At 64.6% G+C, this 43,204-nt stretch carries 25 protein-coding genes and 2 pseudogenes; 11 read left to right on the top strand and 16 right to left on the bottom strand.

Annotated elements, in window-relative coordinates:
* Together FMM79_RS06995 and FMM79_RS06990 are read left to right on the top strand one after the other, a co-directional pair.
* Positions 1-128: pseudogene (locus tag FMM79_RS06995) on the top strand (IS630 family transposase); the annotation flags it as partial.
* A gap of 124 nt (positions 129-252) precedes the next feature.
* Positions 253-1,284, top strand: a complete 1,032-nt coding sequence (locus tag FMM79_RS06990) for a LacI family DNA-binding transcriptional regulator (protein WP_148626785.1) — start codon at positions 253-255, stop codon at positions 1,282-1,284.
* Between the two features lie 339 nt (positions 1,285-1,623).
* On the opposite strand, the pseudogene FMM79_RS06985 reads toward FMM79_RS06990, so the two are convergent.
* Positions 1,624-3,005, bottom strand: a pseudogene (locus FMM79_RS06985) (amidase).
* 750 nt (positions 3,006-3,755) lie between these two features.
* Between FMM79_RS06985 and FMM79_RS06980 the strand changes: the two are divergent.
* Complete coding sequence (locus FMM79_RS06980) at positions 3,756-4,574, top strand: alpha/beta fold hydrolase (RefSeq protein ID WP_240339027.1); 819 nt, start codon at positions 3,756-3,758, stop codon at positions 4,572-4,574.
* 10 nt (positions 4,575-4,584) lie between these two features.
* On the opposite strand, the gene fabI is transcribed toward FMM79_RS06980, so the two are convergent.
* The 6 genes from fabI to FMM79_RS06950 all read right to left on the bottom strand — a co-directional run bounded on the left by fabI (position 4,585) and on the right by FMM79_RS06950 (position 14,735).
* On the bottom strand, positions 4,585-5,358 hold the full coding sequence (gene fabI / locus FMM79_RS06975) for an enoyl-ACP reductase FabI (RefSeq protein ID WP_148626783.1): 774 nt from the start codon (positions 5,356-5,358) through the stop codon (positions 4,585-4,587).
* Entirely contained in the window at positions 5,355-6,545 is a 1,191-nt protein-coding gene (locus tag FMM79_RS06970) for an acetate/propionate family kinase (protein WP_148626782.1), read from the bottom strand. Before FMM79_RS06970 ends, fabI begins: the two co-directional genes overlap by 4 nt.
* Entirely contained in the window at positions 6,542-7,954 is a 1,413-nt protein-coding gene (locus tag FMM79_RS06965; protein WP_148626781.1) for a bifunctional enoyl-CoA hydratase/phosphate acetyltransferase, read from the bottom strand. Before FMM79_RS06965 ends, FMM79_RS06970 begins: the two co-directional genes overlap by 4 nt.
* Before the next feature lie 13 nt (positions 7,955-7,967).
* Complete coding sequence (locus FMM79_RS06960) at positions 7,968-9,749, bottom strand: alpha/beta hydrolase (protein WP_148626780.1); 1,782 nt, start codon at positions 9,747-9,749, stop codon at positions 7,968-7,970.
* A 209-nt stretch (positions 9,750-9,958) separates the two neighbouring features.
* Entirely contained in the window at positions 9,959-11,950 is a 1,992-nt protein-coding gene (locus FMM79_RS06955) for a tetratricopeptide repeat-containing sulfotransferase family protein (protein ID WP_148626779.1), read from the bottom strand.
* Positions 11,951-12,059: 109 nt separating this feature from the next.
* Positions 12,060-14,735 carry a TonB-dependent receptor gene (locus FMM79_RS06950; protein WP_148626778.1) on the bottom strand — a complete coding sequence of 892 codons (2,676 nt, stop codon included), beginning with the start codon at positions 14,733-14,735 and terminating at the stop codon, positions 12,060-12,062.
* 423 nt (positions 14,736-15,158) lie between these two features.
* Here FMM79_RS06950 and FMM79_RS06945 point away from each other — a divergent pair, with 423 nt between their 5' ends.
* Positions 15,159-16,682 carry a BCCT family transporter gene (locus FMM79_RS06945; RefSeq protein WP_240339026.1) on the top strand — a complete coding sequence of 508 codons (1,524 nt, stop codon included), beginning with the start codon at positions 15,159-15,161 and terminating at the stop codon, positions 16,680-16,682.
* A gap of 9 nt (positions 16,683-16,691) precedes the next feature.
* Here FMM79_RS06945 and FMM79_RS06940 read toward each other — a convergent pair whose 3' ends face one another.
* Together FMM79_RS06940 and FMM79_RS06935 are read right to left on the bottom strand one after the other, a co-directional pair.
* Complete coding sequence (locus tag FMM79_RS06940) at positions 16,692-17,387, bottom strand: trehalase-like domain-containing protein (protein WP_148626776.1); 696 nt, start codon at positions 17,385-17,387, stop codon at positions 16,692-16,694.
* A gap of 153 nt (positions 17,388-17,540) precedes the next feature.
* The gene (locus tag FMM79_RS06935; protein WP_148626775.1) at positions 17,541-20,225 is read right to left on the bottom strand and encodes an HAD-IC family P-type ATPase; all 2,685 of its coding nucleotides are present in this window, start codon (positions 20,223-20,225) and stop codon (positions 17,541-17,543) included.
* 141 nt (positions 20,226-20,366) lie between these two features.
* On the opposite strand from FMM79_RS06935, the gene FMM79_RS06930 reads away from it, so the two are divergent.
* Positions 20,367-21,377, top strand: a complete 1,011-nt coding sequence (locus tag FMM79_RS06930) for a 2-hydroxyacid dehydrogenase (protein ID WP_148626774.1) — start codon at positions 20,367-20,369, stop codon at positions 21,375-21,377.
* Between the two features lie 15 nt (positions 21,378-21,392).
* On the opposite strand, the gene FMM79_RS06925 is transcribed toward FMM79_RS06930, so the two are convergent.
* From FMM79_RS06925 to FMM79_RS06905, 5 genes are all read right to left on the bottom strand, one after another.
* Positions 21,393-21,620, bottom strand: a complete 228-nt coding sequence (locus tag FMM79_RS06925; protein ID WP_148626773.1) for a hypothetical protein — start codon at positions 21,618-21,620, stop codon at positions 21,393-21,395.
* Between the two features lie 112 nt (positions 21,621-21,732).
* On the bottom strand, positions 21,733-22,923 hold the full coding sequence (locus FMM79_RS06920; RefSeq protein WP_148626772.1) for a CaiB/BaiF CoA-transferase family protein: 1,191 nt from the start codon (positions 22,921-22,923) through the stop codon (positions 21,733-21,735).
* A 3-nt stretch (positions 22,924-22,926) separates the two neighbouring features.
* A complete protein-coding gene (locus FMM79_RS06915) occupies positions 22,927-24,807 on the bottom strand; it encodes a hydantoinase B/oxoprolinase family protein (RefSeq protein WP_148626771.1) in 1,881 nt (626 codons plus the stop codon).
* A 16-nt stretch (positions 24,808-24,823) separates the two neighbouring features.
* Positions 24,824-26,872 (bottom strand): hydantoinase/oxoprolinase family protein, encoded by a 2,049-nt coding sequence (locus FMM79_RS06910; RefSeq protein WP_148626680.1) that lies wholly within the window; start codon positions 26,870-26,872, stop codon positions 24,824-24,826.
* 136 nt (positions 26,873-27,008) lie between these two features.
* The gene (locus FMM79_RS06905) at positions 27,009-27,932 is read right to left on the bottom strand and encodes a hydroxymethylglutaryl-CoA lyase (protein WP_256376781.1); all 924 of its coding nucleotides are present in this window, start codon (positions 27,930-27,932) and stop codon (positions 27,009-27,011) included.
* Positions 27,933-28,298: 366 nt separating this feature from the next.
* Between FMM79_RS06905 and FMM79_RS06900 the strand changes: the two genes are divergently transcribed.
* Positions 28,299-30,755 carry a TonB-dependent receptor gene (locus FMM79_RS06900; RefSeq protein ID WP_148626769.1) on the top strand — a complete coding sequence of 819 codons (2,457 nt, stop codon included), beginning with the start codon at positions 28,299-28,301 and terminating at the stop codon, positions 30,753-30,755.
* A 120-nt stretch (positions 30,756-30,875) separates the two neighbouring features.
* The gene (locus FMM79_RS06895) at positions 30,876-31,553 is read left to right on the top strand and encodes a GntR family transcriptional regulator (protein ID WP_148626768.1); all 678 of its coding nucleotides are present in this window, start codon (positions 30,876-30,878) and stop codon (positions 31,551-31,553) included.
* Here the strand turns inward: FMM79_RS06895 and FMM79_RS06890 are convergent.
* Together FMM79_RS06890 and FMM79_RS06885 are read right to left on the bottom strand one after the other, a co-directional pair.
* On the bottom strand, positions 31,550-33,103 hold the full coding sequence (locus FMM79_RS06890) for an MFS transporter (RefSeq protein WP_148626767.1): 1,554 nt from the start codon (positions 33,101-33,103) through the stop codon (positions 31,550-31,552). The genes FMM79_RS06895 and FMM79_RS06890 overlap by 4 nt on opposite strands.
* A 133-nt stretch (positions 33,104-33,236) precedes the next feature.
* Positions 33,237-34,274, bottom strand: coding sequence for a LacI family DNA-binding transcriptional regulator (locus tag FMM79_RS06885; RefSeq protein WP_148626766.1), 1,038 nt, complete (start codon positions 34,272-34,274; stop codon positions 33,237-33,239).
* A 356-nt stretch (positions 34,275-34,630) separates the two neighbouring features.
* Between FMM79_RS06885 and FMM79_RS06880 the strand changes: the two genes are divergently transcribed.
* The 4 genes from FMM79_RS06880 to FMM79_RS06865 all read left to right on the top strand — a co-directional run bounded on the left by FMM79_RS06880 (position 34,631) and on the right by FMM79_RS06865 (position 43,092).
* Entirely contained in the window at positions 34,631-37,327 is a 2,697-nt protein-coding gene (locus FMM79_RS06880; protein WP_371710875.1) for a TonB-dependent receptor, read from the top strand.
* 146 nt (positions 37,328-37,473) lie between these two features.
* Positions 37,474-39,315 carry an alpha-amylase family glycosyl hydrolase gene (locus FMM79_RS06875; RefSeq protein ID WP_148626764.1) on the top strand — a complete coding sequence of 614 codons (1,842 nt, stop codon included), beginning with the start codon at positions 37,474-37,476 and terminating at the stop codon, positions 39,313-39,315.
* Between the two features lie 52 nt (positions 39,316-39,367).
* Positions 39,368-41,023, top strand: a complete 1,656-nt coding sequence (locus FMM79_RS06870; protein ID WP_148626763.1) for an alpha-glucosidase — start codon at positions 39,368-39,370, stop codon at positions 41,021-41,023.
* A gap of 2 nt (positions 41,024-41,025) precedes the next feature.
* Positions 41,026-43,092, top strand: coding sequence for a glycoside hydrolase family 97 protein (locus FMM79_RS06865; RefSeq protein ID WP_148626762.1), 2,067 nt, complete (start codon positions 41,026-41,028; stop codon positions 43,090-43,092).
* Positions 43,093-43,204: the final 112 nt, after the last annotated feature.

Below are 43,204 nucleotides of genomic sequence, written 5' to 3'. Positions count from 1 at the left end.
AGGCAGCCATCAACCGCTTCATCAAAGAGCACAACGAGGATCCGCGTCCCTTCGTCTGGAAAGCCGACCCCCACGACATCATCGCCGCTGTCAGGCGCGGGCACCAAACGTTGGAATCAATCCACTAGGATTCCTTTTCAAGGACCGGCAAGTGGGGCTTTGGGAAAGAGGAAGGTTACCATCCTCAAAGGTTGCAGGTGCCGGGTGTGAATCACTTGTGTGCGATCCGTCGCAACTGTAACGATTACAGTAATGGCAAATATCAAGGACATTGCCCGCGTCGCGGGCGTTTCGGTAGCGACCGTTTCGCGCGCGCTGAGCACGCCTTCGATGGTGCGGCCGACTACGATCAAGAGGATCGAGGCCGCCATTGCCGACCTCAACTACCATCCCAATCACATGGCGGCGGGGCTTCGCCGCCAGCGCAGCGATAATGTCCTGGTTGTCGTCCCCAGCATCTACAATCCGTTCACCTCTGCCTTCGTCGAGGGTATCGAGAACGTCGCGCGCACGAGCCGCATGCGCGTGCTCCTAGGCATCACCGAGGGCGACCGCGATGCCCTCAACACCTATACCGCGATGATCGCGGGCAAGCAGGCCGACGGGATGATCCTGCTGGAAAGCAACCTGCCCGACATCGTCGTCAATCCGCCCGCCAAGGGCGCGCTGCCGCCGATCGTGTTTGCCTGCGAATATCCGCTCGACCTCACCTTGCCGCGCGTGAAGATCGACAACCACGAGGCAAGCGCGTTGGTGGTCGGCCATCTTGCCGGACTTGGCCACAGGAGGATCGCCGCGGTGACCGGGCCGATCCACCTGTTCATATCGCAGGACCGCCTGGCGGGGTATCGCCTGGGGCTTGCCCGTGCGGGGATCGAGTTCGATCCGCAGCTCGTGCACGAGGGCGACTTCACGTTGCAGTCCGGCTATGACGCCATGGTCCGCCTGCTCGATGCAGGAACAGCCTTCACGGCGGTCGCGTGCTCCAACGACGAGATGGCGCTCGGCGCGATGAGCGCGCTGCGAGCCTGCGGGCTGTCGGTTCCCGATGATGTCTCGGTGGTCGGATTCGATGACCTGCGCTTCGGGGCCTACGCCAGTCCGCCGCTTACCACCGTACACAGCCCCACAGTGCAGATCGGTGAGACCGCGATGCGTCTCATGCTCGATGCCCTTCTACCCGCCGACCGCCAACCGCCCGCGCGTGAAGTTATTCTGCCCCACCGTCTAATTGTCCGGGAATCGACCGCGCCGGTTCCGGCCCGGGCTGTTGTGGGCACCTGATCCGCCTCTATCCTTGTCCAATCGACGCTGCCGCCGAAAGAAGCCCCAGCCCGGCGATGGGACCGGGGCTTCTCCGCGACCCGAGGGCCTGGTGGAGCGGTGCTCTTGTTATGGGCTCCGCCTCGGGTGAATGCGATGAGGGCGCGCAGTGGGAGACATCCCGGCTGGCCGAAAAACGGCAAAAAAGACGGCGGCCACGCCGAGGATACGTAGGAGAGAGAGCGTAGCCGCCGTCGAAGGGTGGCCATATCGCAGCGGACTTCGCTGGGGCACGGCCAGGGTGTTCGAAAAGGTGCAACGAGGTATCGGGAAAAGGAGCATAAGGGCCGGCATGGCGGACTAGGCTCGGGCGAGGGCTGCGTGCGGGTGGGCGCGCGACCTGGTTGCCTGTTCGTAGGAATGTGCGGCGCGCAGGAGACGGGCCTCGCTGTGTGGCGGACCGATCAATTGGAGCGCTAGGGGCAGGCGCCGGGTGTCGAACCCCATCGGGGTGACCAGCGCGGGAAAGCCAAGCAACGACGTGGGCCGGGTCAGTTCCGAAATCTCCCCGATGAGCTGCTGGCGGCTGTCCGGCCCGAGGATCTCCACGTCGCGGGCAAGCGGCACAGACATACGTGTCGCCGGGGTCAGGAGCAGGTCGACGTTGGCAAACGGGCCGTCGCGCATCGCCACTTGCGCCCAGTGGCGCAGGGCGAGCGCACCGCCGTAGTCGCTTTCGCTGATGGCTGAGCCCCGCGCGAGGCGGGCGCGCACGTCCTCGCCGAAGTCGCCGGGGCGCAGGGCCAGGTCGCGGGCGCGGACGCGCGCGCTTTCGTAGAGGGCGATTGTACCGGCCGCGCGGGCCATGGCTGACTGGTCGGGCACGGCGACATCGACCAGCGTTGCGCCCAGTGCGCGCATCTGGGCAGCGGCGCCTTCAAGCGCGTAATCGATCTCGGGATGGATGCCGTCGTTGTACCAGGTGGTGGGAAGGCCGATGCGAAGCCCGCAAAGATCCTCGCCGATCCCGGCCATGTAATCGCGGCCATTCGCGGCGAGGACCGTCATCAACAGCGCCAGACTGCGCGAGGAAGTGGCAATGGGAGCCGCCGTGTCGCAGGTGCGCGAGAGTTCCATCATCGCATACGTGGGCAGGAGGCCGGTGGTGGGCTTGAGGCCGCTTACGCCGCAGGAACCCGCGCGGACCCTCCCGTATCCGATCCCAGCGAGGCGGTAAGAATGCCCGCGCCGACCGCTGCAGCCGAGCCCGAGGACGAGCCGCCCGATATGGCGCGGGGGTGCCGGGGATTGCCGCAGCGTCCCAGGTGGACGTTGTGTCCGGTGGGGCCCAGCGCGAACTCGGCCATATGAAGGCGGCCAAGAGTAATCGCGCCTGCCCCTTCGAGCCGGGCAATGAGCGGGGAGGTTTCCTCTGGCCGAAAGCCGCGCCACAGGGCTGCCCCCGCCTCTGTCGGAAGGTCTTGGCGGAAGAACATGTCCTTGTGGGCGAGGGGGACGCCGTGAAGGGGGCCGCGCAGCGAGCCGGCCTGGCGTTCCCGGTCGCACTGGCGCGCCCGGGCCAGTGCGCTTTCGGCCTCGATCTCGACAAAGACGTTAAGATCGCGTGTGCCTTCGGCCCGGGCGAGCGTGGTGCGCACCGCGTCCTCGCTCGAGACGGTGCCATCGGCAATGGCGCGGGCAAGGGCGCACAGATCGTTGGGAAGATCCGGCAGTTCAACCATCGTGGCACACTCCGTCAGGGCGGGGCGCCGGCGGGGCCGGGCTCCGGACGAGAAATGGGAAAGGGGCGATGCAGCCGTTGGGAGGAGGAGAGAGAGGACTGCATCGCCCCTGTCACGTGTAGCGGGTGACGGGCAGGCCCCGAACGTCGACAGGAAGGGACATTACCGTCGTCGTTCCGCGTGGGTGGCGTGCATCGCGGGCGACTTGCGGATGGTCGCAATGGGTGTGCCCTTGGATGTGACCCGTACACGTGATTTCATCGGACATGACCCCTGTTTCTGGGTTGAATGTCTAATCTGTGCGTTTCGTTTTCATGAGAATGCGCGATTCGTTCCGGATTGCAAGCGACGTTCGCGAAGGTGTGGTCGGCTGTGTCGTAGTCCGCTGATAATGTTACGGTTTAGCGCAATAATTATGCATATTTGTCCGCCTGTCGGATCATTGCAGTGCGGCATGGAGCGTGATTGGGCGAAACGTAGAGGCGAGATACCCCAAGGGCTTGGCATCCGGATGACGCGCATGCTGCGCTGCGAACACGCTCCATTCCTGCGCTCGAAGCGCCATGCCTTATACTTTCGGCCAATTGTGGCGCCAATGTAATCGATCTCGCGCTTGAGGGACGAGTCGGCCGTCTGCTCGCACGGTGGAGCATGCTGCGGGCAAGGCGTGCCGCGCGCAGGTGGGCGTGCGATGTCCGTCCTAAGGCAAGAGGCGCGGCCACCGGTCCGTTCGCAAGAGGAGATGCACGAGTGAAGCGCTGGTCGCGACGCGGTTACACCGAAGGCCCCTACGGGCAGATCCACTACCGCCACGAAGGAGCTGTTACCCAGATCCGCGGGGCAATTGTCTTGTTGCACCAGGCGCCGATGACCTCGGCCCAATACGACAACGTGCTGCGTCCACTGGCCGCCCAGGGTTTCCATGCCATCGCCATCGACATGCCCGGGTTCGGCATGTCCGATCCCGTCCCGGGCGTGCCTCGGGTGGAGGACTGGGCCGCCGTTGTGCCGTCGGTTCTCGACGCGCTAGGCTATCCCGATGCGGTGGTGCTGGGCCACCATACCGGCGCAATGGTAGCGACCGAGGTGGGTATCCAGTTCCCGGACCGCGTGCGAGCGGTAATCCTGAATGGCCCGATGCCGGTTAGCGAGCAGGAACGCACCGAGTTCATGGAGGGTCTGCACCAGACCGAGCGCACCATCACGGCGACCGACGATGGCACGCAGTTCAACATGGTGCATGCGGCCCGTACGGGCCTTGCCAAGGGCACGGTTACGCTGGCACGCATCAGTGAATACGTCGTCCAGGCCTTCGAGGGGCAGGGCGCCTATTGGCACGGGCACCACGCGGCCTTCCAGTACCGGCACGACGAAAAGCTGCGCAGGCTCGAGCGCCCCGCGCTCATCCTTACCAATACCGGCGATGTGATCTACGAGCACGCGCTCGCCGCCCATGCGATCCGGCCGGACTTTGCCTTCGCGGCGCTGGAGGGGGGCGGTGTCGACGTCGTCGACCAGATGCCCGAAGACTGGGTGGAGGCGGTGACGCGCTACGTTTCAGGCCTCTGAGGCCGCGGCCCTAGCCCATGATGTGTTCGCCTGCATCCACCGGGATCACGGTTCCGGTGATGCGGCGCGCGGCGGAACTCGCGAGGAAGGCGGCGAGTGCGCCGACATCGTAGATATCGACGCGCTCGTGGACCGGCACGCTGGCGGCCGTGCGTTCGAGCAGTTCATCGAAGCGTGCGATGCCGCTGGCCGCGCGTGTTGCAATGGGGCCGGGCGAGATGGCGTGGACGCGAATGCCTGAGGGGCCCAGTTCGGCGGCGAGATAGCGGCTGGTACTTTCGAGCGCGGCCTTGACCGGGCCCATCAGGTTGTAGTGCTCGACGACCCGCTCCGATCCATAGAACGTCACGCACATCAGGCAGCCACCGTCCGCCATCAGCGGCTCTGCGAGCCTGGCCATGCGGATGAACGAGTGGCACGAAACATCCATGGCAAGTGCGAAGCCTTCGGCCGAGCAGTCGGTCACGCGCCCGTGCAGGTCCTCGCGCGGGGCAAAGGCGATGGAGTGGAGCAGGAAGTCAAGCCCGCCCCAGCGCGTCTTCACCTCTTCGAACAGATCTTCCAGCTGGCCCGGCTCGCGCACGTCAAGGGGGGCGATCCACTCGCAGCCCATCGCATCGGCGACCGGCTCCACGAAGGGGCGGGCCTTCTCGTTTAGATACGTTGCCGCAAGGCGCGCGCCGGCGTGCGCGAAGGCGCGTGTGCAGCCTGCTGCGATGGAGTTCTCGTTGGCGATCCCGATGACGAGGCCGCGCTTTCCAGCAAGGTCGACAAGTGGCTTCATGGCAGGTCTCCACAGAGAATGCGAAGGGTGTGGAGCGCGATCATGCGCTCCTCGTCGGTGGGTATGACGCGCACGGCAATGCGGCTTTCCGGCGCGGAGATGACTGGAGCGTGGGCGGCGTTGGCCTCTTCATCGAGGATGACGCCAAGCCAGGCGAGGCGGGCGCAGATATCGGTGCGCAGGTCCGCGTCGTTCTCGCCGATCCCTGCGGTGAAGACGAGACCGTCGAGACCTTGGAGCGAGGCGGTGAGCGCACCGATCTCGCGCGCCGCACGGTAGGCGAAGAGTTCGATCGCCTCGCGTGCGGCGTGCTCGTGGCTTGCGGCAAGTTCGCGCATGTCGCTGGAGATGCCTGACACGCCGAGTAATCCCGACTGGCGGTAGAGCATCGCCTCAACCGCCTCGGCGCTGTAGCCCATTTGACTTTGGAGGTGCAGGATAACGCCGGGATCAAGCCGCCCGCAGCGTGTACCCATCATCAATCCGTCGAGCGCGGTAAAGCCCATCGTGGTATCGATGCTGCACCCCTTGGCCATCGCGCACAGGCTCGCCCCGTTGCCCAGGTGCGCAGCGATGACCTTGCCTTGCGCCAGCGCAGGGTCGAGCCGGTCGAGCGCACGCGCAATGTATTCGTACGAGAGGCCATGGAACCCGTAGCGCCGGATGCCTGCCTCGTGGAGGCTGCGGGGGATCGCCATGCGCGCGGCAACCTCGGGCTTGTCGTGGTGGAATGCGGTGTCGAAGCAGGCGACTTGTGGGAGATCGGGAGCAAGCCGCGTGAGGGTTCGAATCGCGACGAGGTTGTGCGGCTGGTGCAGCGGAGCGAGGGGGGAGAGTGCCTCCAGTTCGTCGAGCAGTTCGGATGTCACTTTCTGGGGCGTGACGAAGCGGGTACCTCCGTGAACCACGCGGTGGCCGATGGCGACGATGGCCCCGCTTGCGATGTGGCTCGTCGCCCAGTCGAACAGGAAGTCGAGCAGGTCCGCGTGGGTGAGGTGGGCCCCATCGGGCCAGTCCTTCTCAAGCAGCACCTCGCCCGCGTCGGTGGCAATGCGCAGGCTGGGCGCGATGCCGATCTTCTCGAACTTGCCGCCCGCCGAATGGACCGGATGGTTGCCTTCCTCAAGGCGGAAGACGCCGAACTTGATGCTCGAGGACCCCGAGTTCAGGCTGACGATGGCTTTCATTCGGCAAGTCCCGGTGCGGCCATGGTCTGTGCACGGGCCATCAGCACGGCGACCGCGCAGGAGGCAAGCCGGGTGCGCAGGCTGTCGGCCCGGCTGGTCAGGATCATCGGCACGCGCGCGCCCAGGACGACGCCCGCCGCGTCCGCATCGCTGAGGAAGGTGAGCTGCTTGGCCAGCATGTTGCCCGCCTCCAGATCGGGCACCATGAGGATGTCGGCCTTGCCCGCCACGGGCGAGATGATACCTTTCTCGCGCGCGGCGCTTTCGCTGACGGCGTTGTCGAAGGCGAGCGGTCCGTCGAGTAGGCCGCCGGTGATCTGGCCCCGGTCGGCCATCTTGCATAGGGCCGCGGCGTCGAGCGTTGCGGGCATGGCCGGATTCACCGTCTCCACCGCGGCCAGGATGGCGACGCGCGGGGTCTCCTTGCCGATCACGTTCGCGAGATCGATGGCGTTGCGGATGATGTCGGCCTTGCAGTCGAGGTCCGGCGCGATGTTGATGGCCGCATCGGTGATGATGATGGGCTCAGCGTGGCCGGGCACGTCCATGACATAAGCGTGGCTGATGCGTCGTTCGGTGCGAAGGCCGCCAGCACGGGCGACGACCGCGCCCATCAGTTCGTCGGTGTGAAGTGCGCCCTTCATCAGGAGCTGCGCCTCGCCCGCGTGGACAAGCTCGACCGCGCGCTGGGCGGACTGGTGGCTGTGGGCAGTCTCGACGATACGGAAAGGCGAGATGTCCTTGCCCGCCTGCTGGGCAGCCTCGGCAATACGCGCAGGTGGGCCGACGAGGATAGGGGCGATGAAACCCGCCTCGGCGGCTTCGCAGGCGGCGGTGATGGCGGTGGCCGAGCAGGGGTGGACAACGGCGGTGGAAACGTTCGCACCGCCCTTGGCGGCCTCGATCAGGCGCTGGTACTGGCTGTGGTCGGAAAGGCGAATGTCGGGTAGGGCGACGCGCGGACGCGCAACGCGCTCGGTCGGGGCGATGACGCTGGCCTCGCCGGTGATGACGGTCGTGCCCTCCTGGTTGGTGCAGGTGCAGTCGAGCTTGAGGCGCTTCTTGTCCTCGCGGCGTTCGGTGACGGTGACCGTGGCGGTAATCGTGTCGCCCAGCGCCACGGGTGCGGTAAAGCGCAGCGACTGGCCGAGGTAGATCGTGCCTGGCCCGGGCAGCTCGGTGCCAAGGACGGCCGAGATCAGGCCCGCCCCCCACATGCCGTGGGCGATCACCTTGTGGAACATGTCGTGCTCGGCATAGTCGATATCGACATGGGCCGGGTTCACGTCGCCCGAGACGAGGGCGAAGAGATGTATGTCGCGCTGGGTTAGCGTGCGGCTGACGCTGGCGCTGTCGCCCACGGCGATCTCGTCGAACGTGCGGTTGGTGATGGTCTGGTCGGTCGACATCGGGGCGTGGATCCTATTTCTCGAGCACATAGCGACCGGGCGCGTCGCACAAGGCGGGATAGCCCTTGTCCGCGTTGCCGAGCGGGGGCGGCGAGGTTGGCTCGCCCGAATGGGTATCGAGCCATGCCCCCCAGTCGAGCCACCAGGATCCGTCCTTGAGCGCGGCGCGCTCGCACCATTCCTCCGGTGCGAGATTGCCGTTGGGATGGGGGTGCGTGGCGATGCGGTAATGGCGATGCGGGTGGCACGGCTCGGAGACGATCCCGGCGTTATGTCCCCCGCTCGTCAGCACGAAGGTCACCGCTGTGTTGGTGAGAAGGTGGATCTTGTAGACCGAGCGCCAGGGCGCCACGTGGTCGCGCTCGGTGCCCACGGCGAAGACAGGAACGGCGATGTCCTCCATCGTCACAACATGGCCATCGACGCGAAAGCGCCCTTCGGCAAGATCGTCGTGGAGGAAGAGCTTGCGCAGGTACTCGCTGTGCATGGCGTAGGGCATGCGCGTGCCGTCCGCGTTCCAGGCCATGAGGTCGTTGATGTCGGCGCGCTCGCCCATCAGGTAGGTCTGGAGCATGTGCGACCAGATGAGGTCGTTCGAGCGCAGGATCTGGAAGGCCCCGCCCATCTGGTCGCTCTCCAGATAGCCCCGGCTCCACATCATGTTCTCCAGCACATGGAGCTGGCTCTCATCGATGAAGAGACCCAGTTCGCCGGGCTCGCTGAATTCGGTCTGCGCGGCCATCAGCGTGAGACTGGCGAGGCGTTCGTCCCCCTCGCGCGCCATGGCGGCGGCCGCGATGGAGAGCAGGGTGCCGCCAAGGCAGTAGCCTGCGCCGTGGATCTTCTCGGCTCCCGTGATGGCGCTGATGGCATCGAGCGCGGCTAACGGTCCGAGGCGCCGGTAGGCGTCCATGTCTAGGTCGCGGTCATGCCCATCGGGGTTGTGCCACGAGATCATGAACACGGTGTAGCCCCGCGCGCGCAGCCACTCGACCAGCGAGTTGTGCGTCGAAAGATCGAGGATGTAGTACTTCATGATCCAGGCGGGCACGATCAGCACTGGCTCGGGCCGGACGGTCTCGGTCGTGGGAGCGTACTGGATGAGTTCGATCAGGCGGTTGCGGTAGACGACCTTGCCGTCAGCGGCCGCGACGTCCTTGCCAACCTGAAATGCCTCGGTGCCGGCGGCCGGGCGCCCGGTGAGGTAACGGCGCATGTCCTCGAAGAAATAGTCGAGCCCGTCGACAAGGCACTTGCCCCCGGTTTCGGCGATGCGCTTCTGCAGGACCGGGTTGGTGGCGATGAAGTTGGTGGGGGCGAAAATGTCGAGGATCTGGCGCGCGGCGAAGGAAACCATGTCCTCGTGGTGTTTTGAGACACCGCCGATGCCGGTGGTCGCCGCTTCCCACCACTGCTGGTTGAGGAGGAAGGCCTGGGTCCACACGTTGTAGGGCGCCTGGTGCCATTCGGGGCCCTGGAAGCGGCGATCCTGCGGCAGTGGTTCGACCACGCGCGGGGTCTCGGGATCGCGAGTGGCGCGCGCGGTGTAGCCCATCAGGCGCAGCGCCTTACCCCCGGCCTTGGCGGCGAGCTGCATCTGCTTGCCGGGCGCGGAGGCAAGGTGGAGCGCCCAGTCGGTCGCGGCAAGGATCATGGTGGCGGGTGAGAGCCCGCTGGTCGCTTGCGCGATCGCGGCGGAGGCCGAGCGGTCGAGCGTCTGGGCGATGCCGTCCAGCGGCTCGCGCGGGGATGAGGGCGCGCCGGCCGATCCGGGCGTGGGGGCGGGAGAAGTCATCGTCAGGCTCCGCGTTGCCGGGTGCGTCACTTCGTCTTGAAGCAACGCGCGTTTCGCGGTGCAGAATGACTGTCCTATTGTTGCAGCGCAATGTCCTCGATCAAAGACAATCGAGTGTATCCTCCATTTCGCCGCAAATGCTCAGTGAGTTGCGCTGTCCTAAATATGGCTTACGCAACTGTTGCAGTGCTCGAAAAGCCGCGCCGGGATCAGCCTTCCAAGGCCTTGCGCAGCGGGTCGATCCAGTCGCCGTAGGGCTTCCACGCCCCGACGCCCGTGCGCGAGATGGGACGGCGGACCTGTTCGGAGCTGGCCGTGCGCACCGCGCGGTCGGTCTTGTGGAAGTCCAGGCAGGCCGGATCGAAGGGAACCCCGATATAGTCCAGCATACGGCGCACCTGGCCCTCCAGATCGTCGAGTACGTCTTCGTGCTGCACGCGCAGAACTCGGCCGGGCAGGACCTGGTCCCAGTGCTCCATCAGCGCCACGTAGTCGCGGTAGTAGCGGCCGATCTCGGTCAGGCCATAGGTGAACTCCTGCCCTTCGGCGAAGAGCTGCTTGAAGCCCGAGAAGCAGCAATCCATCGCATCGCGGCGGGCATCGATGATCTTTGCGTTGGGAAGGATCAGGTGGATGAGGCCGATGTGCCGGAAGTTGTTGGGCATCTTGTCGATGAACAGCGGCGCGCCCTGGCGGTGGATGCGGGTGTTCTCGATGTAGCTCTTGCCCAGTCCCTCCATTTGCTCGGCTGAAAGTTCGTGCAGGATCTGCGGGTAGCGCGGCGCGCTCGCCTTGCGGCCGCGCAGGCGGTGCGCGGTGGCAAGGATATCAGGTAGTTCCAGCGTGCCGTCGATCATCGGGTGCGAGGCGAGGATCTGTTCGAGCAGGGTCGAGCCCGCGCGCGGCAAGCCGAGAATGAAGATCGGGTCGGGCGCGCTGTGGCCCTTGCCCGCCTGACGCTCGAAAAGTTCGGGCGTGCAGGTTGCGATCTGGGCGGAGATCTCGTCGTGCATGCGGTCCGCGTCATAGCGGCTCTGGCGCAGCTTGAGTTCGTTGCCGTGGGCGTAGTGCGCGAAGGCTTCGGCGTGCAACCCTTCGTCCTCGGCAGCCTTGGCGGCGGCGAAAGTCAGGTGAACGCGGTCCATGAAGGCAAGATCGGGCTGGGCCAACAGGTCCTCCATGCGCGCGCGCTCGTCCTCTGAAAAGCGCCAGGTCTTGAGATTGGCGAGCGCGTACCAGGCATCGCCGTGCTCGGGCTTGGCGGCGATGGCTGCGCGGTAGGAGGCGACGGCCTCGTCCTGCGCGCCGGTGGTCTTGAGTGCGTGGCCCTTGCTGGTGAGCGTGGCGGGGTCTTGGGGCAGTTTTTCAAGCACCGCGTCGAACAGCGCGAAGGCGCGGGCATAGTCGCCGGTCTGCATGGCCTCGATGGCAAGATGCGAGGCGAAGACGGGGCTCTCGGGATCACGGGCGTGCAGGGCCTCGGCCTGCTCTAGCGCCTGTGCGAATTTCTGGCGCTTGCGCAGGACCTGGATGTAGTCGAGCCGCAACTGCACGGTGTCGGGAGAAAAAGTAACCGCACTTTCCAAAAGAAACTCAGCGTCATCAAGGATGCCCAGGCGGCTGGCGATTTCGGCCAGCAGGCGCATGCCCTCGATGTCGGTGCGGTGGGTCTGGAGGTAGGCCCGGCAGATCTCCTCGGCGCGCAGCAGGCGGCCTTCGTGGAGGTGGTTCGAGACGGCCAGAAGCTCGCGGGGGAGGGCGGCGATGCGCTCGGCCTGGGTGCGGGCCCGCGCGGCCTCGGCGCTGCGTCCAGTGCGAGCAAGAAGGGCGGCCTGCGCGCGCCAGCTGGCGTCGAGCACCGGGTTGTAGCGGGTCGCCCGGGCATAGGCGCGAAGGGCTCCCGGCACATCGCCCTGGTCGCGGGCGAGATGGCCGGCCTCCTGCCAGGCACGGCCATATTCGGGCTGCGCGGCGGACAGGGCTGAGAGATAGCGTTCAGCCTCGGCGAAGCACTTGAGATAACGGCACGCGACGGCGGCCATGTAAAGCCCTTCCGCACTCGGCTCCTCGGCGTCGAGAAGCGGCGCCAACACGCCCAGTGCAGGGGTGAACTGACCGCGCTGCAGGGCTTCGCAGGCCTCTTTCAGCACGGCGGTTTCATCGATGGAGGAGAGGGCGGGGTTGGGGTCACGCGATGCCATGGGAATGTCCTTGCCGCAAACGCCAAGCGGCAGGCAAGGCCCGATGCCCGCCTGCCGCCGGATTGTCCGATTCCCGGCGCCTTCACGCAGAAGGCGCCGGGAGATGCGATCAGTAGTGCCAGCCGACGCGTACACCGACCGTCAGCGGGCGGTTGGTGTTGATGCGCGGGGCATCGTAGTAGAAGTTGCCCGAGATCTGGGCACGCTTGTCGGTCAGGTTCTCGCCGAAGACCTCGACCGACCAGTCGTCCTTCTTGACGCCCGCAGTCATCGAGAAGGTGGTGTAGCTGTCGAGCTTCAGGCGGTTGATGTTGATGATGTCGGTATACTTCGAACCCGAATGCACCATTTGCGGCATGACATGGGCTACAAGGCCCGTGTCGCCCAGATCCCACTCGTAGCGCACGCGCAGGTTGCCCTGGAAGGAAGGCGCGTAGGCCAGCGAGTTGCCCTTGGTGACATCGTCGGTCGGGGTCAGCACCTCGGTGATCTTGGTGTCGAGCACCGAGAAGGCACCGGCCAGCGTCAGGCCCGGCACCGCGTAGGGAGCGAAGGTGAAGTCACCCTCGACGCCCAGGATGCGCGCATCTGCCGCGTTGTCCGAGAAGAACAGGTTGACGATCGAGGTGTCGAAAATCGTGGTCTGCAGGTTCGAGATGTCGACGTAGAACGCGCTGCCGTTGAAGCGTAGCTGGCGGTCGAACAGCTCGGTCTTCCAGCCTATCTCGTAGTTGTTGACCTCGTCGGTCTGCAGCTCGAAGGGCACCATGTAGCCCGACGGGCTGACCGCGCCGCCCGGACGGTTGAGCAGGCCCGGACGGAAGCCTTCCGAATACGTCGCGTAGAACATGACGTCTTCGGTGGGCGTGAAGGTCAGCGAGCCCTTGAAGATGACGCCTTCGGTCTTGGCCTTGTCGGGCGCCGAGAGGGCGTTGAAGACCTGCATGGCCTGGCTCTCGGTGAGCCCTGCATCCATGATATCCTGGACGCTGTCGCCCTGGTTGAAGGTCAGGCCCAGCGTGTCGCCGCATGAACCGATAAAGGTGAACTCGCCGTCCCCGTCGTAAAGGTCCGAGAGGTTGGTGCCAAAGGCATTCGCGTCGGTGCCGCCAGCGTTGCAGAACGAACTGTTCGCGGTACCCTTCAGGTCCACCGCCACGTTGTAATAGCGGGCGCCCAGCGTGACGCTGAGAAGGTCCGGGACAAGGTCGTAGGAGGCCTCGCCGAAGATGCCGAACTGCTCATCCGAACGCTTGATGTCGTTGCGAAAGTTGGTGCCGTTGGGGAACGGACCTGGATCGCTCTGCCAGGCACCCGGGAACGGGAAGTTCTCGGGGAAGCCGGTTTCGCCCCACAGGTCGACGTACTGGCTGCCTGGATAGATGAAGTCGTTGCGCTCTTCGAGGGTCAGCTTCGAGTAGAAGCCCCCCGCAGTGACGCGCCAGCGGTTCTCGGCCGGGGTGCTCACGCGCAGTTCCTGGGTGAACTGCTTGGTCTTGCTGTCCGAGGTAACGTAGAGGTTGGGCGCCTGGCAGGTGCCCATCGGACCGTCAGCGCCGGGGTAGGAAACCGAGCCGTCGCAGATGTAGTAGGGCAGGTACTGGCCGACGTAGAGGTAGTCGGAATAGTCGACCTGCTGCGAGGTCTCGCGGTCGGTGAATGCGCCGGTGTAGACGAGGTCGAGCATGCCCAGGCGGCCCTCGACGGTCCAGGCGGTGTTCGAGAAGTTGTCTTCCAGGCGATCGGGCTGGAAGCGCTGCACTTCGAGGTCACCCAGACCCAGCTCCGGATCGGCGAAAAACACGCCGTCGGAATCGAGACCCTGGCGCGCATGGCTGACGGTGATCTGCCAGTCGGGCGCCACTTCCCAGAGAGCTGAGACGCGGAAACCGGTGTAAGTGGTGTCGTTGAAGTTGTCTTCAACGAGGTTGGTGTTGTCGGCCTCGATGAAGTTGACGTTCGAGAGGTCGGCACCGGCCTGCAGGCCCGCGCGGTTCGCGCCCACGGGCACGCCGTTGTAGCGCGGCGCGCCTTCCTCGCGGAAGCGGGCGCTGTCGGCGACCGAACGGGAGCCCTTCACGTTGTCGATGTATCCGCCCTGATCGTCCATGTAGACGACGCCGCGCACGGCAAGCGTGTTAGTCACGGGTACATTGAGCATGAGCTCGGCGTTATAACTGGGCTCCCCGTTCTTGGTCCACGAGACGCCGCCCTTGGCAGCTGCATCGAAGCCCAGGAGGTCGGGCTTGTTGGTGATGAGGCGCACGACGCCTGCCTGCGAGCTGGCGCCGAAGAGCGTACCCTGCGGGCCTGCGAGAACTTCGATGCGCTCAAGGTCGGCGGCGTAGACGTCGAGATTGCGGCCCGGCTGCGCGAGCGGCTGTTCGTCGAGGTACATCGCGACGTTGGGGGCAAGGCCCGCCACGCCTGCGGTGGCGAGGTTGGGCGTCGTCGAGGCAAGGCCACGAATGTAGATCGTGCTCTGGCCCGGGCCGCCGCCGCCTGCCGTGACGTTGGGAAGCTGCTCGAGGTAGTCGTCGAAGGTCTGCACTCCGAGGTTTTCGAGTTCCTCGGTGCCCAGTGCATTGACCGAGACTGCGACGTCCTGAAGGCTTTCGGTGCGCTTGGTAGCGGTCACCACGATTTCGGTGAGACCACCCTTGCGCTGCTGGGCGGGTGCGGCCTGAGTGCTGGTCGGCTGGGCCGGAGTATTCTGGGCTGCGACCGGGCTGGCGATAGCGATTGCTAGCGCGCCAACCGACGCGCCGGTGCAATGCTTGAACATGTATGTTCCCCTGTTGTTGATCGGAACGTTCGCGACGGGGCAGCGCGTGGGAGACAGCGCTGCCGGGTGGGACAAGATGCCGGGAGGTGGCATGCAAGGAAATGAGACCTTGGTGTCCCGCACAGGCCAGCTATCCAATCAACGTCTACATGCCAACCCTTGCGCTTGAGAAAAGTCACATGTTCTCAGCAGTTGTTGCATAATCACCACACGGCCTGTAGACAGGTGGCGAGGCGGCTTGAGGATATGATAAATTCAATTCGACAACGCGAATTTTGATATGATATTCAATTCGCTATTGTGATTATTATTTACTCTATTTTTTAGAGGCTAAGTAAAACTTATTTCAGCGTTGGGGGTGTCGTCCGGGTGGCAAGTCAAGGCAGCAATGTATCCAATCCGATTGCGGATTTTAAACCGAGTGTGTTCTTTGGTGCAATTGCGGCCATCGGCGCGCTTATAGTCTTCGCGCTCTACGATACGGATGTCGCAACGGCCCGTTTCGAGGCTATCCAGGCTTTTGCGACGCACAATTTCGGCTGGCTTTTCGTGGCGACGGCCAATGTCATGCTGGTCGCAAGCGGGTTTCTCGCGATATCGCGGGTCGGGCAAGTCCGCCTTGGCGGAGCGGATGCGAAGCCGACCTACAGCGCGACCAGCTGGTTTGCGATGCTGTTCAGTGCGGGCATGGGGATCGGGCTCCTGTTTTACGGCGTGGCCGAGCCGATCATGCACTTCTCCAACCCGCCGATTTCCTCGTTCTCCGATCCTGGTGCCACGCTGCCCCAGGGCCTCGCGCGCAATGCGCAGCATGCCATGGGGCTCACCTACCTGCACTGGGGTCTGCATGCCTGGTCGATCTACGCGATCATCGGCCTGGGCCTCGCCTACATTGCCTACAACCGCAAGCTGCCGCTCAACCTGGGAACCTTCCTGCGCGCAGCATTTCCGCGCATACCGACGCCGGTCGTCGATCTGGTCGACATCATGGCGATCACCGCGACCGTTTGCGGGGTGGCGGCCTCGTTGGGCTTCGGGGCCTCGCAGATCAATGCCGGGCTTACCCTCCTTTTCGGCGCGCCCGAGGGGGGAGTGGTCCGGGCCATCATCATTGTCGTCGTGACCGCGCTGGCCACGCTATCCGTCGCGATGGGTCTCGATGCGGGGATCAAGCGCCTGTCCGAGCTCAACATGGGGCTGGCGCTGCTCCTGGCGCTCTTCGTCTTCGTGGTCGGCCCGACGGTCTACCTGCTTGACAGTTTCATCCAGAACCTGGGCTACTACTTCCAGCGTTTCATCTATCTCTCGACCTGGACCGAGAGCTATACCGACGAGGACTGGCAGAGCAGCTGGACGATGTTCTACTATGCCTGGTGGGTGAGCTGGTCGCCCTTCGTGGGCATCTTCATTGCGCGCATTTCCTATGGCCGCACGGTGCGCGAATTCATTTCCGGCGTGCTTATCGTTCCCAGCCTCGTCACGTTCGCCTGGCTGACCATCTTTGGCGATACCGCGCTTCACATTGAGCTGTTCGGAGCCGGGGGGCTGTCCGAGGCGGTCAACGCCTCGATGCCCGATGCGCTCTTCGCCTTCCTTGCCAACTTTCCCCTGAGCGGGATCGTGTCGGGGCTGGCCGTCGTCATCGTGACCACCTTCTTCGTGACATCGGCAGATTCGGGCGCGCTGGTGACAGCGATGATCGCTTCGGGCGGACATCACGAGGCTGGTTTCGTTCCGCGCGTGACCTGGGCGATTTCGATCGGTGCTCTTGCCGGGGCGCTGCTTTATGGCGGGGGTCTGCAGGCGCTGCAGACGGCGGCCATCGTGACGGGCCTGCCTTTCGCCGTAGTGCTGCTGTTCATGTGCTTTGGGTTGATCAAGATGCTCCTCGCCCGGGCCCCTGCCGAAGGCGAAGCCGCGCGCGAACAAGCCCTCGCGGCCGAGTAAGCCTGGTACTCAGGCCTGGGGCGAGCCTGCACCTTGGGCGGGAGCGCCCTCGGCGCGCCAGAAGGCGTCGCATTGCGCCAGCGCCTTGCGGGCCGCCGAGACGCTGCGGACCTGCTCGGCCTGGGGTCCTGCATCGCAGGACAGTGCCAAGTGTGCCTGTTCTCCGGCCTTCAGCGTGAAGGGCATGGCAAGGCGGCTCCCGCTCACCGCGATGTCGAGCGCCCCTTCAAGGCGCAGCGTGATCTCGCCCAGCGGCACCGACCACAGGTTCGCGGCGAGTTGCTCAGGCGCGCGCGCCTGCCCATCGAGGTTGAGGATGAGGCGACCCGCCATGGTGCCGCGTGTGCAGGTCAGGAAGCGCACGATGCGTGCGCCGTCCCGGATACCGTCGCCTGCGTCGTCTTCCGTGCCGGGGGCGGGCAGGGCGACGGGCATGAAGTCGGTCAGCTTGAGGGCGCCGGTGGGTCCTGCGAAATAGGTATCGAGAATAGTCGTGCCCGCGCGGTAACTTTGCGCAAGCGGCTGCGCATCCTCGAGGTGAATCGCCGAAACGCCGCCCGGGCGCATGTCTTGGGCGTGGAGCGGGGCCGCCGCGCCCGGCACGTGCCAAGTCAGCCGAGTGATTGTGCCGGTCCGGTCGACAAGGGCGCTCGAGCGCGTGTCGCCGATCATGCCGTGTTCGCCAAGCGCCGTGTGCACTGCCACTGCCCTCCCTCTCGTGTCGCGTATCTGGAGCCCTGCGCGTAAAATCGCGCATCAACTGGAACGCACGGGCATGCGCTACGATCCAGAAGGACACAGATTTTCATTCCGCGCAACCCGTGAACGATCTGCAAGCCGTGCTGGCTAGGGCGTAGGTTAGTCGAGTTCGGCAAACCAGCCAAGGCGTCGGACCAGCACTTTCTCCAGTTCCAGGACGATGAAGATCACGGCGCCAATCGCGATGATCGAGGCCCCTTGCGCGAAGCTGAGCGGGCGGGTTGCGAACACCGCCTGGAAGGGCGGGAGGTAGGTGAAGCACACTTGTGCGAGCGAAACCGTGCCCACCGCGACGAGCACCGCACGCGTGCCCAGGATCCCGCGCCAGCTGAGGGACTGGACGTGCATGTAGCGCACGTTGAAGAGGTAGAAGATCTCCGCGATCACTAGCATGTTGACGACCATCGTGCGGGTTGTCGCGATGTCCGTCCCCGTGCGCAGGGCAGAGAAGTAGACGCCCAGCAGAGCCACGGCGAAAAGCAGCGAGACAAGGCCCACGCGCCACACGATGAAGCCGGACAGCAAGGGACTGTCCTTGGCGCGCGGCGCACGCTCCATGATGCCCGGCTCGGAGGGTTCGAAGGCGAGCACGAGGCCCAGCGTGACCGAGGTGATGAGGTTGATCCACAGGATCTGCGTCGCTGTCATCGGCAGGGCAAGGTCGAGGATGATCGCCAATACGACGGCGATGATCTCGCCGCCGTTGGTGGGCAGTGTCCAGGCGATGACCTTGCGGATATTGTCATAGACGGTGCGGCCCTCGCGCACGGCCGCAACGATGGAGGCGAAGTTGTCGTCGAGAAGCACCATTTCCGAGGCTTCGCGCGCGGCCTGCGTGCCGCTGGCGCCCATGGCAGTGCCGACATCGGCCTGACGCAGCGAGGGCGCATCATTGACCCCGTCGCCAGTCATTGCGACGATCTGGCCGTGCGATTGCAGGGCGCGCATGATGCGCAGCTTGTGCTCGGGACTGGCGCGGGCGAAGACGGCGACTTCGGGCACCTCGCGGCGCAGTTCGTCATCGCTCATGGCCTCGATCTGCGCGCCGGTGAGCGCGCGCGGTTCCTCCTCGATCTCGAGCTGGCGGGCAATGGCCACGGCCGTTGCGGCATGGTCGCCGGTGATCATCTTGACCGCGATACCGGCGGAGCGGCATTCGCCGATGGCGATGCGGGCTTCCTCGCGTGGGGGGTCGACGAAGGCCATGAGACCCAGGATGCGCGCGCCCTGCAGGTCCTCGAAGCGCAGGCGCGTGGTGCCGGGCGCAAGCGTGATGGCCGCAAATGCCAGGATGCGCTCGCCTTGCGCGGCGGCCTGGCGGGTGATGCCGTGCCAGCGCTCGAAATCGGTGCCTGCCGCGCCCAGCGCGAGGACGGCCTCCGGCGCGCCCTTGACGAAGGCGATAGCCTCGCCCTCGGGGCTGCGCACCAGCGTAGCCATCAGGCGGTAGGCCGCATCGAAGGGGATTTCGTCCAAGCGGGCCCAGTGGGTGTGGATTTCGGCGGTGTCGAGACCGGCCTTGCCCGCCAGCGCGAGAAGCGCGCCTTCCATGGGATCGCCCACCACGCTCCAGGTATCATTTTCGTGGTGCAGGCGGGCATCGTTGCACAGCGCGCCGCAGTGCAGGATATTGCCCGGAGGGGTGGTCTCGGTGTTGCCATCTCTATCTCTCGGCTCGATCACGCCTTCCGGGGCATATCCGCTTCCCGAGACCTGCCACTCCCCCGAAGGCGTGAAGAGGCGGGTCACGGTCATCGCGTTGCGGGTGAGCGTGCCGGTCTTGTCGCTGCAGATGACCGATGTCGCGCCCAAGGTCTCGACGGCCGGGAGCTTGCGGATTACCGCCTTGCGCCGCGCCATGCGCTGGACGCCGATAGCCAGCGTGATGGTGATGACGGCGGGCAGGCCTTCCGGGATTGCGCCGACCGCCAGCGCGACAACGGCAATGAGGGCATCGACCCAGGGGTAGGAGCGGGCCGTCACCGAGAAGGCGAAGAGCGCCGCGCTGCCAATAAGGATGAGGAGCGTGAGGCGTGTGCCGAACTGGTCGATCTGCTTCAAGAGCGGGGTGACAAGGCGCGGCACCGACTGGAGAAGGGCGCCGATCTTGCCGATTTCCGTGGTGGCGCCGGTGGCAACGACGAGGCCCGTCGCCTGCCCGCGCACGACAAGCGTGCCCGAATAGGCCATCGACGTGCGCTCGGCCAGGGGCGCATCGGGATCGACGGCCTCCTCCTGCTTGTCGGCGGCGACCGATTCTCCGGTCAGGGCCGCTTCCTCTATCGAAAGCGCACGGGCGCGCACGATGCGAAGGTCGGCGGGCACCCGGTCGCCCGCTTCGACAAGGACCGTGTCGCCCGGCACCAGGGTGCCGGCAGGGACCGGCTGGCGGCGTCCGTCGCGCATGACATGGGCCTCTTCTCCGACAAGGTTCTCCATGCCCGCCAGCGCCTTCTCGGCCTTGCCCTCCTGGATCACGCCCACGAACGCGTTGATGAGGACAACGGCAAGGATGACACCGGCATCGATGGCGTGATCAAGCACGAAGGCCGCCGTCGCCGAAGCCAGCAGGAAATATATGAGCGCGTTGTTGAACTGCGCGGCAAAGCGCATGAGCGTATGCGGGGGCTTTACGCGCGGAAGAAGATTGGGTCCGTAGCGCTCCAGGCGGCTTGCGGCCTCGGCCCCGGAGAGCCCGGCGCGGCCCACTCCCAGATCGGCGGCGACAGTGTCGGGATCGAGGGCGTGCCAGCCCCGATCTTCGGGAATTTTCGCTTCGAGCAAGACCCTTGTCCCCCTGCGCGATGGCGTGCCCGGTCCGGGCGCGGGGCGAGCCTATCGCTCCCTCGGGCCTTGTGCAATGCAGCACGGATGTTACGAATGATTGCACCGGCAGCGGTTCTCGGACCTCGGGGAGGATAAGGCATGAAGGTCGTCGTCTTCAGCACGCGTGCGTACGATCGGACATTCCTGGAAGAGGCCAATCGCCTGTCCGGAAGTCCGCACGAGCTTACTTTCTTCGACACCCGACTGACCACCCATTCGGCTCATTTCGCACACGGATTCGAAGCGGTCTGCGCCTTCGTCAACGACGCGCTGGGAAAGCCCGAACTGGAGATTCTGGCACGTCATGGCATTCGCCTTGTCGCGCTGCGCTGTTCAGGTTTCAACAATGTGGACCTAGAGGCTGCGGCCCGGCTCAAGATCGCACTGGCGCGGGTGCCCGCCTATTCACCCGACGCCATTGCAGAGCACGCCGTCGCGCTTATGCTCGCGCTCAACCGGCGCATCCACAAAGCCTATGCACGGGTGCGTGAGGGCAACTTCGCGCTCGACGGGCTGCTCGGCTTCGACATGCGGGGAAGGACCGCCGGGATCGTCGGGACCGGGCGAATTGGCCTCAATGTTGCGCGTATCCTCAAGGGCTTTGGCTGCGAGGTGCTCGCAAGCGATCCGGCGCCGAACCCCGAGCTGGCGCAGCTGGGCGGCGAATACACCTCGTTCGATGACCTCTTGGGACGCTGCGACATTATCAGCCTCCATTGTCCGCTCACGCCCGCCACTCATCACCTCATCGGGCGCGGCGCGATCGCGCGCATGAAGCCGGGCGTCATGCTCATCAACACGAGCCGGGGCGCGGTGATGGACGCCCGCGCGGTCATCGCCGGGCTCAAGAGTGGCAAGGTCGGCAACGTCGGGCTCGACGTCTACGAGGAGGAGGGCGATCTCTTCTTCGAGAACCTTTCCGACACGTTCATCCGCGACGATGTTTTCGTGCGCCTGATGACCTTTCCCAATGTCCTCATCACCGGCCACCAGGGCTTCTTCACGCGCGAGGCCATGACCGCGATTGCCGAGACCACCGTTGCCAACCTCTCTGCCTACGAGGCGCAAGGCGCTCCGCTCCACCCGGTTTCGGTCGCGCTGCTGGCCTGAGGAAAGGGCGTTGGCCTAATTGCCCGCCTTGTCCTCGGGCGGCACGTTGGTCATCGGCGTGTCGGGCACCTTTACATCCACGCCGGTCTCGTCGACGTCAGTGACGATCAGTTCGCCCCCGCTCTTGTCCTCGACATCGGTCGTGTAGTCCTTGGCGGGCTCGGGCGAACAGGCCGCCAGGCCGAGCGCGGCAAGGGCCGCAAGGAGCGCGGTGGGCGCCATGGGTGAAGTTCTGAAGATCATGCTACGTCTCCTTCCCAGGGCCCCGATATCGGGTGGGAGAAGGCGAAAACAAGATGGCACGGCAATCCGAGGATCGCCGTGCCATCGTTTGTGGTCCGCAAAGCCTTGAAGATCAGACGATCCCGTTGGCTTCCATCCTGGCGATAGCCTCGGCGTCGAGCCCCAGCAGTTCGCCATAGATTTCGGCGTTGTGCTGGCCGACCCTGGACGGGGCGGGGCGGCGGATCGAGCTGGGCGTGGCTGACAGCTTGGGGAAAGCGTTCTGCATCTTGAGCTTGCCGTGGGTCTCGGTTTCGACTTCGACGATGGCCTCGCGCGCCGCGAAGTGCGGGTCGGCTAGCATCTCGGGGGCGCGGTAGACACGGCCGGCCGGGATCGAATACTCGGTCATCAGCGCATCCATTTCCTCGACCGTGTAGCCCTTGGTCCAGGCACCGATCATCTCGTCGAGTTCGGTTTGGTTCTCCCCGCGCGCAAGGTGGGTCGCATAGCGCGGATCATCGCCGAGTTCTGGCTTGCCCATGGCCGCCGAAAGGCGCTTCCACAAGGGATCGGCGTTGGCGCCGATCATGTATTCGCCGTCGCTGCAGTAGTAGACGTTGGAGGGCGCGATGCCGGGCAGAATCGAGCCGGTGCGCTGGCGGATGAAGCCCGAACTGTCGTACTCCGAGACAAGGCTTTCGGTGATCTGCAGGACGCTTTCGTAAAGGGCGGCGTCGATGATCTGCCCCTTGCCGGTGGTGTCGCGCACATGCAGCGCGGCAAGGATGCCCATGACGCCATAGGTGGCGGTGAGGGTGTCACCGATGGAGACGCCCATGCGGCTCGGCGCACGGTCGGGTTCACCCACGATGTAGCGCCAGCCACCCATGGCCTCGCCGATGCCGCCAAACCCTGCCCGCGAGGAGTAGGGGCCGGTCTGGCCGTAGCCCGACATGCGCGAGATGATAAGGCCGGGCTGCTCTTCGAGCAGCTGCTTGGGATCAAGCCCCCACTTTTCCATCGTGCCGGGACGGAAGTTCTCGATCACGATGTCGGCATGGCGGATGAGCTCGCGCACCAGCTTCTGTCCTTCGGGCACACGCATGTTGGCCGAGACCGCACGCTTGTTGCGCGCGATCACTTCCCAGCTGACCTTCTTCTCACCCTGGCCCCAGACACGCAGGGGGTCGCCTTTGCCGGGCGGCTCCACCTTGATGATGTCGGCACCCATGTCGCCCAGCAGTTGTCCGGCGAACGGGCCAGCAAGGAGCTGGCCCATTTCTACGACGCGAAGTCCCTTGAGGGCTCCTGTATTTTCCATGATTTACTCCACTGCCTCAGCCGCTTGCGCTGTGCGCCACCTGGGCTGCTTGGGTGCGGGTAGGCCGGTTTCTTCGAGGCAGTTTTTGCGCAGTGTTTCGATGTCGGGGCCGAAGTTGAAGACCTCGACGTCGCCGCGCTCGGCGCGCATTTTGGTGCGCAGGTTCTCGGTGGCCTTTTCGTCGACCGCGCCGTTTGTGATGACGACGCCGTAGTCGAGTGCGCCGGTCTCGGTGACGAGGCCCTGGCCGATTTCGGTGAGGATGAGGGCGGGGTCGCGCTCGAGCGGGTCGCCCCAGCCACCGCCGCCCCAGGTGATGAACTGGAGTTCATCGCCGGCTTCGACGGGGTAGTCCTCGAGCTTGTTGCCGACCACGATCTGGGTGCCGTCGGCCTTGGTCAGGATCTTCTTGGCGCGCTTGCCCGGAAGACCGCCGTTGACGCCCCATGGCGGCACGAACCAGCGGTCGTCGTGGATCGCGATGACGCCCGGCTCATAGAAGCGGTAGACCATGTTGATGCCGTTGCCGCCGCGGTGCAGGCCCGCACCGCCGCTGTCGGCGACCGTCTCGTACTTGACGATCTCGAGCGGGAAGTAGCGCTCGAGGAACTCGTTGGGCACGTTGGTGAAGCCGGGGAACAGCGAGTGGCCGTCGGGCCCGTCGCCCATGGGACGGCCCGGGATGCCGCCAAAGCCGATCTGGAAGAGCTGGAACCACTTGCCCGCCTTGTCGTGGCCTGCGTAGAACAGGTGGGGGCTGGACGAGAAGCCGGCGGCGTTGAGGAACTCGGGCGTCTTCTGGCCAAGCAGGCCGCCCATGATATCGAACAGGCGTCCGAGCACGTGGGTACGGCCCGAGAGCGCGGCCGGGAACTTGGGCTTCAAGAGCGAGCCTTCGGGGATGCGGATGTCGATCAGCGGGTAGTAGCCATCGTTGAACAGGATCTGCGGATCGAAGACCATGATCATGTAGATGCCGAAGAACATGCGCATCATGTTCTCATTGAGCAGCATGTTGATCGAGGCCTGGCTCTGCGGATCGGTGCCGTCGAAGTCGAGAACGACGCGGCCGTTCTCCTTCCACATCGTGCACTTGATCTTGTAGGGGCCAAAGCCCATGCCATCGTCGCAGATGTAGTCCTCGAACGAGACGGGCGTCTCGCCGATCGAGCTCTCGATGAGCTGCTGCATGGCGCGGTAGTTGCGATCGAGCAGCAGGTTGGTCGCCGAGACGAAGATGTCATCGCCAAAGCGCTCGGCCATTTCGACCACGCGGTTGGCCGCGACGCGGCACGAGGCGATCAGGGCGTTCAAGTCCGCCTTGCACCAGTCGGGCATGCGCGACTGGTGCATGACCAGCTTGATGAGGTCCTCGTTGTACTCGCCCTTCTTCCAGATCTTGACGGGCGGGATGCGCACGCCTTCCTGGAAGATCTCGGTGGCGTGGATCGGCATGGAGCCGGGGACCATGCCGCCGATGTCGCTCTGGTGGCCGAACATCGAGGTGTAGGCGATGAGGCGGCCGTCCTTGAAGACGGGGAGCAGGACGAGCCAGTCGTTGCAGTGGCTGATCGCGCCGCCGACCGAGTAGGGGTCGGACAGGAAGATCATGTCGCCGTCTTCCACGGTGCCTTCATAGCCTTCAAGGAAGGGGCCGATGTAGGAGCCGAACTGACCCACGATCATGCGACCCTTGTGGTCGGCGATGAGCGGGAAGGCGTCCCCCTGTTCGCGGATGCCCGGCGACATGGCGGTGCGCACGAGGGTGGCGTCCATCTCGACGCGGGCGTTGCGAAGGGCGTTCTCGATGACTTCGAGCGTGACCGGATCGATCTCGATCTTCTCGAAGGGGGTTTCGTTGGCCTGAATGATCTGTGCGGGCATTAGAGAGTTCCTTCGCTCACTTCAGGTTGATGAGGATGTTGCCGTAGGCATCGACAGTGCCGGTGCAGTCGGCTTCGATGAGCGTGGTGGAGTCCATCTCGGTGACGATGGCCGGACCCTGGATCACGTCGTTCGCTTTGAGCTTGGAACGGTCGTAGATCACGGCGGGGACCATCTTGCCATCGGCCCACAGCTGGTGGTCGCGCACCTTGGCCTCGATGGGATCGCCGTTGCCTTCGGGCAGGCGCTGGGCTTCGAGGTCGAGGACGGGGCCAAGCGCGACGGCGCGCAGGTTCACCAGCTCGTGCTCGCTATCCATCTTGAAGGTGAAGAGGCGCTCGTGCTCATCATCGAAGCGCTCGATGATCGCAGCAAGGCCGCCCGACTTGAAGGTCTCGGGGTCGATGGAAAGCGGCACTTCGAAGGCCTGGCCTTCGTAGCGCACGTCGAGTTCGAACTCGACGGTGACGTCGCTGGCCGAGATGCCCTCGCTGGTGAGTTCCTTCGTGGTCTGCGCGGCCATCTCTTCGAGCTGGGTGAGAACGTCGGCTTCCTCGGTGCTGGAGAACGACTTCGAATACGAACGCGCGGTCTCGGTGCGCATGCGCGTGGTCGCATCGCCCAGCGCGCACAGCACGCCTGGGGACACCGGCGAGACGGCAGGCCAGGAGCCCATCAGCTTGGCGACGGCGTTGACGTGGAGCGGACCCGCCCCGCCAAAGCCCATGACCGCGAAGTGACGCGGATCGTAGCCCTGCTGGACCGAGATCATGCGCAGCGCGCCGAACATGTTCTCGTTGACGATGTCGATGATGCCGCGGGCCGCTTCCATGACATCGATGCCCAGCTTGTCGGCGATGGTCTGAACCGCCGCCTTGGCGCCTTCACGGTCGAGCTTGAAGGTGCCGCCGAGCAGGTTCTCGGGGAGGTAGCCCAGGACGACGTTGGCGTCGGTCACGGTCGGCAGCGTGCCGCCCTTGTTGTAGGCCACCGGGCCCGGGACGGCGCCAGCCGATTCCGGACCGACGCGCAGCGCGCCGGTAAGCTCGGGGACATAGGCGATCGAGCCGCCGCCCGCGCCCACGGTCTTCACGTCGAGCGCGGAGGCGCGCACCGAGAGGTGGCCCACTTCGGTGGTACGCACGCGGCGTGCCTCGAGGTTCTCGATGAGCGCGACGTCAGTCGAAGTGCCGCCCACGTCGAGCGTCAGGATGTTCTTGATGCCTGCGTTCTTGCCGACCCACAGTGCGCCGGTGACGCCGCCCGCCGGGCCTGACATGAGCAGCGCGACGGGATGCTCTTCGGACTTCTCGGAGGACATGAGACCGCCATCCGAGCGCAGCAGCGAGAGCGAGCCGGCCATGCCGCCTGAACGCAGGTTCGAGCGCAGGTTGCGCACGTAGTTGCCCACGACCGGGCGCACCGCGGCGTTGGCAACGGTGGTCAGCGTGCGCTCGTATTCCTGCATCTCGGGCAGGACTTCGTGGGAAAGCGAGACGGGCAGCTCGGGGCAGATCTCGGCGGCGAGCTCGCCGATGCGCTTCTCGTGCGCGCCGTTGAGGTAGCCGTTCATGAGCGACACGGTGAGCGCCTGGACGCCCGAATCCTTGAGCCTGGCGAGGACCTCGCGGATCTGTGCCTCGTCGATCTCACGCACTTCCTCGCCCTGCGCGTTCATGCGCCCGGCAACCTCGAAGGTGTCTTCCAGGGCTGCCAGCGGCACGGGCTTGGGCCACACGATCCAGCCCGCAAGGCCGCCCGGCACGAAGGAGCGCGCGATCTGCATGACCTGGCGATAGCCCTCGGACGTGATGAGCCCCACGCGCGCGCCCTTGCCCTCAAGCACGGCGTTGGTCGCGACGGTCGTGCCGTGCAGGAAGAACTCGATATCCGCCGGCGTGATCCCCGCCTTCTCGCAAATCGCGCCCAGCCCGTTCAGAATACCTTCCGAACTGTCATGCGGCGTCGACGGCGTCTTGTGACGGAAAAACGAACCGTCTTCCTGGTTGAACAAAAGTAGGTCGGTAAACGTCCCTCCGACGTCGACACCCAAGCGGTAGGTCATGTGTTTCACCTTGTTCGAAGACTATGCGCCAGCGAATAGGCCGCATGTCCGAGGAATATGAAAATGACCGGCCCATAAACATCCGCCAGGCGGAGGTTTATGTCGCCTGTCGGATAAGCTTGCGGGGCGGTCATGCTCAGCCCCCGGCCGTTTCGACCGGCCGGGGAAAGCCGGGTGCGCGCGCAACCATGGAGGGCAGGGTGCGCTCCATGACCGTGGCCAGCCACTGGTTCGCGTCAACAAGCTTGCCAAGATCCATGCCGGTGGCCACGCCCGCGCGGTGGAGCATGTAGACCACGTCCTCGCTGGCGACGTTGCCGGCTGCGCCGGGGGCGAACGGACATCCGCCCAGGCCGCCCAGGGCTGCATCGACGATGCGTGCGCCGGCTTCCACCGCCGACCAGACATTGGCAATGCCGGTGCCACGGGTGTTGTGGAAATGGACGCGCACGGGAATCGGGCCGATGGCTTCGCTGACAGCGCGCACGAGGCGGGAGACGTGGGCCGGATCGGCGACGCCGATGGTGTCGGCCAAGGCAATCTCGACCGGCTCGGCCTCGGCTAGTTTGCGGGCCATTTCGATGATGTGCTCCTCGGCAATCTCCCCTTCGAAGGGGCAGCCGAAGGCCGCGCCGATGGTTGCTTGGCCGCGCAGGCCAGCATCCTGGGCCATCGCGATGAGGCCTTTGGCCGCGTCGACTGATTCGAGGCTGGTCTGGCCCTGGTTGGCGATGGCGAAGCGGTCCGAGGCAACGCAGACGGCGCCCAGTTCATGGATGCGCCCCGTCGCAATGGCGCGCTCGCCGCCCTTCGCATTCATGACAAGGCCGGTGTAGAGGATACCTTCGACTTCGGGCAGTCCGGCGCAGACCTCGGCCGCATCGGCCATCTGGGGTACGCGGCGCGGGTTTACGAAGCTGGTTACTTCGATACGGCGGGCGCCCGCATCGATTGCGCGGCGAACCAGTTCGAGCTTGTCCTGCGTCGAGACCAGCGTTTTTTCGTTCTGCAGGCCGTCGCGAGGGCCTACTTCCATGAATTCAATCGACTTTGCCGTCACGCGGATCGGGCCTTTCCTTGGGGTTTTCCTTGGCTCCGGGGCCTGGAGTGCAGTGCGTTTGCGGACCGCTGGGATGGGCTGAGAGATCGCCGGTGGCAGCTTTTCGCCTCTCCTCCTTGAGGTCATTCCAAAACTGTACACGAAATGGTTTGGGCGGTCCATACATGAGCGCGTGATCTGGCCGCTATTGCGTTAGAATTTCCATTATATGGGAAGTCTTAGCTTCGTTGTGAAAGTGAGTTGAATATTTTTGTGTACAAATATGTAAATCGTAGTCACTTTGATGTCGCCAAGAGCTGGAACCGGCCGGGTACTCGATATTATGTTTGAAAAGTAAGGTAATTGAGGTTCAGGGGAAATCATCAAATGCAGCACAAGAAGGTAATTCTTCACGCAAGTGTCGCGCTTGGCGTTGTCGGAGCCAATCCGGTCGCAGCGCAGTCTAACTCTTCGGGAGCAGAACTGACCGGCAATCAGATAACTGTCACCGCACGCCGCCAGAACGAGAGCCTGAGCGACGTGCCTGCCTCGGTCACGGTGCTGACCGGTGCGGACCTGGAGGCCAAGGGCATCGTGACGACCGAACAGGCGATTGCGTCAACGCCTGGCGTTACGATCGTCTCCAACGCCGCGCAGGTCGGTGATGCGCAAATCAATATCCGCGGTGTCAACGGCGCGCGCGATGCGGAAAATAACGTCGCGCTGGTTGTTGACGGTATTCTCAAGACCAACACAGCGGCAGTCAACCAGTACCAGGGCGCGCTCCAGCAGTTCGAGATCTTGAAGGGTCCGCAAGGTGCCTACTACGGACGCGGCGCGACCGCGGGCGTGATCGTGATGACGACGAAGAAGCCCTCGGACCGACTCGAGGCCGATGGGCGCGCCTATTGGGCGACGCAGGACAGTCAGCTTCTGGAAGGTTCGATCTCGGGTCCTCTTGGGGGTAGCACCGGCTTCGTCCTGTTCGGCCAGTACCGTGCGACCGACGGGTTCTATACCAACACCGGCCCCGATCCGCGCACGCGCGGCAAGACGATCGACCAGTACGAAGGCTGGGGGGTGGGCGGACGCCTCGTCTCCGAGCCGACGGACCGGCTGAGCCTCGATGCGAAGTTTCGCTTCAACAAGATCGAGGCCGCCGCGCTTAACTACAATGCGGCTTTCGAGATGCCCGACTTTGCCAGCGCGCTGGGCATCCCGGAATACTATCAGGACGTGAACACCGCGCGTTTCGAGTGGCAACGCAACGTGCCCTCGATCGACAACCTGCGCACGATCGAGGGCTCGCTCAAGGCGGACTACGCCTTCGATGGGACGAAGCTGACGAGCTGGGTGTCTTTCTCGGATATCGATGAGACGTTCTATGCCGACACCACCGCCGCCTCGTTCGGGCGCTTCAATGGGCAGGATGCGTGCATCGCATCGACCGCGGCGCTCTACGAGGCGGGCGTGGTTCTGGCGCCGCCGCTCTACCTTGCGCCGACGCCGGGCGGTTCGACGCTGGGCGCCTACAGCCCGACGGCCTGCGATGGCGTCCAGGTCACCTTGCGCGATCAGCGCGATGTCAGCGCCGAGATCCGCCTCGTCTCGGACACAAGTGCGCCGCTGCAGTGGTCGGTCGGGGCCTACTACCTCTACATCAACCGCCATTACGCTACCGCGCTCAACGAGGATGACGGCGGGCCTGTCAATTCCAATCTCTACAATGCGCCAGGTGCGCCCAACCAGACCTCGCAGCTCTTCGACGACCGCTTCAAGACCAATGTCTATGCCGGTTTCGGTTCGCTGGAATGGAGCCCCACGCAAGCCCTCACCCTGTCGGGCGCGCTGCGTTTCGATCGCGAGGAGCGCACCGTCTCCCCGCTCGTGCCCGATGTCACCGATCCCATCACAGGTGCCTCGATCAATCCGGGCTACGATGTTGGGACGCTGGAGTTTCAGAAGAGGGCCTACGAGCAGCTCCAGCCCAAGGTTACCTTGCGCTATGCATTCACGCCCGACATCAACCTCTATCTGGACTATGGCGTGGGCTTCAAGGCGGGAGGCTTCAACAGCCAGGGCAGTGCCGCGCTCATCGACACCTACTACAACGACCTTCTTGGTTCCAACCTGTCCATCGAGGATGATTACAAGAAGGAGGTTAGCCATGCGCTGGAGGCGGGCTTCAAGATTGGTCTGGCCAATGGCGATGTGCAGATCAACGGCGCTGTCTATCGCAACATTGTCAAGGACATGCAGTTCTTCGAGTTCTACACCGGCACTTTCGGCATCCTGCGCGTCGTCTCCAATATCGACAAGGTGCGCCTGATGGGGGCGGAACTGGGCATCGTGTGGAAGGTCGCTCCGGGCTTCACGCTCGATGCGGGAGGCAACGTCCTCGACAGCAAGATCATTACCAACTCGGTGCGTCCCGATACCGAAGGCAACAAGTCGCCCTACTCGGCCGACTATACCCTGAACCTGGGCGCCTCGGTAATCCAGCCGGTCAGCGACAGCGTCGGTTTCACCTTCCGCGCGGACTACCGCCTGACCGGGCCGACGTGGTTCCATGTTGTGCAGGACCAGACGCGGCGCACGATTTTCGACGTGTTCTATCCCGGGCTTGGCACGGCGGACTATTCGCAGACCCGGCGCGATGCCTATGGTATCGTAAACTTGCGCGTCGGGCTGAAGGGCGAAGGCTGGCACCTCACCGGCTTCGTCAACAACTTCTTCAAGAAGCGCTACCTGGAAGAGGTGATCCCTGCGCCCGAGTTCGGCGGCGCCTTCCTGACGCCGGGCGGGCTGCGCCAGGTCGGCGTGGAAGCAGGCTTCCGCTTCTGACACGGCGCGGTTGGGCGGGCGGTGCGCGCACTTTGCGCGTTGCGCTGTCCGGCCAAGCGGCGCTAGGGAGCCAGCAAGTTTACCAAGTGGAATGCCGGGCGCACGCACCGGGAGTTGAACATGGCCAAGACGTCAGAGCAGGTATATCGCCAGATCCGCGCAGGTATTTTGGCGGGCGATTTCGAGCCGGGCATGTTCGTGCCCGAGGACGAGTTCGCGAGCTACTGTGGCACCTCGCGCACACCGGTGCGCGAGGCGATTGCCCGCCTCGTTTCGGAGACGCTGCTGCAGCGCTCGGGCACGCGAAGGGTCTTCGTGCCGTTGTGGTCTGATGGCGAGGTGGAGGAACTCTTCACGCTGCGCGCCAAGCTCGAGGCCCATTGCGCCGAGCGGGCGGCCGAACTGATCACGCCTGACGAGATCGCGGAGCTGCGAACCCACGCCGACTTCATCGATGCGGCGCTGGGCGAGGAGGCCGACATTCCCGGCTTTGTAGAGGGCAACCGGCGTTTCCATGCGACCTTGCTCGCGGCGGCGCGCTCCGAGCCGCTCAACCAGATGATGCGGATTATCGTCAATCAGGTGATCATCCACCGCACGGCCGAGCGCTACAAGGTCTCGGACCTGGAACAGAGCCAGCGTGACCACCGCGATCTGATTGCGGCTTTCACCGCGCACGATGTTGCCTGGGCCGGCGCTATAGCGCGCAACCACATCCGCCGCGCCGCCCATGCCTATCGCCTGCGCGCGAACGAGGCCGCGACACACGGTGCGCACTTCACCGAAGACATGGACTAGCAGGCTGCACGGCCCCCGTCGGGATCGACGCGAAGCGCAAGCAGCGCAGCCAGTGCCAGCGTTCCGGCGGCAAAAGCCATCGTCCAGACCGGGGCTTCGGGGAAGAAGGCCTTCATTATCGTGCCCATGACCGTCGCCACGAGCAGTTGCGGGAGGACTACGAATACGTTGAAGAGCCCCATGTAGACGCCGAGCTTGGCGTGCGCCAGATGGCTGGCGAGGATGGCGTAAGGCATCGCGAGGATCGAGGCCCAGGCAATGCCGATGCCGATCTCGCAGGCGATCAGCCAGGTGGGATCGCGCACCATGAGGAAACCTGCAAAACCGAGCGCGCCCGCGAGCAGGCACAGTGCGTGGGTGCGCACCTTGCCCAGCCGAGCGGACAGGAGCGGAAGCAGCAGCAGCGCGGCAAAGGCCGCCACCGCGTTGTAGACCGCGAAGAGCAGGCCAACCCAGTTGCCCGCCTCCTGGTAAGTCGGATCGAGCGGCGAGGCGGTGCCAAAGTGGGTGATTGCCACCACCGGTGTCGTGTGTATCCACATGATGAAGAGCGCCGACCAGCTAAAGAACTGGACGAGAGCCAGGCGCTTCATCAGGGGCGGCATTCCGGCAAAGTCTCCCACGATCCCCGCGAACATCGAGCTTTCCTTGCCTTGCCGTGCGCGCCGTGCTGCGAGGTTTACCGCCAGGCCGTAGGCAGCGAGGAGCGTGGCGAGGAGGTAGACCTCCTTTTCGAGGCTCCAGTGCCAGACGGCAAGGGCCAGTGCGACGCCAAGGCCGATCCAGGTGAGCCCCGTGGTCAGTTTGCGTTCCGCAAGTGTGCCTAAGGTTGCAGGCATGGCGGCAATCGCCTCGCTATCGGCAAAAGCACGCATATCTTCGGGCGTATATTCACGAGTGGACAGGACGGTCCACAGCACGGCGACGACAAGCAGAGCTGCACCGGCCTGGAAGCTGATCCGTACCGTCTGGGGGACTGTGCCGTCTGCGGCTACATTCGCTACGCCCAGATGCTCGAGCAGGTAGGGGAAGAGCGAGCCCACGACCGCGCCCGCGCCGATGAAGGCGGTCTGCACGCCGTAGCCCGCCGTGTGCTGGTCGCGGCGCAGCATATCGCCGACGAAGGCACGGAACGGCTCCATCGAGACGTTGAGGCTGGCATCCAGGGTCCAGAGCAGGAGGGCCGCCATCAGGAGGCTCGTACTACCGGGCATCGCCAGTAACGAGGACGCCGCCAGCAGTGCGCCAGCCAGGAAATAGGGCCGCCGCCGTCCGAGCCTGCCGAGCCAGGTGCGGTCGGAAAGGTGGCCGATCACGGGCTGGACGAGGAGGCCCGTCAGGGGGGCGGCAACCCAGAGCGCGGGCAGATCGTCAATGGAGGAACCCAGCGACTGGAAGACCCGGCTCATGTTCGCGTTCTGGAGCGCGAAGCCGACCTGGATGCCGAAGAAGCCGACGCTGATGTTGCACAGACCCAGCCAGCCTTGGCGAGGCTTTTCCGACCGTGCGGTGGCCTCTCCGGGCCATCCGGCATCGCTGTTTGTAGCCATCAGGCCGTCCTTTCCCATCTTCTCTGCCGATGGTCTGCCACCGTGCGTTTCAGGCCCATGGCATTTGCACGGCCCGGGCCCGGCGGCAATCACGCATACGAATACGCGGCACACGTCTGCGTCCGTTTCGAAGCTAACGGGGCGTCGTGCTCTCACGTAGGATCAGCTGTGTCCCGATGAGCGGGGAGGGAGGCTCGCGCTCTTCGATCCGGGCGAGCAGGGCGTCGATTAGCCGTTCGCCTGCAGCGCGCATGTCCTGCGCGATGGTGGTGAGACTGGGCGAGGCTATGGCCGCGGCAGGCAGGTCGTCGAAGCCGATCACGGCAACGTCCTCGGGGATCCGCTTTCCCGCGGCGCGCAGAGCCCCCATGGCGCCCAGCGCAATGAGGTCGCTGGCCGCAAAGACCGCGTCGAACTCGGTGCCTGCATCGAGGACGTCCTGCATGGCCGCGCGGCCAAGGTCCTCGTGGCTGATCGTATCGCGCCGGAGGGCATCGTCGGGCGCGATCCCGGCCGCGTCGAGCGCCTCGCACAGTCCGCCATAGCGGTCCGCAAACTCCGGATAGTGTTCGTCCGCCTGGCCGAGGAACACGATGTGGCGATGCCCCAGGTCAAGCAGGTGTTCGCCCGCCATCCGGCCTGCCTGCGCGTTGTCCGAGCCGATTGCGGCGCCAAAGGCCGGATCATCGACCGCGCCCCAGCGCACGAAATGCGTGCCATGGTCGACCAGGTCGCGCAGGCGGCTGCGGTAGAGCGTGTAGTCGCCGTAACCCAGCAGGATCAGCCCGTCGGCGCGGTGGCTGTCGAGATAGCGCACGTGCCAGTCGTCCTCCATGCGCTGGAATGAGATGAGGAGGTCGAGCCCGCGCTTGGCGCTGTGCCGCGTGATCGCGCCGAGCATGGCGAGGAAGAAGGGGTTGATCTTGGAGTCGCCGGGGGTGTCTTCCTCGAAGAAAAGGAGCGCAATGGTGTTGGTCCGCTTGGAGCGCAGCGAGGAGGCGTTCTTGTCGACCGAGTAGTTGAGTTCCCGTGCGATCGCCTCAATGCGCGTGCGGGTCGCTTCGCTGATGGACGGGCTGCCGCGTAGCGCCCGACTGACGGTGGGCTGCGAGACGCCCGCCCTGTAGGCGATGTCAAAGCTCGTCGGCCGGTTCGATGGCTTGCGCCCCATGTATTGCTCCTTCTACCCTGGCGCTCTCATGCTGCGCACAATCGCGGCGTTCGGTCGGGCCTTATGGCGCGGATTTGCGGACCATCACGCATTTTTGCGTATGTTGCCCCGCTACCACGGCGCGAGGCTCCGTTCGCTCTACGTATACGTATGCCATATTATGCGTAACCCATCCCGCGTCTAAACCAAAGGCAGGAAATGAGTCGCGCCGTCTTCGAAGCGCACTCGCCCATGGGAGCGGACACCGCAATCGGTCTTCAGAACCGTCACGCGGCATTGGGAGGTAACAGGGAATGCAATTTCGTACGTATACTGTAAGCAAGGTCGTGATTTCACGGGGCGCACTGGTCGCCGCGATGCTGTCTGCCATGCCCGGCACGGCGCTGGCGCAGGAGGCCGCCGAGCCGCTGACCGAGGAAGGCGCGATCATCGTCACCGGCTACCGCGCCAGCCTGGCCAGCGCAGTGGGCGAGAAGCGCGAGGCTGAGCAGATCGTGGAATCGATCTCGGCAGAGGACATAGGCAAGCTGCCCGATGCCTCGATCGCGGAATCGATCGCGCGCTTGCCCGGCCTGACCTCGCAGCGCGTCAACGGGCGGTCGAACGCGATCTCCATTCGCGGCTTTGCGCCGGATTTCTCAACAACACTCCTCAACGGGCGCGAGCAGACCTCGACCGGCGACAACCGCGCGGTCGAGTATGACCAGTATCCCTCCGAGATCGTCAACGCGGTCAATGTCTACAAGACACCGATGGCCAGCCTGATCGGTCAGGGCCTCTCGGGCACGGTCGACATGCGCACGGTCCGCCCGCTGGATGGCACCAGGCGCATCGTCAGCGTCGGCGCACGCGGGACCTACACTGATCAGGGCAAGCTCAACGCAGGGTCATCGGACACAGGGTTTCGCATGAACGCACTCTATGTCGACCAGTTTGCGAACGACACCCTGGGCATCGCCCTTGGCGCCAGTTACCTTGATGAGCCCTATCAGGTCGAAGAGTTCAACGCCTGGGGCTATGCCGATGGGCCTGACGGTAACCGCGTGATCGGGGGCTCGAAGTCCTATGTTACCTCGACCAAACTCAAGCGCCTCGGGCTCAACGGCACGCTGCAATGGCGCCCATCCCCGAACTTTACCTCGACGCTCGACGCGTTCTATTCCGACTTCAAGGACGACCAGTTCAAGCGCGGGATCGAATTGCCGCTGTTCTGGTCGGGCGCTTCGCTCCAGGACGACTATAGCGCCCCGGATGGTCTCATCACGCAAGGGGCCTTCGACGATGTGAAGGGCGTGCTGCGCAATGACGCGTTCCAACGCCACGCCAAGCTCTACTCGTTCGGGTGGAACAGCGCCTGGAAGGGCGACGATGGCTGGAATGCCGTTGCCGATGTCAGTTACTCGCGCACCGACCGCAACGAACTTGTGGTCGAGACCTACTCGGGCACGGGCCGCGCGGGCGAAGGCGCAACGGATACCATCGGCTTTTCCAGTTCCTCGGGCGGGACGGTGTTCACCCACCAGCTCGACTATGCCGATTACGACCTGATCCAGCTCACCAGCCCCCAGGGCTGGGGCGGCACGCAGATCGGGCTGGACGGAACCACCATCACCGGCGGGCAGGACGGCTATTACAACGATCGCAAGATCCGGGACGAGCTGTGGCAGCTGCGCCTCGAAGTCGCCAAGGAGATTGATCGGGGGCTCCTGCGCTCCGTCCAGGCCGGGCTCAATTACACCACCCGCTCCAAGAGGCTGGTGCCCGAGGAGTATTTCCTCGGCCTTGCTGCCAATACTGATGGCACGGTCTCGGTCCCGATCCCCGAGGACGCGCGCCTGGGGGCGACCGATCTCGACTATCTGGGGCTGGGCTCGATGGTCAGCTACGATCCGGTCGCGCTGGTCGATGCCGGGCTCTACAACCTTGTCGCCAATCCTTATGGCGACGTCGTGGTCAAGGCCTACGCGATCCGCGAGAAGATCATGACCGCCTATACCCAGGCGAACATCGATGCGGAGATTGGCACAGCGCACCTCACTGGCAACGTGGGCGTGCAGGCCAATTGGGTCGACCAGAACTCGAAGGGGGCGACGGCGGTGTATCTGGGTACCAACGCCAACGGATCGCCTGACATCGGTGCTTCGCAACGTAACGAGAGTACCGATTACCTTGATGTTCTGCCCAGCCTTAACCTCTCGCTGCGTTTCCCGAGCGACTTCGTCATTCGCTTTGCTGCGGCGCGCGAGATCATCCGCCCGCGCCTTGACGATATGCGGGCCTCGCTCAGCTGGGGTTACACCGTCACGGGCGACGTGGCGCAGGTAACCGGTTCCTCGGGCAATCCTGATCTTCGCCCCTGGCGAGCCAACGCGCTCGACCTGACATTCGAGAAATACTTCGCGAGCAACGGCTACATCGCCGCGCAGTTCTACTGGAAGGACCTGAAGAGCTATGTCTACAACCTGGACGTGACGGTGCCCACCTCGGCGCTGGCGTTGCCGAGTCCGGGCAATGGCATTGCGATTGCGCCCTATGCCCAGCTCAATGTCCCGGTGAACGGGGAGGGCGGCAAGCTCTACGGCGTGGAAGTCGCGACGACGCTTCCCTTCGAAACCTTCGTCAAGACGCTGGAAGGCTTTGGCGTGACGGGCTCTGTTGCTTATACCAAGACAAAGATCTCGCCGGTGCCGGGCGGCGCTTCGGAAGACCTGCCGGGCTATTCCAAGTGGGTGGCCAATGGCACGGCCTACTTCGAGAAGGCAGGCTTCAGCGCGCGCGGCTCGGTGCGCTATCGATCCACCTTCGTGGGCGAGGTTTCCGGCTTCGGCGCGGCCCGCGTGCGACGCCGTGCGGCCTCGGAGTTCATCGTCGATGGGCAACTTGGCTATGAATTCCAGCCGGACAGCGCGCTGGAGGGGCTCTCGCTCTACCTCCAGGGGCAGAACCTGACCGACGAGCCCTTCATCACCGCCAATCCCGGCGATGCGCGCCAGGTGATCGATTACCAGAGCTATGGACGCCGGTTCCTCGCCGGGTTCACCTACAAGTTCTGACCGTTTTGGCAGCAAGGCCCGGGCTGGCTCCACCCGGACGGGGCCTTGCTGCCACACCTCGGGGGTGGGACTGTCCGATTGAACGTCCCGGCCGGTTTCACCCCTGACCCGCTTTCACTCGCGCGATCTTTTTCGAGGAAGCCACGATGATCCAAGCAACGACGCTGGCCCTTGCGGCATCAGGCCTGCTGCTGCTGTCTAGCGCTGGGCACTGTCGGGACGCGGAACAGTCCGACGCGCTGGCCGCCTTGCGGGCCCGCCCGCCCGAGCAGGACGTGATCTACTTTGTCCTGCCCGACCGATTCGAGAACGGCGATCCGGACAATGATCGGGGAGGCTATGGAGGAGACAGGCTTGCGACGGGCTTCGACCCGGCCGACAAGGGGTTCTATCATGGCGGCGATCTGGTGGGACTGACTTCGCGGCTCGACTATATCCAGAACCTGGGGGTGACAGCGATCTGGGTTGGCCCGGTCTTTCGCAACAAGCCGGTGCAGGGCGCGCCGGGCCAGGAGAGCGCCGGCTACCACGGCTACTGGATCACTGACTTTACGACGGTCGACCCGCACTTTGGCAGCGAGGCCGAATTCGCCGCCTTCGTGAAAGCGGCCCACGCGCGCAGCATGAAGGTCTACATGGATATAATCGTCAACCACACGGCTGACGTGATCACTTATGCCGATGGCGAAGGGAGCGGCTATGCCTACCGCAGCAAGGCCGCGTATCCCTTTTCGACCCGAGGCGCGGTTCTGGGAGCGCCGATCAACCCGGCCTTTGCGGGCGATCATGATCCCGCACCCGCAAACTGGGCGAAGCTGATCTATCCCGGTTTTGCCTATGCCCCGCGCGTGCCTGAAGCTGAACGCGAAGCGAAGACCCCGAAGTGGCTCAACGATTCGATCTACTACCACAACCGGGGCGATACCGACTGGAGCGGGGAGAGCGCGCAGTACGGCGATTTCATCGGCCTCGATGACCTGGCGACCGAGCATCCGCGCGTTGTCGAGGGGATGATCGAGATCTACGGCGCCTGGATAGACCGCTATGGGGTTGATGGCTTTCGCATCGATACCGCCCGGCACGTGAATCCCGAGTTCTGGCAGGCTTTCGTACCCGCCATGGAGGAGCGCGCGCGAAAGGCGGGAATCTCCAACTTCCACATCTTCGGCGAAGTCGCGACTGAGCGCTACGACCCGGCGCTGCTCGCGTCCTGGACACATGCGGCCAACTTTCCGGCCGTCCTCGATTTCGGCCTGATGTACGCGGTGATCCATGCCCTTTCGGCAGGTGGTGGCCAGGCCGACCTGGCTCGGATGCCGATGGACGATGCGCTCTATGCAGGAGGTGCCGGGGCGGCCAATCGGCTGCCCACGTTCCTGGGCAACCATGATGCGGGCCGGATCGCGATGCTGCTCAAGAAGGCAAATCCCGGGATCTCGCAGCAAGAGCTCCTCGCCCGGGTCACACTGGCCCATGCACTGCTGCTGAGCTTGCGCGGCGTACCCACGATCTATGCAGGCGACGAGCAGGGCTTTCTCGGCACTGGCGGCGACAAGGAGGCGCGCCAGGACATGTTCGCGTCGCAGGTCACCGCCTTCAACACGCAGGACCTTCTCGGCACCGACGCCACGAGTGCCGACGCCAATTTCGATACCGGGCATCCACTCTATCGCTTCATTTCGCAGCTGGCGAAGCTGCGTGCGCGCACGCCAGCGCTGCAGAGCGGCGCGACACGTCTGCGGACGGCATCCGAAGCCGCGCCCGGGCTCTTCGCAGTCTCGCGTTTCGATCCGCAGGATGGCCATGAAATTGTCATGGCTTTCAATACCTCAGGGGAGGCCTTGGAAGCTGTGGTCGCAGTCGATCCAAACTCAGTGCAGTTCCGCGAGATCGCGGGCCACGGCTGCGCTACAAAATCGATTGCAAAGGGAAGTCTTGCCGTCACGCTGGCACCTTTCGGCTTCGCCCTGTGCGAGGCCAGGCGCTAGTCCCTGGCGGACTTCGACGCACGGCGAGACGCGAAAAGGGATACTGCGCAGCATGACGACCCCTGTGGCAAATCAAACGGACCGCGAAGCCGGTGCCTGGTGGCACGGTGCGACGATCTACCAGATCTACCCGCGCAGCTTCATGGACAGTAACGGCGATGGCGTGGGGGACCTGGCGGGCATCACGCAGCGTCTCGACCATGTGGCGCGCCTGGGTGTCGAGGGGATCTGGATATCCCCGTTCTACACCTCACCCATGGCGGACTTCGGCTATGATATCTCCAACTATTGCGACGTCGATCCGATCTTCGGGACGCTCGCGGATTTCGACGCCTTAGTCGCGCGCGCCGGAGAGCTGGGCCTCAAGGTCATTGTCGACCAGGTCTACGCGCATACGTCCGATGCGCATCCCTGGTTTGAGGAGAGCCGCGCCTCGCGCAGCAACTCGTATGCAGATTGGTACGTCTGGGCAGACCCCAAACCCGATGGCTCGCCGCCCAACAACTGGCAGTCCGTCTTCGGTGGTCCGGCCTGGTGCTGGGACGCCCGGCGCGGGCAGTATTACCTGCACAATTTCCTGAAGGAGCAGCCCCAGCTCAACGTGCACAATCCCAAGGTGCAGGAGGCGCTGCTGGATGTGGCGCGCTTCTGGCTGGAGCGAGGCGTCGCCGGCTTTCGCATCGATGCGCTGAACTTCACGATGCACGATCCGCTGCTGCGCGACAATCCGCCCGCGCCTGATACCGGCGAGGTGCGCACGCGCCCCTTCGATTTCCAGCTCCAGACCTACAACCAGTCGCACCCCGATATCCCGCAATTCATCGAGCGATTGCAGGCGCTGATCGCCAGCTATTCGAGCACCTTCTCGCTCGCCGAAGTGGGCGGGCGCAACGCGCTGACCGAGATGCTCCAATTCACGCACGGACCCGAGCGGCTCGATAGTGCCTATGGCTTCGACTTTCTTTACGCGCCGGCGCTTACCCCGGCGCTCGTCCAGCAGGCGCTCGAGGCCTGGGACGGGCCCGAGGTCGGTGGCTGGCCAAGTTGGGCCTTCGAGAACCACGATGCGCCGCGCGCACTTTCCCGCTGGTGTGCGGAAGAAGACATGCGCCCTGCCTTCGCCCGCATGAAGGTGATGCTGTTCTTCGCGCTGCGTGGCAATCTCATCCTCTATCAGGGCGAGGAACTCGGTCTTCTCCAGGACGAGGTCCCCTTCGACTTGCTGCAGGACCCGGAGGCTATCGCCAACTGGCCGCTGACCCTGTCGCGCGACGGAGTTCGCACGCCCCTGCCGTGGGTCGGGGGCGACGCGCGGGGGGCCTTCACGCTGGGGCTGCCGTGGCTTCCCCTAAGCGGGCAGAACCTCGCGCGGGCAGTCGATAGGCAAGATGCCGATCCCGCCTCGCAGCTCAACCTGACCGCGCATTTGCAGCAAATCCGCAAAGTCTTGCCCGCGTTGCGCAAAGGGACTTGCGCTGTACTGCTTGCCGATGCGCACCGGCTGGTCTTTCGCCGCAGCCATAAGGGGCAGAGCGTGCTCGCGGTATTCAACTTCAGTGAAGCCGCTCAGCCTTGGCCTGCAGGCCTGACCGCCGTGGGCAATCTACGCGCGCACACCAATTTCGACGCTGCCCAATGGACGGGGGAGGGCCGCCTTGCCGAACTGCCCCCGCACGCGGCGATCTGGATCGAAGAGGGAGAGAGATAACGATGAAACCGCTGCACTTTCTGGTCGCCGCCGGACTGGTTCTCGCCACCTGCCATGGGACAAGCGTGGAAGCGGCTGAGCCCAAGAAAGTCTCGGCCAGCTCGCCCGATGGAAGCCTGGTCCTTCGCGTGACCACCGACAACGATTCCCGGCCGGAATGGTCGCTCTCACGCAAGGGCAAGCTTCTTATCGCGCCCAGTCGGCTGGGCTTCATTCTTGCCGATGGTCTATCCATGGTGCGCGGCTTTTCGATCACCGGCAGTGAGCGCGCGCAGGGCGACGAGACCTGGGAGCAGCCTTGGGGCGAACGCCGTTTCGTGCACGACCGTCATCACGAGCTCCTGGTACGCTTCGCGCAGTTCAAGGAGGACGGCGCGCGGCGGATGAACGTGCGCTTCCGCCTCTTCGATGACGGTATCGGCTTTCGCTATGAACTGCCCGAGCAGCCCGCGCTCAAGACCATGCGCATCGCCGAGGAGGCGACCGGCTTCACCGTCGCGCCAAGGGGCGAGGCCTGGTGGATCGCGGGCGGGGAGTGGAACCGTTACGAGCAGGTCTACCAGCATACTGCCATCAACGCGGTTTCCACGGCGCACACGCCGATCACGATGAAGCTGGAGGACGGCACGCACATCTCGTTTCACGAGGCAGCCCTTGTCGATTACGCGGGCTATCGCTTGCGTCGGGCCGATGGACAGTCCTTCCGGACCGAACTTGCCCCTTCCGCCGATGGCCCCGCTGTCGTGCGTGATCTTCCCTTCGCAACGCCCTGGCGCACGATCCGCATTGCCGAGGATGCTACGGGCCTTGTCGAGAACGATCTCGAACTCAATCTGAATGAGCCCAACACGCTGGGCGATGTCAGCTGGTTTGAGCCGGGGCGGTACATCGGCATCTGGTGGGGCATGATCCGGGGCGACTGGACCTGGGGGGAGGGCCCGCGCCATGGTGCCACCACCGCCCGCACCAGAGCTTATATCGATTTTGCCGCCGAGCATGGCTTTCGCGGGGTTCTTGTCGAGGGATGGGACGAGGGCTGGAACGGCAACTGGTTGGGGCACGGACAGGACTTCAGCTTTACCAAGGCCGTGCCCGACTTCGATCTCGATGCGTTGACATCCTATGCCCGTAGCAAGGGCGTGCGCCTTATCGGGCACCACGAGACAGGCGGGAACATCGCCAACTACGAAGCCCAGCTCGACGATGCGATGGCGCTCTACGAGCAGATGGGCGTCGATGTCGTGAAGACTGGCTACGTGACCGACGCAGGCGGGATCATCGCCGATACCGACCGTTATGGCGAGGCGCGCGGCGCGGTACGCACCGCCTGGCATGACGGCCAGCGCATGGCGAACCACTACCTCGACGTGGTGAAAGTGGCAGCACAGCACCATGTGGCCGTAAACACGCACGAGCCGATCAAGGACACCGGCCTTCGCCGCACCTGGCCCAACTGGGTCTCGCGTGAGGGCGCGCGCGGAATGGAATACAACGCCTGGGGGGCCTACGCCAACGGCCCCGATCACGAACCGACGCTGGTCTACACCCGGATGTTGTCCGGGCCGATGGATTTTACGCCAGGCATCCTGAGCCTGACCGGTGCCGAAGGCGTGCCGCTCGCGTCCACGCTGGCCAAGCAACTCGGGCTCTACGTCACGCTCTATTCACCCATCCAGATGGCAGCGGATTTCATCGAGGAACTGGAGAAGCACCCGCGCGAAATGGACTTCATCTCCAGCGTGCCGACCGACTGGGCGCAAAGCCATCTCCTCGCAGGCGAAGTAGGCGATTATGCGGTCTTTGCCCGAAAGGATCGCAAGAGCGCGCGCTGGTTCGTGGGCGGGGTTAACGATGCGACACCGCGCACGGTGCGCGTCAATTTTGACTTCCTCGACCCAGGCACGAACTACACGGCAACGATCTGGAAGGACGGCGAAGGTGCGACGTATCTGGACGAAACGCGCCATTCCATTGCCTACGATGCGCAAACGGTGACCAAGGGCGATAGCCTGGAGATATGGATGGCGCCCGGAGGCGGTATGGCGGTGCGGCTGGAGCCAAGTTACTGAAATTCCGTGGCGGGAAGGGGGCAGGGGGGCTCGTTTCCCCCTTGATAGGGAAGACTGTGGGGTTCATTTCCGGCACGCGGCCCGGTGCGGAACGGGACAGGCCCGATAAAAA

The organism is Novosphingobium sp. BW1, assembly GCF_008107685.1.
In the GTDB taxonomy this organism is placed as follows: domain Bacteria; phylum Pseudomonadota; class Alphaproteobacteria; order Sphingomonadales; family Sphingomonadaceae; genus Novosphingobium.
This window is presented reverse-complemented; position numbering and strand designations above follow the sequence as displayed.

Bases quoted from the DNA above. Each gene is read 5' to 3' on its own strand.
- FMM79_RS06990 (WP_148626785.1), top strand. From the start codon at position 253: ATGGCAAATATCAAGGACATTGCCCGCGTCGCGGGCGTTTCGGTAGCG.
- fabI (WP_148626783.1), bottom strand. From the start codon at position 5,358: ATGAAGCCACTTGTCGACCTTGCTGGAAAGCGCGGCCTCGTCATCGGG.
- FMM79_RS06970 (WP_148626782.1), bottom strand. From the start codon at position 6,545: ATGAAAGCCATCGTCAGCCTGAACTCGGGGTCCTCGAGCATCAAGTTC.
- FMM79_RS06965 (WP_148626781.1), bottom strand. From the start codon at position 7,954: ATGTCGACCGACCAGACCATCACCAACCGCACGTTCGACGAGATCGCC.
- FMM79_RS06960 (WP_148626780.1), bottom strand. From the start codon at position 9,749: ATGACTTCTCCCGCCCCCACGCCCGGATCGGCCGGCGCGCCCTCATCC.
- FMM79_RS06955 (WP_148626779.1), bottom strand. From the start codon at position 11,950: ATGGCATCGCGTGACCCCAACCCCGCCCTCTCCTCCATCGATGAAACC.
- FMM79_RS06950 (WP_148626778.1), bottom strand. From the start codon at position 14,735: ATGTTCAAGCATTGCACCGGCGCGTCGGTTGGCGCGCTAGCAATCGCT.
- FMM79_RS06930 (WP_148626774.1), top strand. From the start codon at position 20,367: ATGAAGGTCGTCGTCTTCAGCACGCGTGCGTACGATCGGACATTCCTG.
- FMM79_RS06925 (WP_148626773.1), bottom strand. From the start codon at position 21,620: ATGATCTTCAGAACTTCACCCATGGCGCCCACCGCGCTCCTTGCGGCC.
- FMM79_RS06920 (WP_148626772.1), bottom strand. From the start codon at position 22,923: ATGGAAAATACAGGAGCCCTCAAGGGACTTCGCGTCGTAGAAATGGGC.
- FMM79_RS06915 (WP_148626771.1), bottom strand. From the start codon at position 24,807: ATGCCCGCACAGATCATTCAGGCCAACGAAACCCCCTTCGAGAAGATC.
- FMM79_RS06910 (WP_148626680.1), bottom strand. From the start codon at position 26,872: ATGACCTACCGCTTGGGTGTCGACGTCGGAGGGACGTTTACCGACCTA.
- FMM79_RS06900 (WP_148626769.1), top strand. From the start codon at position 28,299: ATGCAGCACAAGAAGGTAATTCTTCACGCAAGTGTCGCGCTTGGCGTT.
- FMM79_RS06895 (WP_148626768.1), top strand. From the start codon at position 30,876: ATGGCCAAGACGTCAGAGCAGGTATATCGCCAGATCCGCGCAGGTATT.
- FMM79_RS06890 (WP_148626767.1), bottom strand. From the start codon at position 33,103: ATGGCTACAAACAGCGATGCCGGATGGCCCGGAGAGGCCACCGCACGG.
- FMM79_RS06885 (WP_148626766.1), bottom strand. From the start codon at position 34,274: ATGGGGCGCAAGCCATCGAACCGGCCGACGAGCTTTGACATCGCCTAC.
- FMM79_RS06880 (WP_371710875.1), top strand. From the start codon at position 34,631: ATGCTGTCTGCCATGCCCGGCACGGCGCTGGCGCAGGAGGCCGCCGAG.
- FMM79_RS06875 (WP_148626764.1), top strand. From the start codon at position 37,474: ATGATCCAAGCAACGACGCTGGCCCTTGCGGCATCAGGCCTGCTGCTG.
- FMM79_RS06870 (WP_148626763.1), top strand. From the start codon at position 39,368: ATGACGACCCCTGTGGCAAATCAAACGGACCGCGAAGCCGGTGCCTGG.
- FMM79_RS06865 (WP_148626762.1), top strand. From the start codon at position 41,026: ATGAAACCGCTGCACTTTCTGGTCGCCGCCGGACTGGTTCTCGCCACC.